This window comes from Parasphingorhabdus pacifica, assembly GCF_054779195.1.
Map to the genome: position 1 here is coordinate 1 of NZ_BAAGYS010000009.1, position 55309 is coordinate 55309.

A 55309-nucleotide genomic window follows, 5' to 3' on the forward strand; every position below is an offset into this window, starting at 1 on the left:
CACCATCGTCCCCGCCACCAAACCCACCAAGACCCGACCAAAACCACCTAAGTAAGCGGTATTGGATCTAGGCCGTGTTTAGGAAGTGGTTTTGGCGAGGGCGCGTAGCCAGATGTCGATTGTGGCGACGTGCACGGTGGCTTCTTAGCAAGGGCAACTGAGACTGCCCAACACGAAAACGGCCCTCACCATGCTTGGTGAGGGCCGTTTTCGCAGCTCTGGAGCGGTGGCCAGGGGCGGGGTCGAACCGCCGACCTTCCGCTTTTCAGGCGGACGCTCGTACCAACTGAGCTACCTGGCCGTTCGCGCCCGGCTACAAGCCGATCGCTATGGCGACCCAGACGGGACTCGAACCCGCGACCTCCGCCGTGACAGGGCGGCGCGCTAACCAACTGCGCTACTGGGCCATGTTCTGTTGTAGCGTACCCCCAACGGGATTCGAACCCGCGCTACCGCCTTGAAAGGGCGGCGTCCTAGGCCGCTAGACGATGGGGGCTTGGCCGATTCGAAACCGACCCGGCCTCACCCTCAACCGGCTTTCCCTTTTCTGGGGCGCCCCGTTGGGAGTGATTAAAGCTTACGACACCGCTTTCCGGCGTCTCACACGGGGGGGTCCCTTTGGCCGTCATGCCCCCCGGGTCGGCCACGAAACCGACCCGGCCCGTTGGCTCACATTCAACACCTGACCTGCCATTTCAGCAACAAGCAACCACGTTCGGCCGAACTCGGCAAACCGCCGAAGGAGGCCCCGAAAGCGACGAGGAACCGACAAAACGGACACTCCTCGGCCATGATCGATTTCTGTGATCTGGGCCTCATCGAGGACGGCTCGGATTGAGCAACCGCGACAACCGGCGGGTCCGCAACCAGTCGGCCGTGGCGATCCCGCCGAGCAACAACCGCCAGACCTCGTGGATCCGGTCGGCCACCCCGACATCCGACCCGTCCCGGGCCAGCCCGACAGCCCAGGTCCCGACCAACGAGGCGTGCACCGTGCGGGCGGCCGCCTCCGGGGCGACTCCGGAGTGGAGCAAGCCGCGTTCGGCGGCATCGCGGAGAAACCCGTGGAGCACCTGCTCCCAGTCCACCGATTCGGGCTGACCGGCGGCGACGGGCAGCGAACACAACCGCGTGCCCGCCCGCAGAACCACGTCGCGTTCGAGCAACCGGGTCACCTCACCGGTCAGTCCGACCACCGTGGACAGCGGGTCCAGACCCCGACTCTCCCAGCGCTGCCGCAGCCTCGACCAGCTCTGCGCCTGGAATCGGAGCAGCTCCGCGGCGACCGCTTCCTTGGACGGGAAGTGGAAGTAGAACGCACCCTTGGTCACCCCACCCCGGCGGAGGATCGCGCTCAGCGGCGTGCCGTCGTAGCCGACCCGATCGAACTCCTCGGCGGCAGCGACGACGATGGCATGGCGGGTCACTTGTGCCCGACGCTGCTGCGGCATGCACGACTCCGGCGAACGGAACGTCAACCGTGCGCGCTCTATCGAGCCACACAATCCACGAACGGGTGATCAACTTCGCCACTCGAAGTTACCCCGCCGCGCTTTCGGCCAACCATCCGCACCTGCAGTCGAGGACGAAACCTCAAACCTGGGCGAACCCGTTTCGCCCACGGCAGCGAGCGGGCGACCGCATGCCGATCGACCCGCCCGGATCCATCGCGAGACGCCCACCCGCAAGCGGCAGCGTCCCGCGACTACCGGGTCGGCGATCACCTGGTGACCGGCGGATCTCCGTCCTCATCGGGAACGAGTCCGAGCATGTCGAGGAGCTGCTTGCAGTCCTCGGCGCTCTCGGAGCTGCGAGCAACTGCCATCCTCGCCCGATGGACTTGGTCGGTTGATATCCGGCCGGGCTCACCGTTTCGCGGCGCGGGTACGCCCGCGGACGGTCGCGAGAGCCCGTCTTCCTGCTGCGACAAGAACTTCCGTACGTCGAGCGACCCGTACATGACGCCTCCCCGGCTCGGGTTCCGGCCGCAGGTTATCCACAGGTTCTCAACAGCCGCAGCCCCCCAGAGAGTGATTTGCAGCAACGCGGGGTAATCGCGTGGCGCCGTCGATCCACTTCGCCGAAACGCCGGAGATCACCTTGCCGACGGTCGTCGGCGCGGCCTCCGTCAGGGTCTGCGCAGGCCACCCGTTTCGCACGGACCACTCGAACGTGTTTCCACCTTGCAACCCTACCCCCCTAGGGTATACCTATGTATAGAAGTTCCCGTCGTTCCGCACGGCTCCACAGGAACGCGACGCGCCAGGAGGCGCGTGGAGCTCTGGTGGAGCAACACGAGCATCACCACGGTGCCCGGACCTGGCAAGGGTTACTGATATGAGTTTCGAGGTCAGCCGGGTACACCGGCAGCAACGGACGAGCACGCAGCGAACCGACAGCGAGAAGGGACGAGCCATGAGCACCCAGAGCTTCACCGTCGAAGGAATGACCTGTGGACACTGCGCCACCTCGGTCCGCGAAGAGCTCTCCGAAGCACCCGGAGTGCAGGACGTGCAGGTCACCGTCGAGACCGGCGAGGTAGTCGTCTCCGGCGACCAGCCCCTGAGCAAGGAAGCGGCGACCGCCGCCATCACCGAAGCCGGATTCGCGATCTCGCACTGGCCCGAGACCAACTGATCTCCCAGCCGAGGCTGGGCCACGAGGAGCAGCGATGACCAGCACGCAACTACCGGCCACGCGGACCGAACTGGCGGTCGGCGGGATGACCTGCGCCTCGTGCGCGGCACGCGTCGAGCGAAAGCTCAACAAGCTCGACGGCGTGCACGCCACGGTCAACTACGCGACCGAGCTGGCTCAGATCGAGCACGGCGAGAACGTCGGCCCCGACCGGCTCGTCGAGGTCGTCGAGGCGGCCGGGTACACCGCTACCGCCACCGCCGATGTCGAGACGGACGCGGACGCCTCCGCAGCAGAACCGGACGGGGAGATCGCCGCGCAGCGCAGGCGGTTCGCAGTTTCCGCGCTGCTCGGCACACCGGTGATCGTGCTGTCGATGGTGCCCGCGTGGCAGTTCACCCACTGGCAGTGGTTGGTACTCGCGCTCGCTTCCCCTGTCGTGGTGTGGGGCGCGTGGCCGTTCCACCGCTCCGCCGCGATGAACCTGCGGCACGGCTCCACCACGATGGACACGCTGGTGTCCATGGGCGTGAGCGTCGCTTTCCTCTGGTCGTTGTACGCGCTTTTCCTCGGCAAGGCCGGCATGCCGGGCATGACCCACGAATTCAGCCTGGTGCCGCGCCCGACCAGCAGCGCCGACATCTATCTGGAAGTCGCCGTCGGCGTGACCGTTTTCCTGTTGCTCGGACGCTGGCTGGAAGCACGAGCCAAGCGCCGGGCGGGTGCGGCACTGCGCGCACTCGTGGAGCTCGGCGCATCCGAGGCCACGGTTCTCCGGGGCGGCACCGAAGAGCGGATCCCGGTGGAACGGATCCGCGTGGGTGACGAGTTCCTGGTCCGGCCGGGCGAGAAGGTCGCCGTGGACGGCTCGGTGGTGCAGGGTTCCTCTGCGATCGATCAGGCGATGCTGACCGGTGAGTCGGTTCCGGTCGAGGTGGGCGTCGACGACGAGGTCATCGGCGGCACGATCAACACCGGCGGTCGACTCGTCGTCCGCGCGACCCGGGTCGGTGCCGATACCGAGCTCGCGCGGATGACCAAGATGGTCGCCGACGCGCAGAGCGGCAAGGCTCGCGTGCAGCGCCTCGCCGACCGGATATCCGCCGTGTTCGTGCCGGTCGTGCTGGTCATAGCCGTACTCACGGTCGCGGGGTGGCTGCTGGCAGGCGGTCCGGTGGATTACGCCGTGACCGCGGCCGTGACCGTGCTCGTTGTTGCGTGCCCCTGCGCGCTCGGGTTGGCCACCCCCACCGCGCTGCTCGTGGGAACGGGTCGCGGCGCTCAGCTGGGCCTGCTCGTCAAAGGGCCGGAGGTGCTGGAAGCGACCCGCCGGGTCAACACCGTGGTGCTGGACAAGACCGGCACGGTCACCAGCGGCCGGATGAGCGTCGTGGACGTGGTGCCCTCGTCCGGTCATTCCCGGGCGGACGTCCTGCGGGTGGCCGGGGCGCTCGAAGCGGCCTCGGAACACCCGATCGCCCGCGCCGTCGCCTCGACCGCTCGCGCCGAGGTGGGCGAACCGCGGACGGTGACCGACTTCGGCAACGTCGAGGGCATGGGAGTCACGGGGCGAGTCGACGGCGACCCGGCATTCGTCGGTCGGCACCGGTTGCTCGAATCGCACTCGATCGAGCTGCCGGAGGAGCTCGCTTCCGCGATCGGCACGGCAGAACGTGCGGGCCGCACCGTCGTCGCGGTCGCAGCGGACTCGAGGATGCTCGGCCTGATCGTCGTGGCCGACGAGGTGAAGCCCAGCAGCGCCGAGGCGATTCACCGGCTGCGGGGCCTCGGACTTCGCCCGGTGTTCTTGACCGGTGACAACCGGGCCGTCGCCGAGTCCGTCGCGCAGGCCGTGGGCATCGACGAAGTGCACGCCGAGGTCCTGCCGAACGAGAAGGTCGACGTGGTGCGGCGCCTGCAGGCCGATGGCCAGGTGGTGGCGATGGTCGGCGACGGCGTCAACGACGCTCCGGCCCTGGCCACCGCGGACCTCGGCCTGGCGATCGGCACCGGCACCGACGTGGCGATCGAGGCGGGCGACATCACGCTGGTGGGAGGCGACCTGCGCGCCGCGGCGGATGCCATCCGGCTCTCGCGTCGCACGCTCGGCACGATCAAGGGAAACCTGTTCTGGGCGTTCGCCTACAACGTCGCCGCCCTGCCGATCGCGGCGGCGGGACTGCTCAACCCGATGCTCGCGGGGGCCGCGATGGCGTTTTCCAGCGTGTTCGTGGTCACCAACAGCTTGCGGCTACGGCGTTTCCGCACGAGTTCAGCGGAAGGTGCGAGCGGAAGCGTTCCGATGACCACAGCCACCCACTGATCGTCGCGTTTTGTCCCCTGATCGGGCCGTACCGTGCCACAATCGGGTCGTTGGTCCCTTCCCCCGGGCCAACGATTGTGGAGATCCCCTCCGAGCCCCTGCGTCCTTCCCCCTGGCGCGGGGGCTCTCCACTGCGCGGCTCGATCGCATGATTGGTCCCACAGTCGTACGCGAGCCGCAATCGAACCGTTATCGTGTGGCCGTGGCTCTAGGACGAAAGACCGGACGCCGGCAACGCTCGGAAAGCAACGCCGCTCAGCAGGAGGCGGCCGAACCGGATCAGGAGCTCGATTCCTACCTCGCGGCACTGACCCCGGAGGACAGCGTCGAGAGCACCGGAACCGGCCGCAGGTTCGGCACTTCGGACGTGTACCAGCTTCGGCTTCCCCTGATGGCGAACGAGCAGCTCAAGGAGCTGGCCGCGCGTCAGGGCACCTCACCTGCCTCGCTCGCCCGCGAGTGGGTCATGCAGCACCTCGCCGACCTCAACTCCGGGCCACCCGACTGGCCGGGGCAGGACTCCGCAGGCCCCGAACGGGATGTTCGACCACAGGGCCAGCCGCCTGCTCAGCACGCGGCGCCCACCGAGGCGATCCAGGATCGGCTCGGTGGAGCGCGGGTTCAGGAAGGCGACACCGAGCTGACTATCCCCCACGACCAGTTCGCCAATCGTGGAGCCGCCGCCCAGCCGGACCCGTACAACGAGTTCCCGCAGGCCGACCCATACGGGCAGGCCGACCCGTATGCCCAGTACCCGCAGGTTGATCAGTACGGCCAGAGCGACCCGTACGGCCAAAGCGACCCGTACGGCCAGGGCGCCCCACAACCGCAGATGCCGCCCCACGGCGGGCCACCACCGAACAACCCCATGCCGCCGCAGGCTGCCTCCTACGGTCAGAACGATCCGTACGGCCAATATCCGCAGCCTGATCAGTACGGCCCGGCTGACCCGTACGGGCAGGGCGGCCAGTACGGTCAGGGTGATCCGTACGGGCAGGGTGATCCGTACGGCCAGGGTGATCCGTACAGCCAGGGCGACCCGTACGGCCAGGGCGCCCCACAACCGCAGATGCCGCCCCACGGCGGGCCACCACCGAACAACCCCATGCCCCCGGCAGGCGGCCCCTACCCGCCGAACAACCAGATGCCCCCGCAGGCCGACCCCTACGGCCAGTACCCGCAGGCCACCTCTCCGGTGACTCAGTTCCCGGAGGGAGACCAGTACTCACCGGAACTCGATCCGTACGGATCGCAGTACTACCGTTGACTTCCTCCCCACGTTTAAAGGCGGGGGATTCCAACCTTCACAGGTTGGGTTTCCTGTTATCGGGTCGGCTCGCGCCGCAACCGCATCGCGGGCCGACCGCAGGCGGAGGTGGCCCCGAACCCCTCCGCCTGCGGTCGGCCACCAACGGCCGCCCGTGCGTCACAAACCGAGTTCGCGAGCGATCAGCATCCGCTGAACCTCGCTGGTGCCCTCGCCGATCTCCAGGATCTTGGCATCGCGGTAGAAGCGGCCGACGGGGGTCTCGTTCATGAACCCGTACCCACCGAAGATCTGGGTCGCGTCGCGCGAGTTGTCCATCGCGGCGTTCGAGGAGACGAGTTTGGCGATGGCCGCCTGCTTGGTGAACGCCTCGCCACGAAGCATCCGCGCCGCGGCGTCGTAGTAAGCCAGTCGCGCGGTGTGCGCCCGCATCTCCATATCGGCGATCTTGAACTGGATGGCCTGGAACTCACCGATCCGGTGACCGAACGCTTCCCGCTCACCCGCGTAGCGCAGGCACTCGTCGACGCATCCCTGGGCGAGCCCCACGCTGAGCGCGGCGATCGCGACACGCCCCTCGGTGAGGATCGACAGGAACTGGGCGTATCCCCGCCCCTGCTCGCCGAGCAGGTTCGCCGCAGGCACTCGGCAGTCGTCGAAGGACAGTTCGTGGGTATCCGACGCATTCCAGCCGACCTTGGAGTACTTCTTGGCGACGGTGAACCCGGGTGTTCCCGACGGCACGATGATCGTCGAGATCTCCTTGCCACCCCCGGGTTTCTCACCGGTCACGGCAGTGACCGTGACGAAGCCGGTGATATCGGTGCCGGAGTTGGTGATGAACGACTTCGACCCGTTGATCACCCATTCGTCACCGTCGCGGACCGCGGTGGTCCGAGTCGCTCCCGCGTCCGAACCCCCACCGGGTTCGGTGAGGCCGAACGAACCGAGGATCTCCCCGGAGGCCAGTCCGGGTAGCCACTGGCGCTTCTGCTCTTCATCGCCGAAGCGGTAGATCGGCATCGTCCCGAGCGAGACGCCGGCTTCGAGGGTGATGGCGACGGAGGAGTCGATCCGGGCGAGCTCTTCCAGCGCCAGGCACAGAGCGAAGTAATCCCCGCCCATCCCACCGTGCTCCTCGTCGACGGGAAGCCCGAAGAGACCCATCCGTCCCATGGTGCGCACCAGCGGGTAGGGGAATTCCGCTCGTTCGTAGTAGTCGCCGATGACCGGGGCGACTTCCTTGCGGGCGAAGGTCTCCACGCTTTCGCGCAGTGCGGCGTACTCTTCGCCGAGCCGGCTGTCGACCATTTCAGGCACCCTCCTCGCGAGCGCTCGCGGTGACGACCGCCAGCGACTGTTCCAATCCGACTGACTGCCCTTTTCGGACTTCCACTTCGGTGACGACTCCGTCGAAGGGCGCGGTGATCGCGTGCTCCATCTTCATGGCCTCGACGACGAACAACGACTGCCCCGCGACGACCTCCTGGCCCTCGACCGCGTCGACGACCAGCACCGTCCCCGGCATGGGGCTGGTGAGCACGCCGTTCGTGTCCCCGGCCCGGTTGCCGGCGTCGGCCAGCAAGCGGTGTTCGGTCAGCGCCCAGGTCTGCCCGCCGGCGGCCAGCCATGTCGTGTCGCCGGCACGCGCACACCGGTAGCGGAGCGTGCTGCCGTCACAGGTCACGGTCAGCGAGTCGCCGTCCCGTTCGGCCCGCGCCAGGACCACCGGGCCGTCGTCCACCGAGACCTCCGCATCACTGGCACGGCCGCGCACCCGGACGCGGACCTCGCCGTCGATTCCGGCGAAACGCCATACGGTCCACGCGTGCGCGCCGAGGCGCCAACCACCCGGAAGTTCCCAAGGATCGATCACCGGGCCTTCCGGTTCGGCCTCGAGCAGGCGTTCCAGGGCACCGGCGATGTAAACCTCGTTCGGCCGCGTCGCGGTACCGAGCGTCGCGAATTCCCGCTCCACCAACCCGGTATCGAGTTGTCCGGCACGCACGTCCGCGTTGGCCAGCAGCGCCCGGAGGAAGCCGATGTTGGTGTGCAGCCCGAGTAGCACGGTTCCGGCCAGCGACGCGTCCAGCCTGCGCAGCGACTGATCGCGAGTGGGCGCCCAGGCGATGACCTTGGCCAGCATCGGGTCGTAGTCGGAGCCGACTTCGCTGCCAGCGAGCACCCCGGAGTCCACGCGAACCCCCGGGCCATCGGGTTCGTGCAGGCCGAGAACGGTTCCGCCGGTCGGCAGGAATCCCCGGTCCGGGTCTTCCGCGTACACGCGGGCTTCGACCGCGTGCCCTTCCAGGCCGAGCCGGTCCTGGTCGAACGCGAGTTCCTCGCCTTCGGCGACCCGAAGCTGCCACTCGACGAGGTCGACACCGCGCGTGCCGTCGATGGTCGCGACGAGCTCGGTCACGGGATGTTCCACCTGCAGGCGCGTGTTCATCTCCATGAAGAAGAACTCGTCCGGCCGGTCGGCGGAGACGATGAACTCCACGGTGCCCGCGCCGACGTAGCCGACCGCGCGGGCTGCTTCCACCGCTGATGATCCGATCCGTCGCCGGATCTGTTCGTCCAACAGCGGTGACGGCGCCTCTTCGACGATCTTCTGGTGCCGCCGCTGCAAGCTGCACTCGCGCTCGCCGAAATGGACGACGTTACCGTGCGAGTCGGCCAGGACCTGCACCTCGATGTGGCGCGGGGTGGCGACGTAGCGCTCGACGAGCAGTGCGTCGTCGGCGAACGCCGCGCGCGCTTCTCGCCGAGCGGAGGCGATCTGCTCGGCCAGTTCCGATTCGGCGTACACGGCACGCATGCCTTTGCCGCCTCCGCCCGCGGAGGGTTTGAGCAGCACCGGAAATCCGACTTCGACGGCGGCGGCCGCGACGTCGGCATCCGACATGCCGGGCTCGCTGCGACCGGGCACCACCGGGACACCCGCCTCGCGCACGGTGCTCTTGGCCCGGATCTTGTCGCCCATCGAGTCGATCGCCGAGGCGGGTGGGCCGATGAACGCGATGCCTGCATCGGCGCAGGCTCCGGCGAAGTCGGTGTTCTCGGCGAGGAAACCGTAGCCGGGGTGGATCGCCTGGGCACCGGTGCGCCGCGCGGCGTCGAGGATCCGTTCGACGGACAGGTAGCTCTCGACCGCCGCGCGGGGTCCGATGTGCACCGCCGTGTCGGCCTCTGCCACGTGCCGCGCGTCGCGGTCGGCGTCGCTGTAGACGGCGACCGATCGGATCCCGAGGTCGCGCAGGGTCCGGATCACGCGGACCGCGATCTCACCACGGTTGGCCACCAGCACCGTGTCGAAACGCCTCATGCTCACTTGCTCCACCCAGCCCCTCGCTTCGGTCCGGTCTTCGATGTGCGTCGGGCCATTCCAGGGCTCCCGCACCGGTCGGTCCCCGTTTTCACGGGTTCACATCCGGAAGACGCCGTAGCCGACGTCCGCCAGCGGGGCGTTCGCCGCGGCCCCGATCGCCAGCCCGAGGACGGTGCGGGTCTGCTTCGGGTCGATCACCCCGTCGTCCCACAGCCGTGCCGTGGAGTAGTAGGGATGGCCCTGGTGTTCGTACTGGTCGCGGATGGGCTCCTTGAAGGCTTCCTCGTCCTCCGCGGACCATTCCTGCCCGCGTTCGTCGTACTGGTCGCGGCGCACGGTCGCGAGCACCGAGGCGGCCTGTTCGCCACCCATCACCGAGACCCGGGCGTTCGGCCACATCCACAGGAACCGCGGCGAGTAGGCCCGGCCGCACATCGAGTAGTTGCCCGCACCGAACGATCCGCCGATGACCACGGTGAACTTCGGCACGCGCGCGCAGGCGACGGCGGTGACCATCTTGGCGCCGTGCTTGGCGATCCCGCCCGCCTCGTACTCCTTTCCGACCATGAACCCGGAGATGTTCTGCAGGAACACGAGCGGAATGGAGCGCTTGTCGCAGAGTTCGATGAAGTGCGCTCCCTTGAGCGCCGATTCGCCGAACAGGATGCCGTTGTTGGCCACGATCCCGACCGGGTGGCCGTGGATGTGCGCGAACCCGGTGACCAGCGTCGTGCCGTAGTCGCGTTTGAACTCGGCGAACCTGCTGCCGTCCACGATCCGGGCGATGACCTCGTGCACGTCGTAGGGGGTGCGGCTGTCGGTGGGCACGACGCCGTAGAGCTCGTCGGGGTCGGCCGCCGGTTCTTCCACGGCTGTGACCTCCCACGGCCGCGATGGCCGTGGCCCGAGGGTGCTCACGATGGAGCGCACGATGCGCAATGCGTCGGCGTCGTCGGCGGCGAGGTGGTCGGTGACTCCGGAGGTGCGCGAGTGCAGGTCGCCCCCGCCGAGCTCCTCGGCGGTCACATCCGCCCCGGTGGCGGCTTTGACCAGTGGCGGGCCACCGAGGAAGATCGTGCCCTGTTCCCGGACGATGACCGCCTCGTCACTCATCGCGGGCACGTAGGCGCCGCCCGCGGTGCAGGATCCCAGCACCGCCGCGATCTGCGGAACGCCCTTGGCGGACATCGTCGCCTGGTTGTAGAAGATCCGCCCGAAGTGCTCCCGGTCCGGGAACACTTCGTCCTGCATGGGCAGGAACGCGCCACCCGAATCCACCAGGTACAGGCAGGGCAGGTTGTTGTGCAGCGCCACTTCCTGTGCCCTCAGGTGCTTCTTGACCGTCATCGGGTAGTAGGTGCCGCCCTTGACGGTGGCGTCGTTGGCGACGATGACGCACTCCCGGCCGGACACCCGGCCGATCCCGGTGATGATCCCCGCCGAGGGAGCGTCGTCGTCGTAGAGCCCGCGCGCGGCCAGCGGGGAGAGCTCCAGGAACGGGGACCCGCGGTCGAGGAGGGCGTCCACCCGGTCCCTCGGCAGCAGCTTGCCGCGTTCGACGTGTCGTTGCCGCGATTTCTCCGAGCCGCCTCGGCGGGCGTGGTCGAGTTCGCGATCGAGGTCCGCGACGAGTTCCGCGTGGCTCTTCGCGTGTTGCGCGAAGGCCTCCGCGGTCGGGTCGGCGGCTGTGGGCAGGACCGGCGCATCCATGTGTCGTGGACACCTTCCGCATCGGTGGGGTTAGTCATCGTTAACCCGTCGGATGTTAACGACTACTAACACCTTTCGTCTAGTATCAGCGGACAATGACCGAAGAAGCCACCGCAGAAATCGGCAAGTCGAGCCGACGAGACCAGATCCTCGCCGCGGCCGCCGAGCTGTTCGCCCGCTATGGATTCCACGGCGTCGGCATCGACGACATCGGTGCCTCCGTCGGCATCTCCGGTCCTGCCCTATACCGGCATTTCCGCAGCAAAGACGCAATGCTTGCCGAAATGCTCACTCGAATCAGCGATAGACTGCTGCACGGCGGGCAGTCCCGGGTGAACGGCTCGGACGAACCGCACCGGGCCCTGGAGCAGTTGGTGCGCTGGCACGTCGAGTTCGCCCTCTCCAACCCGGCGCTGATCACCGTGCACATGCGCGACCTGGACAGCCTCGCCAGCTCCGACCACCACCGGGTGCGCGAACTGCAGCGCGCCTACGTCGAGGTCTGGGTCGGCACGCTGCGTTCCGTCCGCCCCGACCTGGACCGGCCGACCGCCAGGGCCGCGGCCCACGCGGTGCTTGGGCTGATCAACTCCACCCCGCACAGCACGTACCTCGACCGGGACGCGATGTCCGCGCTGCTACACCGGATGGCCCTCGACGCGCTGCTCCCGACAACCCGACCGCAGCCCGATTCCGCACGCCGGCGGTGATCCGCGCTCCGAGGTCGGACGCTCACACCGGCTCGCCGTCGACCTCGGTCCGCACCCCGTCCGCGAGGAAGCACAGCCGCCCGGCGATCGCCGTCGCCTCGTCGAGCGGCACCGGGTAACTCCACGCCGCATCGCTGATCACGGCGTCTCCGGCCCGCAGCGCGTGGTACGAAGCCCTCCCCTTGTACGGGCAGCACGTGTGGGTCGCGCTCGGCTCCAACAAGTCGACCCGGACGTCTTCACGCGGAACGTAGAACCGGTTCGGCAGTCCGGTCTCGGAAAGCAGGCGGGCATGCCGTGTCTCGGCGACCAGCACCTGCCCGGCGAGCACGCGGACGTGGCGAGTGGTGTCGCGGATGTCCACCCGGTGATACGGGTCGCGGAGGTGCCCGAAGACCTCCTCGTCCTCGTCGAACCACCCGTCCATCGAGTTCCACTCGACCGACAGGTGGTCGGCCAGCCAGCCGGCCTCCGGTAGCGGATCCGGGTACTGCCACACCGCGTTCTCCGCCACGCGCTCACCTGCACGCACGGAAAAATAGGACGCATCACCTTTGAACGGGCAGTGCGTCCGATGCGTGGTCGACTCCAACAGCGCGGTGTCGACGTCCTCCCGCGGCACGTAGAGCTGCGGCAACAGGTTGCTTTCGTGCAAGAGCTTCGCGTTGTCACTGTCCAGTACCAACCGCTCACCGAGCACCGCCCGGACACGCCGGGGGAAGTGTTGCCAGAACAACCGGTGCCGGGGACCGTCGATTCGGTAGTTGACCGTTTCCGGCGGTCGCGACGTGAGCGGGCCGCCGCCGAGCGTGAGAGCCATCCAAACCTCCGTTTGGTCGAAAGGGTGAGCAGCGGTGCCGAACACCGCCCCCAGCACACACCTTTTGCGGGCTCCGCGCGCGGGGTCAAGACTGGTCAGCAGGTCAGCGATGCGAGGGAGACCGGCATGGCCACAGTGAGGACGCGTCCGAGCCCGATACCCACCCGCGCGTTCACGTGGAAGCGGCCGATCAAGGGCTCGCGCATGTTGCCGTGGCTGCGCACCACCGACCCCAAGCAGATCGGCCTGCTCTACCTCGTCACCGCGTTCGCGTTCTTCGTGATCGGCGGCGCGATGGCGCTGCTCATCCGCGGGGAACTGGCGCAGCCGGGCCTGCAGTTCCTGTCCCAGGAGCAGTACAACCAACTGTTCACCATGCACGGCACGATCATGCTGCTGCTGTTCGCGACACCGATCGTGTTCGGCTTCGCCAACTTCATCCTGCCGCTGCAGATCGGCGCTCCGGACGTGGCGTTCCCCCGACTCAACGCCTTCTCGTACTGGCTGTTCCTGTTCGGCGGGCTGACCGTGCTCGCCGGGCTCGCCGTGCCCGGTGGCGGCGCCGACTTCGGCTGGACCGCCTACACGCCGCTGTCCACCGACATGTTCAGCGGTGGCACCGGCGGAGACCTGTGGGTCACCGGGCTACTGGTCAGCGGCCTCGGCACCATCCTCGGCGCGGTCAACATGATCACCACGATCGTCTGCCTGCGAGCCCCCGGCATGACGATGTGGCGGATCTCGATATTCACCTGGAACATCCTGGTCACCAGCATCCTGGTGCTGATCGCGTTCCCGATCCTCACAGCGGCGTTGATGGGCCTGCTGGCGGACCGCCACCTAGGCGCGCACGTGTTCGACCCGGCCAACGGCGGAGCGATCCTCTGGCAGCACCTGTTCTGGTTCTTCGGCCACCCCGAGGTCTACATCGTGGCGCTGCCGTTCTTCGGCATCATCACCGAGATACTCCCGGTGTTCAGCCGCAAACCGCTGTTCGGCTACACCGGCCTGGTCTTCGCCACCCTGCTCATCGGTGTCCTGTCGGTCGTCGTGTGGGCCCACCACATGTTCGCGACCGGTGCGGTGCTGCTGCCGTTCTTCTCCTTCGCCACGTTCCTGATCGCGGTGCCGACCGGGATCAAGTTCTTCAACTGGATCGGCACGATGTGGCGAGGTCATATCACCTTCGAGTCCCCGATGCTGTTCTCGATGGGCTTCCTGGTGACCTTCCTGCTCGGCGGGCTCACCGGCGTGCTGCTGGCCATGCCACCGGTCAACTTCCACGTCACCGACACGTACTTCGTGGTGGCCCACTTCCACTACGTGCTGTTCGGCACGATCGTCTTCGCGGTCTTCGCCGGGGTGTACTTCTGGTTCCCCAAGTTCACCGGCCGGATGATGGACGAAGGACTGGGCAAACTGCACTTCTGGTTGACCTTCATCGGCTTCCACGTCACCTTCCTGGTGCAGCACTGGGTGGGCGATGAGGGGATGCCTCGCAGGTACGCCGACTACCTGCCCAGCGACGGGTTCACCACGCTGAACGTGATCTCCACCGTCGGGGCCTTCGTGCTCGGCGCCTCGATGCTGCCGTTCATCTGGAACGTGATCAAGAGCTACCGGTTCGGCGTGCTGGCCAACGTCGACGACCCGTGGGGACACGGAAACTCGCTGGAGTGGGCGACCCCGTGCCCACCGCCGCGGCACAACTTCACCGAACTGCCGCGCATCCGCTCCATCCGTCCGTCCTTCGAACTGCACTACCCGCACATGGCCGAGCGACTCGAGAGCGAGGCTCACGCCACGCTCGGCGGTCGGAACAAATCGACCAAACCGCCCGAGTCGGGCGAGTAGCGCAGCCGCTCCCCGTCACGAGCTCGACTGAACGAGTGACCGGGTAGTGGCCCGGTTCATAATCGGTTCAGGAACAGGCGCTCGCCCACTAGTGTTGAACCTGCGCGGGAGCCACCGGCAACCGACGCCCCACGACTTCATCGGCGGGGCGGGTTCCGCAGCGCAGCGGACCCGGCGCATCCGGCGTGAGCACGGACCGATCGCCACATCATCGACCACCCGTCGAACGAGCAGGACGTCGAGCGGACAGGACGTCGGGCCGACGGGACCGTCGAACAGGCAGGACCGTCGAACGAGCAGGACCATCGCGCACGAGCTACACCATCGCGCACGAGCAGGCCCTCGTCCGAACCGCGCGCCAACGCCGGTGCGGGTTCCCGCGCACCACCCGGAACGACCCCGGAACGACCACGGACCACTCCTAGACCCTCAGGGAGAATCGTTGCCTGTTGCCTTGCTGGCACTCGCCATCGCCGCTTTCGGCATCGGAACCACCGAGTTCGTGATGATGGGGCTGCTGCCCGAAGTGGCCTCCGATATGCAGGTCTCGATCCCGGCAGCGGGTGGATACATCTCGCTGTACGCCATCGGCGTTGTGGTCGGCGCCCCACTACTCACCGCGGCGGGCATGCGCACCCGACGCAAGACGATGCTGCTGAGCATGATGGCGCTGTTCACGGTCGGCAACGTGCTTTCCGCGCTCGCCCCCACCCACTCGCTGCTGCTCGCCGCACGTTTCGTGGCCGGCCTGCCGCACGGGGCTTTCTTCGGGGTCGGCGCCGTGGTCGCCGCCTCCCTAGTTGCCCGGGACAAGCGCGCCCAGGCCATCTCGATGATGTTCATCGGCCTCACCGTCGCCAACATCGTCGGTGTTCCGGCCGGCACCCTGGTCGGCCAGCAACTCGGCTGGCGCTGGACGTTCGGCCTCGTCGCCCTCATCGGCCTGGTCGCCATGGCTGCCGTCGGCGCTCTCGTCCCGCAACAGCCGAAGCCCACCGACGTCAGCCTGCGCGGTGAACTGGTCGCGTTCCGACGCCCGCAGGTCTGGCTGGCCTTCGCCGTGGTCGTGTTCGGATTCGCCGCGACCTTCTCGTTCTACAGCTACATCAAGCCGCTGCTCACCGACGTAACCGGCTACACGCCCACGGCGGTGACGGTACTGCTCGCGCTGTTCGGTGTGGGCATGACCGTCGGGACGGTCATCGGTGGCCGCTTGGCGGACCGGGCGCCGATGCGCACGCTGTACGTGTTCCTCGCCGCGCTGGCCGTGTCGCTGACCATGTTCCTGTTCACCTCGCAGAGCATGGTGCTGGCCGCGCTGAACGTGTTCCTCGTCGGCGCGACCGGCTTCGCCGCGATCCCCAGCATCCAGGCCCGCATCCTGGACCAGGCGAAGGAAGCTCCCGCACTGGGTTCGGCCGCGATCCAGTCCACGTTCAACATCGCCAACTCGCTCGGTGCCTACCTCGGTGGCCTGGTCATCGCAGGCGGGTTCGGCCTGGTCTCGCCCAGCTGGGTGGGTGCGCTGCTGGCCCTGACCGGTCTCGGCTTCGCCCTGCTCTCCGGCTGGCTGGACAAGCGCCCCAACGCCACCGAGGTCGTGGCCACGCACCGATCCGTCACCTCCGAGCAGACCGCCGGCCCCGCGGTCGAATCCGAACCGAGCCGGGCCGGGTGACGCGGGATCGCTGGCCGGTCACTCCGCCCCGTGCTGTGATGTAAACCATCAGGATCGATCGGGAATCACGATCCCCCGTCGTCGGTTGCACAAGGAGGGGTGGGCGCCTGCGGCGCGAGCGTCGCCGGAGCCGACCAGCACGCGTTTCGACCTTCGGAGGAAAACCTACATGACCCAGGTTCCCAACATCACGCTGAACACCGGAGCCGAGATCCCGCAGCTCGGCTTCGGCGTCTTCCAGATGTCGCAGGAAGAAACAGTCGATGCGGTGCGCAGTGCCCTGGAAGCCGGCTACCGCAGCATCGACACCGCCTCCCTGTACGGCAACGAGGAAGCCGTTGGAACGGCCATCGCCCAGTCCGGCATTCCGCGTGAGGACCTGTTCGTCACGACCAAGCTCTGGAACGACATGCAGGGCTACGACAACGCCCTGAAGGGATTCGACGAGAGCCTGAGCAAGCTCGGACTCGAGTACGTCGACCTGTACCTGATCCACTGGCCCGCCGCGGGTCAGGACTCCTACGTCGACACGTGGAAGGCGTTCGAGAAGCTGCACGCCGACGGCTTGTCGAAGGCGATCGGGGTCTCGAACTTCCAGATCCCGCACCTGCGTCGGCTGTTCGAGGAGACCGACGTGGTGCCCGCGATCAACCAGGTCGAGATGCACCCCCGGCTGCAGCAGAGTGATCTGCGCGCTTTCCACCGCGAGCACGGCATCCTCACCGAGGCGTGGAGCCCGCTGGGCCAGGGCAAGGGCCTGCTCGAGGACCAGACCCTGAGTTCGATGGCCGAGAAGTACGGCAAGTCGGCCGCTCAGATCGTGCTGCGCTGGCACCTGCAGCTGGGCAACGTCGTGATCCCCAAGTCGGTGACGCCGTCCCGGATTCGCGACAACATCGACGTCTTCGGATTCGAGATCGCCGATGACGACATGTCGGTGATCGCCTCGCTCGACGCCGGGGAACGCGTCGGCCCGGACCCGGACGTCCTGGGAGCCTGATTCAGCAACCCCGTCTCGGTGGCCGCGCGTGGCTCATGCGGGGCCACCGGCGGGAGGTCCCGTGGGCGCTCCTGTGCACTGCGGTCCGCTCCGCAACGGGAGGCACGACACCGCCGGGACGATTCGAAACGCGAGCGGGGTGTGCGGTTTCGCGATATCGCACACCCCCGAATCAGGCCAGCCCCACTCTGACCGGGGTAGGCGTGAGGCCGCGCAGCACTGTGCTGCCCGCGCGCAGCGTGGCCACCTGACTGCGGGTGGCCATCCACTTCGGGAACTTGCCGAGCCGCTGCAGCGGGGTTTTGCGCTGCGCCGAGGTCAACGCAGCCGTGCGAGAAATCTTCACCACCCGGGGACGGCGCTCCCGCTCGTACCAACGCAGCAACGGCTCGACTTCACCGGTGCTCCCGGCCAGCGCGTGCGAGAGCATCCAGGCGTCCTCGAGCGTCTGGTTCGCCGCCTGCGCGACCGCCGGGGGCATCGCGTGCACCGCATCGCCCAGCAAGGTCGTGCGCGCCGATCCCCACACCTTGGGCACCTGGTGGCGAATGTGCGGGAAGAAGCCGAGGTCGTCGTCGCCGATCTCGGCCAGTAGCTCGCGGACTTGGTCCGGCCAGCCGTCGAAAGCCCGGCGCAGATCGGCCACCGACAGCACCGGATCACCGTCCCGCCACGGCAGGTCGAACCACCAGTGCAGCCTGCCGCCGCCTGCCGGGATGAGGCCGCAGTGGCCTTCGCGGCCGGCGATGTTCAATGTTTGGTAGCCATGCGCGACCGGCAGATCGCTGCGGGTCAGACCTTGCCAACTCGCCCAGCCCGTCGGCCTGGCGGGCTCGCCGCCGAGTAGCGCGCGGCGGACGGCCGATCGTTGCCCGTCTGCACCGATGAGCAGGTCGGCGGTGACGACGCAGCCGTCGTCGAACTCGGCCGCGACGTGGTCGGCGTGTTCGGTGACACCGACGCAGCGCTTGCCGAAGTGCAGGATCCCCGGCGGAAGCGCGTCCGCGATGGTGCTGAGCAGCTCCGGACGTGCCACCTCGACGGTGGGCGCTCCGAGCCGCTCGGTGACCTCGTCGAGGTCGGCTTCCCACAACAATCGCCCGCTCTCGGTGAGCGAGCGCAGGCTGTGGAGTTCTCGCCCGACGTCGTCGAGTTGCACTCCGAGATCCCGCAGCGCGGCAGTGCCGTTGCTCCACACCGTCAGCCCGGCGCCGCCGGTTCGGAGCGCTTCGGAATGCTCGTATATCCGAACGTCATGCCCTTGGGCGAGCAGACCCTTCGCAACGGCGAGCCCCCCGACCCCCGCCCCGATCACGAGAACTCGCATCGTCTCCATCCGTCCACCGAGTCACTTGGCTGCGACAAGTTTATCCACCCACCGGTTCGGTCTCGGTTGTCCTTGCTCACATTTAGTAACCGATCATGGGTATTGATCAACTCGAATGGAGCAGAGTCTAGGCAGTCGACCAACGAAGCAGTAAGTTGCAACGGCATGAGTCCTCGCGTCACTCCCCCTTACCGTGCAGACCACGTCGGTAGCCTGCTGCGGCCCCAACGGCTCCGGACAGCTCGCGAGGAGTTCTCGGCGGGCGACATCACGGCCGACGAACTACGGCAGGTCGAAGACGACGCGATCACCGAAGTGGTCGCCATGCAGGAAGAGGTCGGGCTCTCGACCGCGACCGACGGCGAGTTCCGGCGCAGCTCCTGGCACATGGATTTTCTGTACCAGCTCGACGGCGTCTCCCGCGTCGACGACTCCGCGCTGACGGTCAAGTTCCACAATGCCGATGGCGACCTCGAGTTCGCCACCCCCGAAATGCGAGTGGACGGCAAGATCTCGCTGGGTCACACGATCTTCGGAGACGCCTTCACCGCACTGGCCGAACGGGCCACGAGCGCGACGCCGAAGCTGACCATCCCGTCCCCGGGCATGCTGCACTACCGGGGTGGCCGCGCCGCCATCGACGAATCCGTCTACCCGGACCTGGCGGAGTTCCGCACCGACCTGGCCGCCGCCTACGCCTCCGAGGTCCGGGCATTGGCCGACCTGGGATGCCACTACCTCCAGCTCGACGACACCAGCCTCGCCTACCTCAACGACCCGAACCAGCGGGAGCAGCTCGCGGCGCGTGGCGACGATGCGGAGAGCGAGCACCTGCGCACCATCGAACTGATCAACGCGGCGATCTCGAACCGACCGGACACGCTCACGGTGACGACTCACATGTGCCGCGGAAACTATCGCTCCTCGTGGGTCGCCGAGGGCGGTTACGATTTCGTCGCCGAGGCACTGTTCAACGAACTCGACGTGGACGGATTCTTCCTGGAGTTCGACGACGCACGCTCGGGCGGTTTCGCTCCGCTGAGGTTCGTGCCGAAGGGCAAGACCGTGGTGCTCGGCCTGGTCACGACCAAACGCGGCGAGCTCGAATCGAAGGACGAACTGAAGCGCCGTATCGAGGAGGCGAGCCAGTACCTGGACCTCGACCAGATGTGCCTGTCACCGCAGTGCGGGTTTGCCTCCACCGAGGAAGGCAACGCCCTCAGCTACGAGCAGCAAGTGGACAAGCTGCGTTTGGTGGTCGAAACGGCTCGTGAGATCTGGGGATGAGCTGATGCCCGGTCAGGCGGCGGATTCGAGGAATCGGCCGGCCACCAGGCCGGGCTCCTCGTCGCCGTCGAACCGAACCCACAGCACCGGGCCGTCGAAGACTTCCGGTAGCCCGGAGGCTGCTTCCACCACCGTGCCCATCTGATCACGAAACCGACCGAACGAAGCACGCACACGCGTGCCGGGTTCCAGCGGACTCGATGACTGCTCCATGAGAGTGGACGTTACGTGTCCCGGGTCCACAACGGAAAACCGCGTCCGAGTGATCTGTGCCGTATGGGCTCTGACCTGCGCAATCGAGGCGAGGAGCCGACCTCGATTACCCCAACGAGGGATGCTACGGATGAGTGTTCGACATCACTCGATGGCCTGGTGAGAGCGTTACCTCGAAAGGCGAGCGAAAGAGGGCACACCGGATGCGAATGGCCAAGCGGTCGGGCGAGCACGAAACCGAGATCAAGCGATCTCGGTTTCTGTGCGCGATCCAGCGGGTGGACTCCGACGGGCAGGCGAGGGAACTGATTCAGCACCGCCGCAAGGAGCACCACGACGCACGGCACCACTGCTACGCCTACGTGCTCGGAGACGACGGGCAGACCCAGAAGTCCAGTGACGACGGCGAACCCGCGGGCACGGCAGGCGTCCCGATGCTCGAAGTGCTGCGGCGAAACGAGCTGACCAACACCGTCGCCGTGGTGTCCCGCTACTTCGGCGGGGTGCTGTTGGGAGCGGGCGGACTGGTCCGCGCGTACGGCGGCGCCGTTTCGGCGACGCTCGACCAGTTGGGCATGGTGGAACTCCGGCCGATGCGGACGGTCTCGACCAGGGTCGACTACACGACAGCCGGGAAGTTGGAGAACGAGCTGCGTTCGGCGGGCCACCACGTCGCCGACGTCCACTACGCCGAGGACGTCCGGTTCACCCTGCACGTGCCGGACGCCGGCCTGTCGGAGTTCCGCGACTGGCTCGCCGGGGCGACGGCGGGGTCGGCCGCGATCGAACTGGGCGAAACGACCTACACCGAGGTCGATGTCCCCTGAGCGCGACGCCTGGCACGGGCAGGGGCAGACACAGGACACGAGCACGAGCCCCAAAGCCCGATACTGCGTCATTCGGGTGAAGTACCACTCTGAACGCAGCCGGAACAGCCTCCGGAGCGAGCGCCCATCCCCGTACTACCTCGCAGGTCACCGAACAAAGCGATGAATCGGGCGCGGCCACTGCGACGAACACGCTCCGTCCGCATGATCAAGAACATGTGGACCTACCGAGTGTCACTAAATAGCCTTCACCGGTAATCACTGCTTATCGAGGGAGCGCGATGAACACGACCCGAGAAGCCCCAGACATCCTTTCGGCCGAGTTCGCAGCTGACCCGTACCCCGCTTACCGGATCATGCGGGAAGACTTCCCGCTGATCTGGCACGAAGCGATGCAGAGTTACATCGTCTCCCGGTACGAAGACGTCGAGCGCGCCTTCCGCGACTCGACCTTCACGACCGACAACTACTCCTGGCAGCTCGAACCCGTCCACGGCCGCACGATCCTGCAGATGAGCGGACGCGACCACGCCGTGCGGCGCGCACTGATCGCTCCCGCCTTCCGCGGCAAAGCACTCGAAGAGACCTTCCTGCCCGTCATCGAGCGGAATGCCCGTGAACTCATCGACGGATTCCGCGACACCGGCAAAGCCGACCTGGTCTCCGAGTTCGCCACCAAGTTCCCGGTCAACGTCATCGCCGACATGCTCGGCCTGGACAAGGCCGACTACCCCCGGTTCCACAAGTGGTACACGGCGATCATCGGCTTCCTCGGCAACCTCTCCCAGGACCCCGACGTGGCCGCCGACGGCATGCGGACCCGCGAGGAACTCGCCGACTACCTGTTGCCGATCATCCGCGAGCGGCGCGCCAACCCCGGCGACGACCTGCTGTCGACGTTGTGCGAAGCCGAGGTCGACGGCACCCGCATGAGCGACGAGGACATCAAGGCGTTCTGCAGCCTGCTGCTGGCCGCAGGCGGGGAAACCACCGACAAGGCCCTCGGCGGGATTTTCCGCAACCTGCTGGACAATCCGGAACAGCTGGCCGCCGTGCGCGAAGACCGGAGTCTCATTCCGCGCGCATTCGCCGAGACCCTCCGGTACACCCCACCGGTCCACATGATCATGCGACAGCCCGCGGAGGACGTGACGCTCAGCGGTGGCGTCGTGCCCGCCGGCAGTACCATCACCTGTCTGATCGGCGCCGCCAACCGGGACAGCAGCCGCTACACCGACCCGGACACGTTCAACATCTTCCGCGAGGACCTCAACGCCACCACCGCGTTCTCGGCCGCCGCCAACCACCTGTCCTTCGCACTGGGGCGGCACTTCTGCGTCGGCGCACTGCTGGCGAAAGCCGAGGTGGAGGTCGGCACCGACAAGTTGCTCGACGCGATGAGCGACCTGGAAATCGAGCAGGGCGTGGAAATGGTCGAGCAGGGGGTGTTCACCCGGGGCCCCGTCTCCGTGCCGGTCCGGTTCAACCCGCCGCAACCGGTGGCGTGAACCAACCGGGGCAGCGAGACCGGACCGGCGAACCTCCTCAGACGGGGGAGAACTCGACCGGCAAAGTCGTCAAACCCCGCATCCACACCGACGGACTCCACACCAACGCATCCGGCGAGACCCCTAGATAGACGTCGGGCAGCCGATCGAGCAACACCTCGACGGCTGCCTTGGCGATGATCTGGCCGAGTTCCGGCGCCGGGAACGGGCAGCAGTGCTCGCCGTGGCTGAACGACATCTGGGCCTGGTTGTCGAACGAGCCGGAATAGGCGTCCGGCCGCACCCTCGGGTCCGAGTTCGCGGCCGCGAAGCCCAGGACCAGCAGGTCGCCCTCCGCGATCCGCTGACCACCCAGCTGGGTAGTCCGGGAGGCCCACCGGCCCAGGTAGTTCTGCGTCGGCGTGTCCTCCCACAACACCTCGTTGAGCGCCTGGTCCGCACTGCGGCGTCCACCGGAGAGCGTCACGGCGAACCGCCGGTCGGTCAGCATCAGGCGGAGCGTGTTGCCGATCCAGAACGCCACCGGCTGCTGCGCAGCGGTCATCACCACGAGGAGGTCCTGCACCAGTTCCGCATCGGTGAGCCCCGCCGAGTGCGCCAGCAGGCGCGACGGGAGGTCGGAGCCGGGGCGGGCCCGCTTGGTTTCGAGCAGGTTCTGCATGGTGGCCTGCAACCGCCCGTGCGCGGCCACCGACCCTTCCGAGCCGTCCATGGTCTCGTTCATGTCGGCGATGAGCTGCTGGGACTGGGACTCCGGCATCCCGAACACCCCGGACATCGCGATCGTGGGGAGCGGGTGGGCGTACTCAGCCATCAGATCCGCTTCACCGCTGCCGACGAACTTGTCGATCAGCATGTCCGCGATCCGCTCGCAGTTCGTCCGCAGCTCGAACTGGTCCACCGCGCCGAGCGCGTCGCTGACCGCACCGGCCCGCCGCTGGTGCTCGGCGCCTTCCGCGAACATCAACGAAGGCTGGTACCCGACGAACGGCATCAGCGGCCAGTCGTCCGGGACCTGGTCCCACGCGTTCCAGCGGCGGCAGTCCCTGGCGAACAACTGGGAATCGCTCAGCACGTGGTGCAGTTCGCGGTACCCCATGACGAACCACGCGGGAATCCCGCCTTCGAGCACGACCGGCGCGACGGGGCCGTGCTTGCGACGCATGTCCCGATACAGGTCGGAAGGCGTCTGCTGGAACTTCGGCCCGTGCAACGGCACGGCTCCTTGGTTGACCGGGCACCCGCCGCCGGAGGACGCGTCAGGCAGCTGGCCGGAGATTTCGGCGTGGTGAGGATTGGTCACAGCAGGCTCTTCCGGGCAGTGGACTTCTCGTACAGGTGGTTCACCAAAGTAATCAACACGGCTTTGCTCGACTCGCGCTGCCGTGCGTCGCAGTCGATCATCGGCACGTCGTCGGACAGTTCCAGGGCATCCCGGATCTGTTCCAGGGAGTGGACCGGCTGGCTGAAGTTGTTGCGAGCGACGATGAACGGTGTGCCGTGGTGCTCCAGCCGGTCGATGGCATACCAGGAGTCCGCCAGCCTGCGGGTGTCCAGCAGGACGACCGCGCCGAGAGTTCCCGCGAACAGCTGGTCCCACAGGAACCAGAAGCGTTCCTGCCCCGGTGCGCCGAACATGTAGAGCACCATGCGCTCGTCCAGGCTGATCCGGCCGAAGTCGAACGCCACGGTCGTGGTCGTCTTGTCCTGGACCCTGGACGCGTCGTCGACCCCGGCCCCCGCCTGGGTCATGGTCTCTTCGGTGCTCAGCGGACGGATCTCGCTGACCGAACGCACCATTGTCGTCTTGCCGACGCCGAACCCGCCGACAACGACGATCTTGAGGCCTTGATCGGCGGTGTCCCGCAGCGGAGTGCGGTCAGCCTGCTCAGAGCTTTTGGAGTCCAACGAGCACCTGTTTCAAGATTTCGGGATCGGGCAGTTCCGAAGACCGCTCCGGAGCCGCGCTGGGGTTTCGGGCAGTGATCCGGCCGGTGTCGAGCAGGTCGCACAGCAGGATCTTCACAATGCTGACCGGAAGCCCCAGATCCGAGGCCAGTTCCACCACGGCCATCGGCCGGCGGCACAACCGCAGGATCTTGACGTGCTCGGATTGCATTCCCGCGCTCGGATCGCACTCGCTCACGATCAGCGTGACCAGGTCCAGAGAACTCTCGTCGGCACGGCTTCGCCCACCGGTGACGGTGTAGAGCCGGTCCGGGTCATCGCTGTCCACCGGTCGCCATGTCATACGGGTTGATTACTCGATTCGCGGGGCGGAGCACTCAGGTACTCGCCGATCTGTTCCACCAATTCGTTCATGTTGTGCCCAATGATGCCAACATCGGCGTCGTCCGCGGCGAGAACGGCCAAATGCGCTCCCTGACCTGCTTCGACGATGAACAGGATGCCGCCGTGGAACTCGGTCATCGATTGCCGAACGCCACCGGTTCCGTCACCGAACTCGACCGAAGCACCGAAGGAGAGGCTCTGGATCCCCGAGGAGATCGCGGCGAGTTGATCGGCCTGGTCCATGTTGAGCAGCGAGGTGTGGCACAGCTTGAGGCCGTCCTTGGACAGGACGAGGGCGTGCCGCGTGCCGGGGGTCTTCTCCAGCAGGTTTTCCAGCAACCAGTCGAGGTCGCGGTTCATTGCGGTCATCGGAATCACGGGGTGGATGAGCCGAGCGGGAACACCCGGTGCATCAGCCCCTACCTCCAATCTGTTGTCCGGCAAATCTGTTGTCCGGTCGGATTTCGGCGGGAGTGTCCGGTTAGGACGACCGCACGAACGGCCGCGTCGTCCCGTCGACAATCACGTGATCACCGCGCTTCGGGATCGGCGCCCTCGCCGGACGTGCTCTTGTTCTGGCCCGCCTGGCGGAACGCGCCGAATCGGGCGGCCACCTCCTGCGAGGAAGTAACCGACTTCTTCGGCTCGGCCGGGGGGTTCGACCGTGCCGCGGCAAGGGTCTGACCGCGACGCCGACGGGGAAGTTCGGGCGGTTCGGCCGGCCACACCGGTTCCGCGCCCTCCTCCGATTCGGCCTGCTTGGTGGCCGGTTCAGGTGTGGCCGGTTCGGCGGCGGTCCGCACGTGCTGCACGGGCTGAACGGGCTGAACGGGCTCGGGCGGATCCGCAGGCGTGGGCGCCGCGGCCGGGACTGTCGGAGACGTGGCTGTCACCTCCGTGCGACGAGGGGCGGGAGCCGGCGTATTCGTACGCGGCTCGGTAACCAGGTTCCGCGGAATCATCACAACTACGCCGGTGCCTCCCCGCGAAGACGGCCGGTACGAAATGGTCAGTCCGTGCTTGCGGGCCAAGCAACCGACCACCGCGAGGCCGAGCCGGGTTCCGGACAGAGTCGTCAGATCGAGCGGTTCGGCCGAAACCGCCTTCTCCGCGCGGCGGAGAGCCTGATCGCCCATGACCAGCCCGCCGTCCTCGACGTTGACCACGATGCCCGCTTGCACTTCTTCGACGTAGACGTGGACGAGCTCGGACGGCGGCGAGAAGCTCGTGGCGTTGTCCATCAGCTCGGCGAGCGCGTGCATCACGCCCTCGGCCGCGTAACCGACGATCGCCGCGTTGCTCGCGGAATGCACCTGCACGCGCTGGTAAGCGCTGATCCGGCCTACCGCTCCGCGCAGCAGGCTTTCCATCACGATCGGTTTCGTCCAGCGGCGCCCGGATCGAGCACCGGTCAGCACAGCGATGCTGTCGGCCAGCCGACCGGCCTGCGCCGTGCTGTGGTCGAGCCGGAGCAGGTCGCCGAGCACCTCTTCGTCATGCCGCTCCTCCATCTCCCGGAGGTCGGCCAGCATGCTCGTCGACAGGGCCTGCACTCGGCCTGCGGCGTTCGCGCACGCCGCCATGGCGGCCGCGCGCATCCGCTCGCCGGTACCGATCTCGAACGCCAGAGTCGACAGCACGCGTTGGTAGGCGTCGTTTTCCGGCTGTTCCACCTCGAGCAGCGCGGAATCCGGCGAGGCACCGTTGCGCAAGCGTTGAACGAGCACCGGCAGGGTGTCGTCGGCGACCTTGGCCGCCTCGGACCGCATCTCCGCGATTTCCCCGCGAAGGACGCGGTTGACCTCGATGCTGTAGGTGGTGAGCGTCAACGAGGCGCACAGCAGCAACGTCACCAGGCCACCGGCAACCGCCACCAGCCACTGCCACTCCGGAACCGCGAGCAGCGTCGCCACCGCGCACGTCCCACCGGCGAGGACCAGCGTGATCAGCAGTACGCGCAAGACCGGACGGAGCGGCGGACGCGCCGTCTGATGACGAACGGGTGTCTGGGCTGACATCAATCAGGTCCTCGCGGGCGGTTGGCGGCAAGATCGATTGAGCGTATCGGCCGTGTTCCGGGGACGGCGCCCGGGGAACGAGCGACTGGCTACTCGTGGAGTGCCGCTGTGCGGTCCCGCGTTGGTGCGAGCCGGAACCGAACAGCCCCGAGGGGACCACGATGCGCGGGCACTGCTCCCGGAGCACGGTCGCCCGATGCTACGACAACGCCCGCTCGCCCCGGGACCGGGCGACGAATCCCGGCGAAATGTGCTCCCGCAACCGGAACGACGGTCGTCGGATATTCGCATCCGCTTACGGGGCAAGATCCTAGTACGCTCGGGGCGCGGCATCTACCTTCGCCGATCCGTTGCGCGACAACGCATCGCACGGACGGCACATCGGACCGCGATCACCAGCGGAGACAGGGCCGGAGGGCCCGCACGACCCGACGCGCGGACAGGCGGAGTCAGGCGGAACCGTGGCACCGAAGGTGGAGTCGCCGCACCTCGTCCGCGAGCTTCGGCACCGGCCCCTCCACCACCAGCCCAGGAACGATCTCCCGGATCGGCAACGGCCGGACGGGCGGCGCGGGCAGGCCTAGTTCCGCCAACCACGAGGTCAGCTGTGCCGACGAGCTCGCGTAGACGATGCGTCCTAGCCCGACCCAGCCGTGCGCGGCCGCGCACATCGGGCAGTGCTCGCCGGAGGTGAAGACGGTGGCCGCTGCTCGTTCCTCCGGTGCCATGTTCGACGCGGACCAGCGCGCCAGCTCGAACTCCGGATGCCGGGTCCGGTCGCCGTCGGACACCCGGTTCCGCTCCTCGGCCCGGACGGTTCCGTCCGCCGCGACCAGCACGGAACCGAACGGCTGTTCACCCGCTTCCAGCGCCTCTTCGGCCAACCGCACGCAGCGGCGAAGGTGCTCGACATCCGACTCGTCCATCCCGCTCACGCATCCCTCTCGGAGATTTTCTTTTCGAACAGTGTCACGCTGAACAGGTCGCGGAAGTCGCGTCTGCCGACCTCGCGGAAGCCGAGCCGTGCGTAGTAGGAGCGCAGCGCGCCGTTGGATTCTGCGCAGTCGAGTCGACAGGTTCGGACTCCTCGTTCACGACCGATCTCGACCGCCCGGTTCAGCATGGCCGCACCCAGGCCCAGGCCGGCCGCTTCCCGATCCACCATGAGGCCGTGGACGTACACGGCGGGAGCACTGTCCTCGCCCCAGAAGTCCGGGTCCGCCCACAGCACCCGCATCGCGGCTGCCACGCCGAGTTCTGAATGCCGCACGAGTCGCCATTCCTGACGATCGACCTGATGCGCGATGATCCGCCAGCTCACCTCGCCGGGCGGCCATTGCCGGATGTCCTTTTCCCGCAGCCAGTCCTCCAGCTGTCGGCGCAGCCGGTGCAGCGGTACCACGTCGGCGGGCACGGCCGGTTCGACGACGATATCGGCGGGTCTCTGCACGGTGAGCACGTTACGCAAACGGACTTTTCGGCCGCACCGGTTCGGTCGCAGATGGGCCACGGAACCGGCGCACGGTACTGCTCGGCGAGCCCGACGAGCGTGCAAATCCGCATACTCCATTTGGATGTCCGTTCTTTCCGCTGCGCCCCGCGCACCCCGGAGACGCCCATACATCCCAATTCGGTCAGCCGAAAGGAAATCAAAAACAGGACATTGCGCGCAGAATTGACGTTACGCAGCCACCACCACCGGTAGCAGTATTCTTTCCGTCGGCCGGTCAATCAGACCCACGCCCAAGCCGACGCCCGGATCGCCGCCACGGGCGAGCCGAGGAAAGGAACGCACACTCAACATGGCTCCCCAGAACGCGTCCGCGCTTCCCACCAAGAACATCTCACCACATTCCGTCGGAAATCCGGCAAACCGACGGCGCCTTTCGTGGATAGCCGGCATGCTCCGCGGATCCGCCGCGCTGTCCTGGGCCGAACCCGAGCTGCGCGGCCTGCCGCAGCTCATCCGCCCCGGTGACGTCTGCTTCGACATCGGCGCCGCCTACGGGATGTACAGCTTCACCCTCGCCCATCTGGCGGGGCCGACCGGAGCGGTGTACTCGTTCGAGCCCCAACCCAAACCGCGACGAATGCTCAAGACCGGTGTCCACAGCTGCGGGCTGCGCAACGTGCGCATCACGGATGCGGCCGTGGGGTCCGAGTCGGGCGAACTGGAGATGCGCCTACCGGTGAAGTTCGGCCTCGCCCCGATTCACGGTCACGCGCACATCAGCGACGGGAGCCGGCGGGAAAATCCGCGCACAGCTCACGCCCGAAGCCGATCCTGGCGCACACCGGTCGAAATGATCGACGAATTCTGCGAACGGGAAACCGTTCATCGGGTCGATTTCATGAAGGTGGACGCGGAGGGCTTCGAACCGAACGTGGTCACCGGGGCGGAGAAGATCATCACCAAGCACCGGCCGACGCTGCTACTGGAAATCGAAGACCGCCATCTTTCCAGGTATGCCACGAGCTCGGCCGAGTTCACCAGCTCACTGCGCACGTTCGGTTACACCATGTACACCTGGAACAACCGGACTTGGACGCCGACCGACGCGGTCACCGCGGAGACGCGCAACTACCTGTTCGCCGTCGACTCCGCTTGGAACAGGTAGGGCGATCCCTTCGATTCGACGTGCGCCCGCCACGGACAACTCACCAGCTCGAAAGCCACCCGCCGGCGTCAATTTCGACTATTTCATTTCCGCCGGGTGAACATTCGGTGTCGGCACGCACATGCCCGTGGCGTTGCACTCCCGCAGCGATGCGTTCTCGACCTCCATTGATTATCCTGGCCACGGATTCAGCGGTTTGCTCGTGTCCGAGCGCACATTGCCTCTCGCCGCTCTGCCGAGAACGACACCGGCGAGATATCAACCGCACCAAGGGAGGAGTGGCTCATGCGCGCCAGGCCAATGACCAACCTCGCGCCTGAAGCGACCACGACATCCACTGTGCGCTGCCAGGTGTGCGACAGCACGGATTTGCGCCCCCACCAAGTGAGCAACGGACCCGACCGACTCCCCACGCCGCGCTTCATCTGCGAGACATGCGGCACGCACCGGATTCCACACATCTGACGCGCACCGCGAGCGGTGATCACCCACCGCTTTCGGTTTGGCATGTTCGGCTGTCGCCGCGCTCGCAGGTCGCCGAGGCGCGCCGGTGGACGACCTCGGTAGCACTGGTGACCTCGTGCAGTCGGAAGCCGCAGGCAGGGCGAGGGCGCGCGAGGAGCAGTTCGTGCGGTCGATCGCCGCGTCGATGTGGTGCAGGCGCAGGTGCGTCGCCGCCTGCCCATCGAGGCTTATTGACTTCTACCTAACTTGAACACCTAGCGTCGCAACCAGCCGATTCGGAGGACACGGATTCTCGGAGAGTTCGCTGGAGCCGCGTACGACCACGGCGAGTCCGTGGAGGAATGGGAGGTGGACCGCATGAAACGGATTCGGCCCGACCTGTGGGAGACCGAGGCAGAGTTCCCGGCCCCGGGCTTGAGCACGCACGCTTACCTCTGGACAACGCCACGTGGGAACGTCCTGTTCTACAACACGACGCTCGAACCGGAAATCGCTCGCCTCGCCGAGCCGGGTGGCGTGACCGCCCAGTACCTGAGCCACCAGGACGAGATCGCGCCCTCGCTGCGCACCATCAAGCAGCGATTCGGCTCGACCCTGCACTGCAGCGCGGCGGAGAAGGATCTCGTGGCGGAAACCTGCCCCGTCGACGAGGCATTCGACGAGCGACGCGTCGAGCAGCCGTACGGGTTCGAGGTGATTCCGACGCCGGGGCACACGCCGGGCAGCGCCTGCTTCCTGGCACCCGCCGCGGACGGCACAACCTACCTGTTCACCGGCGACTCGATTCTTCCCGACGCGGAGGGCAAGTGGTTCGCCGGATACATCCCCGGCTTCAGCGACCGCGACTCGCTCGCCGCCAGCCTTCGCACGCTCGCCGACCTCACGCCCGACGTCGTCATCTCCAGCGGCTTCGCCGGAGACTCCGGAGTCACCGAACTCGGCAGCCGGCCCTGGTCCGACTGCGTCGAGGAGGCGCTGGGTTCACTGGCCGCGGACTGACCCGGAGCCCGCAGTTTCTGCAATGCGGGCAACAGCAATCCTCGACCACGCCATCCACGGGGAACGGTCGCGGGCGTGGACGGTGTGATCATCCGGTAGCCAGTGGCCGCTCGGGCACCTGTCGCCGATGTCCCACACCTCGAAACACCCACTCACGGCACGGGCGCGTCGGCATCCCCGTCCGGATCGGGACGGCTGGAGCCGTCAAGACGACGGCGGGCGGCGATCCGCTAGGACCGCCGCCCGCCGTCTCACCGGAGTCCGGTCAGGACACCGCGATGGAAGTGGCCATGGCCAGCAGGGCACCGCCGCAGCAGCGTTCGAAAACCTTGCGGCGCTTGGGGCTGGCCAGCAGCGCCGACAACCAGCGCACCGAGGGCACCACGACCAGCCACCACGCGGCGAACGCCGACACGGCTACGCCGCTGAGCAGCGCCGCCTGGGCCATCGGCTCCCCTGCGGGATCCATGGCCTGCGGCAGCAGAGTGAGGAACGTCAGCATCACCTTGGGGTTGAGCACATCGGTCAGCAACGCGCGCAGGAACACCGCGCCGCCGGTGCGCGGCGCCGCGCCGGTGTCGGCTTGCTTCGCCCCACCGGACCGGCGCAGGATTTGCAGCCCCATCCACGCCAGGTAGGCGACACCGATGGCCTTGACCACCATCAGGGCCGTCGGGGCGGCGATGACCAGGGCTGACAGGCCGAGCGTGGCGGCTGTGGCGTGCAGCAGCAGACCGCAGGTGACCCCGGCGGCGGCCAGCCACCCCCAGCGCGCGCCGTTGGCGGCGTTACTGGTGACCATGACGAAGTCCGGCCCCGGTACCAGCACGATCACCAGCAGGGCGAGCAGGAACGGGCCCCAGGCGATGGACACGACATCCTCCAGAACAGATCATTCGTGCGGCGGAACGTGCGACATTCTCGATCCAGCGTTCGCCATATCGCCATGAACTACATAGGATGTTCGGTTATCCGGAAATCTGTCGCACTGGATTCGGCCTACTGGCGAATCCTGGAGGACTTGCAGAACGACGCGACGCTGCCCAGCCGCACACTGCCGAACGGGCCGGATTCGCACCGTCGCGCTGCCCGCAGCGGGCCCTTCCGGCTCTACCTGGGGCGGGGGTGCTTGCGCGCGTACATGTCGCGGTCGGCGCTGTCCATCAGCTCCCGGGGGGCGCTCGAAGCGTCGCGGGTAGTAGCCAGACCCACGCTGGCGCCCAGCTTGACGGGGTGGCCGGGAGCGGTGGTTTCCGTGTTCAGCCGCTGGACGATACGGGTGCGCAGGGCCTCCGCCTGCGACTCGTCGGCGACGTTGGCGAGCACGACGAACTCGTCACCGCCGACGCGGGCCGCGGTGTCGGCCGTGCGCACGCTGCCCAGCAGCTCGCGCGCCGCAGCCTGCAGGAGCTCGTCCCCGGCAGCGTGCCCGTAGTGATCGTTGACCTCCTTGAACCCGTCGAGGTCGATCAGGAACACGGCGAGCACGTCTCCGCGATCGGGGAGTTCGGCGAGCTCCTGCTCGAACCGGTCGAGCAGCAGGGCGCGGTTGGCCAACCCGGTCAACGGATCGTGCAACGCCATGCGAGTCAGCTCGGCCAGTCGGTTCTCGCCGACCTGCCCACCCACCCCGAACGCCTCGTACTGGCCGACCACGTAGGCCGGCCGGTCGTCCGCCCCTCGGATCACGCTGAGGTTGGCCAGTATCCAGAACGGGTGGCCATCGCGGTGCCTTACGCAGACCTCCACGCTGCCCGACTCGGCGCGGCCCGCGCGGAAATCGGCGTACAGCGCCTCCACCGGTTTCCAGTAGCCGGTGTAGTCCAGGTCCAGGCCACGCTGGCCCAGCAACTCGTCGCGGCGGTAGCCGACCAGCTCGCAGAGCCTGTCGTTGACCTCTATGAAGTGCGTTTGCAGGTCCAGCAGTGCCATGCCGATCGGGGCGTTGACCAGCGTCTGGCGCCAGAGCCTCTCGGACTCGCGGCGGGCGGTGATGTCGTGGCACTGGGAGATGACCAGCTGCGGGCTGCCATCCGGCTGCCTGACGAGTGAGCTGTCGATGAGCACCCAGATAACACCGCCGTCGGAGCGCACCAGCCGCTTCTCCGCCGTGAGGCTCTCGCGTCCCTCGGCGAGGAGGTACTCGATGGCTTTCCGATCCAGCACCGGCTCGTCGGGGTGCGTCACATCCGCTGCCCGGAGGCCGAGCAGCTCTTCTCGGCCGTAACCGAGCAGGCGACACATGGCCGGGTTGACCTCGATGATGCGTCCCTGCAGGTCGACCAGCTCGGTGGGACTGGGAGTCTGCTGCCACAGCGTCTCCCACGCCATGTTGCCGATCGTGCTCCGCCCTTCGGCTTCCACCCCCATACGTTAGGCGCCAGCGCCGCAACCACACAGCTCGAGCAGGCCCGAAGCTTCTCCGCGACTACCCGGCTCCGCACGGAGAAGACCCCGGCTCGCGCGTGCCGCATGCGGCCTGGGCAGTTTCGTTTGGATCCAGTCGGTCGGCCTGAGTGTGCTGGTGACTGGCGGGCTTGAGTGCGCCTCTCGCCCGACAGTGCCAACCTCGACCGTTCTATGTCTTGTCGCTGAGGCTTCCCAATGCGTTGTGGACCTGTTGTTGGGTCAGCTGGCTTGGGGGCAAGGGCCTGCGGGCGGTCTCTGTGCGCAGACCGTCAAGGAGGAAGGCGGCTTGGCGGCGCCAGGCGTTCGGGGCGGCCTCGGTGGTTGCCCGGGCCAGCAGCGCGTTGGCGGCGAATGCGAACACCAGGTCCGCGTTGGTGAAGTCGGGGCGGAGAGCGCCGGCCTCGTGGGCCCGCCCGACGATCTGTTGTGCAGCGTCCATGGTTCGGCCACAGGCGGTCATGAGGCGCTCCGCGCCCGGATAACGGCCGCTGACTACGTCGGCGACGGCGGGGTCGGTGGCCTGGAGTTCACAGAGCTTCTCGACGTAGTACGTGAAGCCCTCCCAGGCATCCTCGAAGGACAGGGCCTGCTGGGCGACCTCGTCCAGGCGCCGCGCCGCACGCTCGGTCACCACCTCGTCGATGAGGGCCTCGCGAGTGCCGAAAAGGTTGTAGAGCGTGCCGTGGCTCACCCCTGCCCGCCGGGCGATCTCCTTCAGCGGTACCTGTAGGCCGCGCTCCTGGAAGAGCTCGGCGGCGGCTGCTCGCAGTTTCTCCGCGTTCCGTTGCGCGTCGGCCCGCATCTGCTGATTCCTCCCTGGCCCGGCCTGGTGTCCCGCTCGTTGCGTCCTGCCCGTCCGCAGAACTTGACCCTTCGGTCAACCTAATTGCTATCGTCGAAGCACAAGTTGACCCTAGGGTCAGAATACCTGGAGCAAGGAGCACTCTCCATGTCCAAAGTGATCGCTGTCTTCGGGGCAGGCACCGGGCTCGGCGCCTCCGTCGCCGGTCGGTTCGGCCGTGAGGGCTTCCGTGTCGCTCTGGTGGCGCGCCGCCGACAGCGCCTGGACGCCCTCGTCGAACAGCTGGCGAGGGATGGCGTCGAAGCGGCGGGTTTCACCGCCGACCTGTCCCGGCCCGCCGAAGTGCCGGCGTTGATCGCGAGCATCCGCGACCGCTTCGGCCGCATCGACGTGATCGAGTACGGGCCGTTCAGCACCGAGCAGAGCCTCAGCCCGGCCGCCCAGACGGATGCCGCCGTCCTGGAGAAGGGCCTTCCGATGTTCTTGCTGACGCCCGTGGAGGTGGTCCGTGCTGTATTGCCGGAGTGGACCGAGCGGGGAGACGGCGCCTTACTCCTGACCACTGGTGTCACGGCAGTCCACCCCGTGCCTGGGCTTAGCGGCCTGGCTCCCCTTGGCGCCGCCGTCCGCAACTACCTCTACTCCCTCCACGGCGAGCTGGCCGATGCGGGCATCTACGCAGGCACCCTCTCCGTCGGGGCAACGATCGCCCGCAGCGAGATGAGCGCACTCATCGCCCAAGCCCGTGCGGGGTCGACTGCGGAGTTTCCGGTCGTCGACCCCGACGACCTCGCCGAGCAGTACTGGGACATGTACACCAAACGCGACCGGGTCGAGCAGCTGCACCCGCAGCCCTGGAGCGTGTAACGCACCGTTTAGTGATCTGCTTGGAGCACCAGCTGAGCCGGATCAGCGGGCGGACCAGAGGAAGATGCCAGCGATGTGGAGTGCGGCCAGGTAGATGGCCGCGGTCCTCTCGTAGCGGGTGGCGATGCCGCGCCACTGCTCAAAGCGGTTGATGCACCGCTTCAACCGACCACGCCGTTTCGCCACCATGCCCAGCCGACCACCGCGGAGGCGCGGCGAAGTTGACACCATACTGGTCTTGCTGGTTTCGCATCCTTCGTTAGTGTGGTGTCCTTGCGTGCTTAACATGAGGATGGGGCTATGGTCGACGAGCTTGAGGTGGAGGAGCTGGCAACCTCGTTGGCGAACATGGCTCGCCAACTGCTCGCACACGGCTCAGTGAACAGCACGTTGGACGGGATCGTCGAGCAGGCCGTGAGCAGGCTCGACGGGTGCGAGACAGCCAGCATCATGGTGTTGAACGCCGACCGAACTTTGGGCATCGTGGCTTCGACGAGCGAGTTGGGCCGGGAGTCGGACCGCATCCAGGCCGAGCTGGGCGAAGGACCGTGTTTCGACGCGGCCGATAAGCACCAGGAAGTTTTCCGGGTCGCGGACATGGGTAGCAACGGTGAGCGGTGGCCTCGGTACGCTCCGAAGGCTCGTGCACTCGGTATCGGCAGCATGATGGGCTTCTTGCTCTTCACCACGCGGGAGAGCCTCGGAGCGCTGAATCTCTACTCGTCGCGCTCGGACGCGTTCACGAAACGCGACGAGCAGGTGGGTTGGATCTTCGCCTCGCATGCTGCGGTGGCCTTCGCCAGCGCCCGCAACGACGCACAGCTGCACGAGGCGATCGCAACCCGCCAGGGGATCGGCGAAGCGATGGGCATCATCATGCACCGGTACAAGGTTCCCGAGGACCAGGCGTTCGAGGTGCTGAAACGCGTTTCGCAATCCCGCAACATCAAGCTGCGCGACATCGCCCGGCAGGTCGTCGAAACCGGAGACGTCCCCCAGGGCGGGGGCCGCTGAGTTCTCGCCGGGGTTTTTGTGTTTACGTCGCGCCCCATGTCGGTCATCCTCAGGTTAACCAGGTTGTTGTACGCCCGCCTCAGGGTCAGCCTGGCCAGAGCAGCAGTGCGGTTGAGCAGCCAGCCCCTCTGCGCACCTCCGTTGGGGCGTCAGTGAGCGGGATCGGTACCGCACTGGCGCGCCCTTCGCACGCTCTGGTGGGACACCCCGGCGAGACGAGCACCAACCCGCACCTGTCAGCGGACGGTGGTGTTGGGGGACTTATCGCTCCCCGACCTTCCCGTCGATGAGCTCGCGGACGATGTCGAGGTGCCCGACGTGGCGCGCGTATTCCTGTAGCAGGTGGAACAGGACGCGTTCCAAGGTTGCGGGAGGCGCCCCCTCCCAGCGTTCGCCGGGCTGTCCCACGTCGGAGAGCTCACGGGTTTTCACGATCACGCGGCTGCGCGCCGCCTGCACGTGCAGCGCCTGCACGAGGTCGGCCAGGGTTTCGTTCTCCGCTGTGGACCAGTGCCCCTGCGGTGCGTCGCCCCATGGCTGCTCGATGGGCTCGCCCTCGAAGCCCCACACGAGCCAGCGGAGCTCGACGTAGGTGAGGTGCTTGAGCAGTGCGAGCGGTGTCCAGCCCGACGGGAGCCGGCTTGCTCGCAGCTCGTCATCTGAGAGCCCCCGCAGCTTTTCGATCAAGACCGAACGGAAATAGTCGAGGTAGCCGAGGAAGACTTCTGCTCGCGACTCGCGAGGCTCCGTCGGTTCAGGCAACGTCAGGTTCACAGGCGCAATCTTCCACGAGCCCGCAAAGCCTCCGGACAGTGACGCACCACGTCTCTCGTCCTCGCGACCGTGACCAGTGATGTCTCAGCAACTCCGTCCGCGGGGTTTTGCCCATCTGCCGCGTCACGTTCCACACACCTCCTGAACAGGCAGGATGCCGCGTGTCACTCGTCGTTGATTGAGGACGTTAGAAGGTCGCGCAAGCGCTGCCATAGCGCGGACGGCTGTCCGATCTGGCCGACGGGCGGACCGACGAAGGCCAAGGTGATCACTAGTCGGCGGAGAGGCAAGAGTGCAGGCGAACGTCGATCAGCCGCTGACAAGCAGCCCAACACCGAGGCTGACCACGCCTAGGGCCAGTGACAGCATTCCCGTCCAGACCAGCCAGATCAACTTACTCGGCTGAGTCACATTCCCCCGACCTATGGACGAGAAGAAGAAGCCAGCCGGGATCAGTGCTGCGGCAACGGGTACACCGAGGCGGGCGACCCAGGACCACGTGCCGCTCAGGTCGGTAGCGTCAGCAAGCACCAGACAGATCAGGCTCAGCGTCACGAGAACGCCAGCATGCGCGTGACCGGCGCGGGCAAATGCCTTCTGGAAGTCGGTCAGCTGCACGGATCCACGCACGACGCGTGTCATGAACCACCCGCCCAGCTCGATGGTAACGATGGTCAGCAGGACAGCCCCTGCGACATAGCGGGTCTCCGGCGTGAGCACCAGGCTCTGCATTTCGGGCTCCTTGAGGTATGTGGAAACGCAGCAAGACCATGGATCCATAACGCCGTTATTAAACACCGTTATGGCACCCTTGGCGACCTCCGCACCGATGTTGCCCACAATTGGCCAGCACGATCTCGACGAAGCCGAAGCCTTCCTCGGCCGCCCAGGGCTTGCCGGTGGTGATGCTCGGTTGACCGATGCCCCACCACAGTCCGAAACCGAGGGCCGCGACGGTCGCCTGGATCACCTCACGCGTCTTTCGCAAGACCGCAGCAGCGATCTTGCGATGAAGCCGCGTCGTCGGCTCGAACAATGGCCGATCGGCTAGGGCACTGAGGAACTCACCCACCACGTGTACCTGGGACGCAAGGCGGTCAGCCGAGATACGCGCCCTGGAGGGTGCCCTGGATAGACAGTCCGAACCGTTTTGTGCACGTAAAGTGCACGCGCGGCCTTGAACACATGAAACCCCAGGCCGTTGACCTGGGGTTGTGGTGGGGCGCCCGGGGATCGAACCCGGAACCCGCGGATTCTGAGGCGAAGACTGCCGTCATCTGACATCGACCCGTATTGACCTCCGTCACCAGACCGGATAGCAAAAGCAAATACTCGGTGGTGGAGATCCTTGCACGTCATTTGACGTCGTTTTCCGGGGGCAGAACGGGGGTTGAGCTTGAATTTTCGGCCTGCCTGCCCCGGATGTGCTTCGAGCGCGTCCGGGGCTTTTCTTGTCTCCACCTACATGGAGGAGCCTTCTGTCCTCATCCCGTCGACCTGGCGAAGCCCGATCAGGCTGGGTCAAGGGTGCAACCTTCGATGCCGGCGCGACGGGCGATGCCAGGCTTGCACCCTTGGCGCGGCCTGATAGCCCTTGTGGAGGTCGTCGGGATGAGGACAGACCCAGGCACCACCAGAACCGCAGCCCGCGAGCACTGCCCCCTCATCCTGTTGGCCTGCCCGTCCGGCGAGGACATTCTTTCATCAGTGCGGACACCGCGGCCGGCACTGCCTTCCCGTCCTTGGTCGAGCGCGGGCGCCGGGACCGGCCGGAGGCCGCATGCCCGGCGTCCCGCTTGCTCGGCCAGAAGAAACAGCAGGCAGGCGGCCCCGGAGGGGCCGCCCTTGATGAAGAGAAGAAACTTTGGACACACGGTCTGTTCGGTGCTGTGCTACTTCGTTTGATGGGTAACACGCTGGCTTCAGACGAAAGTGCCGACAGGCCGATTGTGACTGTTTGTATTGGCTCTACCGTCTGTGGCTGGTGGAGTTGGAGTGCGTCCTTGGTCCTAGTGGTGCCTCACTAGCGGATCCTTCACCGTTACACCATTCAGCCCGATGCCGCGGCCGCTATTGTCTGGCTGCGGGGTTGAATGGTGTAACGACTGAAACGTGCCCAGCCGACGAATGCGCAGGCCAGACCGAGGACGACGGTCATCGGTAGCGCCGCGTAGGCGCCGACGGCGAGGTTAGCGATCGTGGCACCGACCATCGTTACGGTGAGGCCAGCGGCGGCCAGCGGTGTCAGCACCGGCATGATCCGGGTCGCGGCGGGCAGGACCAGGCCGAGCGCACCGAGCAGTTCCGCAGTACCCGTCAATTTCAATAGGGTGATCGGGACTCCTCCCGCTGACTGTTGTAGGTCGGCCGCTGAGGCCAGCACCTTCATCCCGCCGACCGCGAGGAAGGTAAGTGCGAGGAGGATCGATACGACCCACACAAGAATCTTCATGAGGTGACTCCTTTCGTTGCTACTTGTTCGCCGGCTCAATAACTAGAACCGCTGGACACAGTGGACTTATCGGTCGCAGAAGGACCGTCGTGTAAGCCGATCGGTTAGCGGCACGTCCGGTGGAGTGATCGTCGTGCTCTGTCCTCCGTCTGTCCTGGACGTCGGTAGCTCGGCGATGTCGACTGCGATGGCTTGAGTGCGAGCACGAGGGCGGCGCCGGCGATGGTGACCAGGGCAGCCACCAGCCCGGCCGTGCGCAGGCCACCGACGAGGACCTCATCCGTGGGTGCGGCATCCAGGCCCGCGGTGGCGACAGCGACGAGAGCGGCCAGGCCAACGGACAGCCCAATGTATTGGGACGTGGTGACCAGAGCCGAAACGACGCCCTGCTGACCAGGGGAGACTCCCGAGCCTGCCGTTACGAACACGGCGGGGAAAGCGACGCCGGCGCCGAGACCCCACAGAATCAGGCCCGGAAAAGCCGTCCAGTAGGCACCGTCGATCGACATGCTCATGGCCAGTGTGATCATCGAGGTCCCCACGCCGAGCATGCCGGTGCACAGGGCCACCCGGCTTCCCCATCGATTGAGCAGGATCGGACCGAGTTTGGCGGAGGCCACGATGCTGAGCATGCTCAGCGGCAGAAACGCCAGGCCGGTCTGCAAGGCGCTGTATCCGAGAACGGTCTGCAGGTAGGTGGTGAACAGGTAGTACTGCGTTCCGACCGTGCCCATGAAGATGAAGATGAGCCCCATGGCTACGGCCAGGCTGCGTGTGCGCAGCAGGCGCAGCGGCATCAAGGGGTTGCGGGTGTTGTTCTCGACGAGGAGGAAACCGCCCAGCAGTACGATTCCAATCGCCACAGCCCCAGCGCCGGAGATCGAGTTCCACCCCGTCTCCGGTCCGGTGATCAGGCCCAACACCACCAGCGTCGAGCCGGCAGTGGCGAGTAGTGCGCCAGGTAGATCGAAGCGACGGTGCTTGCTTTCGCGGGGTGGGTCAGCAGTCAGCAGGTGTGGAGCGGCCAGCGCGGCACTCAGCGCCACGGGCACGTTGACGAAGAACACCCATTCCCAGCCCAAGTAATGGGTGAGCATGCCGCCGCCCAGCACGCCCACAGCAGCGCCGGAGGCGCCGGCAGCGCCCCAGACCGACAGTGCCCGGGTGCGTTCAGGGCCCTCCGCGAAGCCAGTATTGATCAGCGCCAGCGTGGCCGGGGTCAGCAACGCAGCACCCAGTCCCTGAACCGCGCGGGCGGTCACCAACACATCGGGTTCGGCGGCGAATCCTGCGGTCAGTGACGCGCCTCCGAACAGTACGAGTCCCAGGAGGAACATGCGTCGTGGCCCGATCCTGTCGGTTGCCCGGCCTCCGAGCATCAGGAACCCACCAAGGACGACGGTGTAGGCACTGACCACCCATTGCAGTGACTGTGCTGTGAAGCCGAGAGCCTGCCCGATGGCGGGCAGGGCAACGATCACGATGTCGAAGTCGACGGCCACGAGGAACTGCGCCCCCGCCAGCAGCGCGAGGCTCAGAGCGGGCCGCGACCGTGGCCGCGTGATGGAGAGATTCACAGGTTCGCTTCCTGTCTCACAGCCCTAGGGGCACGATTTGTTACAGGAGGCATCGTCTGTGACTATCGGGGAACTATGGAAGGAGGCACTTTCATGTCCCAGCGGAACACGGATGTGTCAACCCAGGTCATCCACGCGGAAGCGTGTCCAGTCCACGAAGTTCTGGACCGCGTCGCCGGCAAATGGAGCATCCAGATCCTCGTGGCCGTCAGCAAAGGCCCGGTCCGGTTCACCGAGCTTGAGCGTTCCATCAAGGGGATCAGCCGTCGCATGCTCACACTCACCCTGCGCAACCTCGAACGCGACGGACTCATCAAACGAACCGTCTACCCGACCGTGCCACCCAAGGTCGAATACACCGCCACCGACATGGCCCGCGAGCTATACGATTCCCTCCAAGCGCTTACGGCATGGGCGCAACGCCACCGAGAGGCAATCGCCACCGCCCGCAACACCTACGACCGCGACCACGACCCGGCCGAGGAATGACGGCAGGACCATAGGCGATGATCAGTGTCCGGTTGTCGAACCCCAGTCGAGCAGTGAGGCACCACGGCTGTCGTGCTCGCGGCTGTGACCAGCGATGTCTCAGTTACCCCGTACGACGAAATTCTCAGTGAGCGGGGGCTATACGAACGGACCGACATGCCTGGCTAACCACGCATTCAACGGCCGGATCCCGTCGTGCTGCCCATGGACGGAGATCACCGAGCGTTACCTCTGTGCGGCCACACAACTGCCCTCAGCTCAGAGATCGTATAACCAATCAAGCGGAGTCGAGCTGTTACCCATCATCTGAACCCAGACAGGTCTGTTCGATGCGGATGCCACTGTTTGAGGGTTGGGCTCGGTTAAGAAACGAGCTCCGACATATCGTCGATGATCACATCGGGCTGGTGCTTGTTCATGCGTGCACGCTTGCCGGGCTTGTTCGCAAAGCCCACCACTGGCGTGCGGGCACTGTGGGCGGCTTCGATGTCCGATACCGAGTCGCCGATCATCAGGCAGTCCGCCGGGGCTTCATTGACCTGGCAGATGGCCTGTTGCAGCAAGAACGGGTTCGGTTTCAGCAGGTTCGGGTCCGCTGTCGTGCGTGCACTGATGTGGGCGACCTGGCCACTCAGCCCGTTGGCGTTTAGGTATGCCCGGATCGCTGCGTCCGAGTTGTTCGAGACGATGACGACGGGCAGCTTCAGGCGAGCGAAGAGCGCGAGTGCGTCCGCAGCGCCTGACGTTGGCGGGGCAGTCCGGACTGCTTCGACTTCGAGTTCACTCAACCGCCTCTCGATTGGCTCGGCTACTCCGCCAAGTTGTGCCGCATAGCCCAGGACATCGAACGGGTCCGAGCTGCTGTTGACGACATCCGGCAAGGAACCGTCGAACATGGCCCGAAGCTCAGCCGCCACATGCGTGTTGGAGAGCCCCCCGAAAACGGCGCAGACAGGACCATCGAAGTCCAACAAGATCGCGCGCGAGCGGGCAACCATCGCGCCGGGTGCTGTCATCGCTCAACGCCTCGCGCGACCGTATCCCAGATGCTGTCGAACCACATTTGAGACTGTTCGATGAACAGGGAACTCAGCGACTCGACCCCAGGCTCGGCCGCGTGATGGAACAGGGTGGCGTCCTTGCCCATCAAGTCCCATATCGGGGTGTCCTCGCCTTCCAGCGCGACGGTGTGCTCGCGGACCGGGTAGTAGCCGAAGAACGCTTCCAACCCGTTGATCAAGTACAGCTTGAACAGCGGAACAGCCGGGTAGACACGAAGCTCCGCGTTCGAATCCGCAACTAGCCCAAGCCTGCCAAGCTCGTTCACCGCGTCCACGATCGCGAGCGTGTGCCGCTGCATGATGCCAGCCGCTCGCTTCCGGAAGGCTGGACTGTCCCCCATGTCCGAGACCCTGACAGGCAGAGCCCACGGAACCTCTGTGTCCGGCACCAGCAGACGAACCCGAATCGACTCCGGACGCATGCGTCCACTGCGGATTTGGTCGAGAGGCTCCGTGAGCGCACCGTGGAGGGTCTCGCCGGAAAAACCAGCGAAATCGATGGAGACGTGCTCCTGTGTAAACGCCTGCTCAAGGTGAGGCCGGAGCCCAATCGGGCGCTCAGTCCGTTCCCGAACGAAGACCCCACTCCCCTGGCGCGACACCACGAGTCCTTCGTCGCGAAGGACACGGATCGCCTGCTGCACGGTCATCCTCGCTACGCCGTACCGCTTCCCTAGGTCTGCGCCAGACGGCAACTTCTCGCCCGGGCGAAGGGTCTTGGTGAGGATCGAGGCACGCAGAGCGTTCGCCACCTGCTGGTACGGCGGCCTGGGGTCGTCGGGGTCAAGTTCGATCATATCCCCAGGTTACCGCCTCAAGCGAAGATCTGACTAGCCATGCTGTGCAACGGTTGACATGGCTAGCCAAGCTGGCCAACATCGAACCTTAGGACTTACGCGGAGGCAGCGAGATGCTGAAGAACATCCCGGTCGTGTTGGAGGGCTACAAGCTTCGGGTCACTGAGGAGCCGGAGGTGAAGACGTACAAGAACAAGGAGACCGGCCTTCAGGAGGTAGCGACCGACCCGCAGAACGCGAACTCGACGCTGTATGTGGTGTCGCTGCTGATGAAGCAGTTGCCGTCCGAGGGCCGTCCGACGGGCAAGAGTTTCGAGGTCAAGGTGACCGTGGAGACCGACCCCACTGGCCAGGTGGAAGAGGGTCAGCTCGTGGAGCTGCACAACCCCCGCATCTCGCAGTGGGACATGAACGGCCGACAGGGTGTGTCGATGCGGGCCAGCGGCATCAAGGCCGTGGCCTGACCTTCCCGGACCTCCGGTGAATTCCTGATCCACTGATCTGATTCTACTTCTTTTAAGCCGTTCTGGCTGTCTGTTGTTTGAGAATTCCATAGTGGGCCGAGCTATGCCTTTTTCCGGCGTGAATAGTCACGTCGGGGAGGCCATATTGGCCCCCGAATATTACATGTCGGGGGTCTTCATGGTTTCCCAAAAAGAGGAGGAAGCACGTGCTAAGTCGGACTGAATATCACGAGTTGATGAACTCCTATCAGCACATTCTGGAGATGGTGGAGAGTGCTGCTTCGTACGCTGAAGATGATTCGGTATCAGTCGTCTCGGCTGGTGGCGACTGTCGTCAGCGTTCGGTCAGGCTCATTACCCATATGAATGACCTGTGCGTGGAATTGAAGCTCTGGATCAAGTATTTCGAGGCCAATGCGGAAGTGGAATAGGAATGTCGACGTTTGGTTATCGCGCTGGTTGTGCGTTGGGTGGTTCGTACCTGCACAGTTTCGATGAGGACTGCTACCAGATGGGCTAGGAGGAACGATGAATAATGGATTTCATGGGTCGGGCTGTTTGGGCACGTCCGGGGATGGTGGCCAGTCGTGACGGCCACCGATGGTGAATACGATTTGTTCGGTGTTCCGGTCGCCCCGCTGAAACCGCGGGAGACGCCGCGTCCGCCGGTCAACGACATGGAGCTGGTTGAGCAGATCCTTCGTGAGGCGTCGTCGGTGGGGTTCGTGCTGATCGGCATTCGTGAGGATGTGTACCGGCGGGTCACCGACGATCTGGTCGAGAAGGTGCCATCCCAGGTCGATTACGCGGTGCACCAGCTCATCGACGCGAAATGGCTCGATGTGGGCGGCACGCACCAGGTCCGTTACGAGCGCTACACCGGCCCCGCTCGCTCGGTGCTGGTCCCGCGCAAGTCCCGACAGACCGCCTACCGGTGGTCGGCCCTGCATAAACCATCGGCTTGGGCACATACCGGTGATCGCTGCCAACGCAGTGCTTAACACCCGAGAAAGGGGAGATTCGTGATGGGTCGGATTGAGCAGGTGACGAGACGGATGGATTCGGATGGGCGTCCGTGGGCTCAGGTCGTGGTCGATGGTGAGTCGCAGGACGTGGGACCGGATGAATACAGGAAACGAGCCAGTGAGGTTATCGAAGGCGAGGAGTGGTAATCGATGCAGGTACAGGCAGCGAACCGGCGGGCAATGGACAAATACCAGTCGTTGCATACCGCGCTGGATGTGGTGCGGATGGCGCTGGAGGAAGCCGCGAAATTGCATCCGAAGATCGGCGATCCTGACCCCGGAGATAGCGGGTGGCAGGTGCCGAATGAGGAAGAAGTCGCCGCCGGTCATCAGAAGGCTGTGGAGCAGTTGAACGCGCTGCACCAGGCCACGGTGAAGTGGGAGAAGGAATTGGTGTCGAAGGGCTGGAGGGTCTGAGCATGCGCAAGTTTCAGGTGGACGCGGTCATTCAGGACATCGATAAGGCCATGAAGGAACTGCGGGAGGCGATGAGCGGCATTCAGGTTCGCACCGCTGGTTTCAAGAAGGATCACGATGAATTGGCTCGCAAGGTCGCCGACTACCAGGTCGACCTGCAGGACGTTGCCCCCTACATCCGCTAGACGACGTGTCGTTTCGGGGCTCGGCTGCCGCTGCGGTGGTGGTCGAGCCCCTTTTGTGTCCGCACAACCAAGGGAGTGAGCACAGATGGGTAAGGGACGAGTTCGAGGCATCGAATGGCGTGCGGCTGGCTGGATGGCACGCCACCCCGCCATCACCACCACACCGGCGCTGCTGGGCGCGGGCGCCGTCGAGTTCGGCCCCCTGCCCCTCGGTGCCACGCTGGCCGGGCTGGGTGTCGGGGCGGTGTCCTGGTATCGCGGTCATCCGGCCTCGTTCGACCGCTGCGCCTCTCCGGCGGTGCGCTCGTTTCGTCGTAGGTGGTTGCGCTATGTCGGCGGCCGGTGGCGCGGTCTGATGATCGACTGCGGGTTCAGCCGGGACAACCGCAAAACCGGTCACACCGAGGTGCCGCGGCTGGTGCGGGTCCGCTCGGCGTCGGCTTCGATCGACACGCTCTACATCAAGGTGCTGCGCGGGCAGTCGCTCAAGCACTTCCAGGACCAGCAAGAGGTTCTGGCGATGGCGCTCAAGGCCGACGCGATCGGCATTGTCAAGGTCAAACCCCAGGTCATCGCGATCACTGTGGTGCGGGGCAATCCGTTCGACGACGTCATCGACCCCGCCGAGATCCCCGCCGATTCAGCGGACGTCGATCTCGGTGCGCTCTACTTCGGCGAAGACGAGGACGGCAACGACTGGACCGAGCCCCTCCAGGGGCATCACCTGCTCGGGTGCGGTGCCACCGGCTCGGGCAAGTCCTCCCTGCTCTGGAACCCACTGCGGGCGATGGGTCCGGCCATCCGGGACGGGCTCGTGCGCGTGGACATGTGCGATCTCAAGGGCGGCATGGAAGCAGGCCACGCCCGCTCGCTCTTCGGTGACCGCTACGCCGACGAACCGGAACCCGCGCTGGAGATCATCGAAGCCTTCCGCGACGACATGAAGGCCACCCAGCGCCACCTCACCGAACAGGGACTCCGGAAGTTCTCCATCAGCCGTGAGACCCCGTTCCGGGTGTTGATGATCGACGAGCTGGCCATGATGACCGCTCTCGGCGACTCCCGAACGACTCGGCAGGCGATCAAGCTCATGGCCGAGATCATGACCCAAGGCCGTGACCCCGGCTTCGCGCTGGCCGCCTACGTGCAGGAACCGACCAAGGACATCGTCCCGGTCCGGGACCTGTTCACCCGCCGGATCTGCCTGCGCACCACCGCCGAAAACCACCCGGACATGGTCCTCGGCGACGGCATGCGCATCAAAGGCGCACTCACCGACGAGATCCCCGCCGACGAAGAACACGCCGGAATCGGCTTCCGCGTCGACCAGCACTCCCGACGCCCCACCCGCGTGCGGGCCGGATTCACCTCCGACGACGACATTGCCGAACTCGTCCGCACCTGCACCCCCAGCCACACCCCCGAAGAATCCAACGTCGTCCGGTTCCGCCACCCCGACGAGAACGACGACATCGAAGACGCCGCCTGAATTCGTTGACACAGAAGGGAAATCACATGCGACCCCAGGTTCAGATCCAGGTCACCGGCCGCACTATCGGCATCCTCGCCATGGTCGTCATCGTCGCCCTGCTCGCCCTGGCCGCCGTCTGGCTCGTCGGCGGACCCGCGCACGCAATCCTGTTAGCGCTGGGCATGGCCGTGCTCGTGCAGGGCGTGCGGTCCCTGCTGACCTTCCAATAACTCTCGATCCTCTTGTGAAGGGAGGGAATCACAGTGGACGACTCGGGCGTACACCCCAGTAGGGCGCATCGATGGCTGGCCCCGGTGTCATTGTTGATCGTGGCACTGGCGGCTGTGATGGGTTGGGCGGCCAGCTTCGTGGGGCTGCACGCCTACGGCCAGGACACGATGGCCGGATTCAGTTTCTGGACCGCCTGGCTGCTCCCGGCCACCTTCGACGGCGCGGCCTTCGCCTGCACCCTGATGACCTACCGGTCCTCGATCAACGGCCGTTCCGCACTCCGAGGCCGGGTGCTGATGTGGGGTTTCACCGCAGTCAGCGCGTGGATCAACTGGATTCACCAACCCACCACCGAAGCACGCATCGTGGCAGCCGCCCTGCCAGTCGCCGCAGTAGCGGTCTTCGACGTCGTGCTCATCGAACTCCGCGCCGACTACGAAGCCCGCCACGGCCGCCACGCCTTCCGACTGCGCCCCGGCCTGCTCCTCCTACGCTGGATCGTCGACCGCACCGGCACCACACAAGCCTTCCGCGCCCAGATCGCCAGCATCCCCGTCGAAGAACTCGCAGGACTCACCACCCGACCCCAACCGGCCGTATCTGCGGCACAGACCGAACCCCTGCCGACCGAACCGGCCGTCACGGAACCGGAGCCAGAACCAACTCCCGAACCGGTCCCGGCGCCCGAACCGGCTTCACCGGCTCCTGAGGCCCCGTCTCAGCCGCTGACACCCACGGCCACGGTCAAGCGGGGTCCGAAGTTGCCCGCTCCGATGGTCGAAGCGATCTCCCGACGCCGGGCCGAAGCCGCTTCCGAGGGCCGGGAACTGACCGCCGCCGATATCCGGCAGTTGGCCAAGCTCCCCGACGCCTTGGTTGAGCAGGTCTTGGCTGATCTGGCCACCAACAACGGCCATGCCCTGACCTAACCCCCGAGCAACTCCGCTCCCTGTCTCGGCGGGGCATCGCCTCGAACGCTTCGGGGCTGGTGTCCCGCCTCTTTTGTGTCTTCAGGAGGTGACCATGCCCGCATCCACCCGTCTGTCCACACCAGACCCGCACCGCTCGGGGATCGGCGGCCCTGGCTACAAACAGTGGCGTTCGAAGGTCGAAGCCACCGGCGGATGCACCCACCCCGTACACCTCTCCGGCACCTGGGGCATCCAAGACAACACCACCCACCAACTACTGAACTCCCGCTCCGGACAGGTCACGGTGCCCTGCGGCAACCGCCGCGAATCGGTCTGCCCCGCCTGCTCCGACCGCTACGCCGCCGACGCCTTCCACCTCCTCCGCGCGGGCCTGTCCGGCGGCACCAAGAACATCCCCGCCACCGTCGCCGAAAAACCCCGCCTGTTCCTCACCCTGACCGCCCCCTCGTTCGGGCCGGTCCACAACGCCCGCACCGCTGCCTCCGGCCGCCGGGTGCCCTGCCGCTGCGGCGAGCACCACCACCCCGACGACCCGCGTCTCGGCCAGCCGATCGATCCGGAGGCCTACGACTACACCGGTCATGTCCTGTGGCAGGCACATGCCGGCGCCTTGTGGTCCCGGTTCACCCGCTACCTCAAACGCCACATCGCCATGGCCGCCGGCCTCACCGTCCGCGAATTCGGCGACCACGCCCGCCTGTCGTTCGCGAAGGTCGCCGAATACCAACGCCGCGGCCTCATCCACTTCCACGCCGTGCTGCGCCTCGACGGACCCGACGGCCCCAGTGACCCCACACCCGGCTGGGGCACGACGGAACTCCTCACCAACGCCATCCACGCCGCCCACACCGCCGTCTACCTCACCTCCCCCGAAGTCGACGGACAGACACGCGAACTGACCTTCGGCGAACAGATCGACATCCGCCCAATCCGCCCCGTCAACGCCTCCCAAATCGAAGACGAGCACGGAGTGATCACCGACGACCGGCTGGCGTCCTACGTCGCCAAATACGCCACCAAGGGCACCGGCAAATCCGAGGCCACCGACCGCCCCATTCGCTCCCAAGGCCACATCGACCTTCTCCAAGCCAGCCCGCACCACCGGCGGATCATCCAAACCGCCTGGGACCTCGCCGCCCCCGTCGCCTGCCCGGACTGCCACCCCCACGGCCAGCACCAACCCGACAACTGCGGGTGCGATACCACCGACTACTGCCCGACCTGCCAAGGCGGTGGGCACGTCGCTCGCACCGTGCTCTACCAACGCGCACACCCCGAACACGCGGACAAGCCCGACCCGATCGACGCACTCAACCTCCGTCGCTGGGCACACATGCTCGCCTTCCGAGGCCACTTCCTCAGCAAGTCCCAGTACTACTCGGTGCCCTTCCGCCAAATCCGCAACGACCGGCGCCAATACCGCCACGAACAGGCACTGGCCGAACTCGGCATCGAGGACGAATCCACCATCACCGTGATCAACGAATGGGACATGACCAGCGTCGGCCACACCACCCCCGAACAACGCGAACTGGCCGCCGCCATCGCCGAACGCACCCGAGACGCACGCAAACACCGCTACCACACCGAACGAAAGGACTAGCCATGATCCGCAACCTCTGGGGACCCACCGACGTCGCCGACTACCTCGGCGTCCCCGTCGGCACCGTCTACCAATGGCGCACCCGAGGAGGAGGTCCACCCGGACGCCGCGTCGGCAAACACATCCGCTACAAGCCCGACGACGTCGAATCCTGGTTCGACAACCAACCCGAAGAGGCAATCTGATGCCACGCCCACCACTCCCGATCGGGACCTATGGCCGGATCCGCACGGAAAAGACCGGCTCGGGCTGGCGCGCGAGGACGATGTTTCGTGACTCCGACGGCGTGAGTCGCGAGGTTGAGCGCAGCGGACGGACTGCGGCTGTCGCCGAGCGGAGCTTGAAGAAGGCGCTTGCTGATCGTTCCAAGGCTCGTGGTGGTCAGATCAAGCCAGACACACGGTTCCGTGATGTGGCCGGCCAGTGGCTGACAACGATCGAGCACGCGGTGAACAGCGGGACGCGATCGCCGACGACGTTGGACCAGTACCGGAGCGTCCTGCATCGTCATGTGCTCCCGGCGCTCGGTGAACTCCGTATCGGCTATGAGGTGACGGTGCCTGCGGTGGATGCGTTCTTGCAGGCCTTGCGAACGAACAAGAGCGTGGCGGTAACCAAGACCGCTCGATCGATCGTGGCAGGAGTCACAGGCTATGCCGTAAGGCACGGGGCGCTTGAGCAGAACCCGACACGCGACACGGCACGCCTCGATGGGCGCCGTAAGAAGAAGCCGCGAGCCCTGTCTCTCGAGGAGCGCGTCCAGTGGCTTGCCCAGCTGGAGGTGGACGAGAAGGCGCAGCGGTGGGACTTGCCGGATCTGTCGCGTTTCATGCTTGCGACCGGCGTTCGCATCGGTGAAGCGCTCGCGGTGTACTGGCCAGAGATCGACTTCGATGAATCGGTCGTGGCTGTGGACTACACCGTTGTCCGGGTCAAGGGCAAGGGTCTGATCCGGAAGTCGACGAAGTCCGAACACGGGGATCGCACCCTGCCGCTGCCTTCCTGGGCCGTCGATATGCTGCGGGAGCGATTCGCTGGCGCTGACGATCCTGAGGGACCGATATTCCCCAGCAGCTTGGGGGGTGTCCGAGATCCTTCGAACGTCCGTCGGGTACTTCGGGAGACCCGAGGCAGCGAGGGATTTGCCTGGGTCACCTCGCACGTCTTCCGTAAGACCGCTGCGACGGTGCTGGATGAGGCGGGGCTCACTGCCCGTCTCATCGCGGACCAGTTGGGGCACTCGCGGCCGTCGATGACGCAGGACGTGTACATGGGTCGGGCAACGGTCAGCCGGGTGGCGGCGGTCGCTCTGGAGTCTGCCCTCGACGAGGCCGCCGAGTAGTTTTCCGGGGGTAAATCGGGGGCAGGTGATCACCCGCCCACCAGCGCACCGCTTCTGACCTGGGGTTTTGGTGGGGCGCCCGGGGATCGAACCCGGAACCCGCGGATTAAAAGTCCGCTGCTCTGCCTGTTGAGCTAACGCCCCGCACGTGACAGGTTACAAGGGTGTCGTGATCTTGTCTTTCACTGGTCGGGGTTTCGCGGATCTCGCCCCTGACCTGCTGATTCGGGTCGGCCGTCGACGCAAAGCCACAGGACCGGGCACGGACGCATGATCTCCCCGTGCGACTCGCCGAACTTTCACCCGAAACGGGCGAATCCGGCAAGCCTTGACCGGCGCGGCCGCCGGGACGCCGAAGGATGGTGCTGCATCATCCGCACCGGCATCATCAGCCGCAGGAAGCGGTGCCAGCGGTCCGGCGGTTCCACGCAATGGAACGGACACGGGTACTGCTCGACGCCACACCCGATCAAGCAGGACGAGAACATCCCACGCGGCTATGCGCGTCTGTAGCGTTGTCCGAGGAGCAATGCCACCAAGCAACGCCACCACGAACCACCACAGACGACCGTCCGACCGGGATCGACCGCCCCGAACCGGCGATCCCCGGAAGAGACTCCACACTGGACACATAGGAAAGGAAGGTCATGCACGACCGGAAACGAACGCTGCGAGTCCTCGTCGGTCTGTGCACGGCTTCGGTCATGTTGGCCGGTTGCGGCGATAACCAGGACACGCTCGGCGAGATGACCGAACGCGGTTCCGGAGCCCCCGAAGACGAGTCCGCCATGGCGACCGCGTGCACCGCCCACGACTTCAACGTCGAGATCTCCCTGCAGCCACCCCGCCACGACTTCGGCATGCTCCGTCTCACGAACACCTCCGGGAAGCACTGCCCGGTGGAGGGCTGGACCGGCCTGACCGTGCGCAGCGAATCCGAACTGCCGGAGCAGGTCCCGTTCAAGCAGGTCCCGCAGCCGACCCCCGCGAAGAACTTCGATCTCGCTCCCGGTGATACCGCCTACTCCGGCGTACGATTCTTCCCCGGCGACCAGCGCGAGGACAACGCCTACAACGTCGCCGAAGTGGTCGCCATCCCGCCCGGCACCAACGAATCGACCTCGGCGAAGTTGACCAGCTCGGACGAAGGTCCTCATCCCAAACTGGTGATCAGCGGAATCGAGATGGGAACACTGCAGCCCTCCGAAGAGGGCATCACCACCTGGTGACCGCACGCCCGCGCAGCGGCGGTCACCCACCGCCACTCACGTCGGAACGGAATCGACTTGTGGCGCAGTCACCACCTTCTGCCCGCTGACGCGCTCGTGCCGCCCCAGAGCCGCGACCGCCAGCACCACGAGCGCGAAACCGATCCACTGCGTGACACCGAGTTCGGCACCCAGCACGCCGACTCCCACGACCGCCGCCGTCGCCGGGAAGGCCAGTTCGGCCACCGCCGCCCGTGCGGCCGGGGTCGTTCGCAGGCCGACGTAGTACAGCCGGAGAGCGATCAGTCCAGGCACCAGCGCTAGCAACAGCAGGCCCGGCACGTTCGACCAACCGACCGCGATCGGATCACCCTGCCCGAACACGATCGCCGTCGCGGCGGGCAGCCCGATCGCGAACCGCAGGGTGGTGACGTCGCGGGCCGGCACTCTGGCGCTGACCATCCTCCCGAGCACGGTTCCGGCGGCCCACAACACCGCGGCGCCCAACGCGAGCAGCGCCGGACGCAGCTGCGAAACGTGCACGTCCAGCGGGTTGTCGAAAGCCAGCAACCAAGCACCGACCAGGGCGGGCAACGCGAACAGCAGGTACCGGGCACGGATGCCCTCGCGCAGCAGCCAGAAAGCCGCGACCGCCGCGAAGATCGGCTGCAGCTTCTGCAGCACCAGCGGCGTCACCGGGTCACCGGCTTGGAAGGCCGCCGTGAACAGGGCCGTCGCCAGTGCCGAGGAGCCCGCGCCGATCACGCCGATCGCGATGCGTTCTCGCAGGCCGCACGCCCGCAACGCGCGCCACGCGCTCGGCAGGAACGGCGAGAGCAGCACGACGATGATCAGGTGCTCCCAGAAGACCACGGTGCCGGCGGGCAACTCGGTGGCCAACGGCATTCGCCACAACGCGTCCGTACCCCACATCGCCGTTGCCAGCGCCACCAGCCACATCCGGTCGCGGCTGGTCCCGCTGCCCGATCGCGTTGTCACCATGGGATCAACCTAACCGGGCGTTCCGGTCGAACAGAGCAGGATTCACATCACACCCCCCGCCGCCATCCGGGTGACGTGGGCACACGACGTGATCGTCATGCGCCAAGCTGCCGACATGTCACGAATCTCGATCCCGCTCGCCGCCACGGCGGCGCTGCTGTCCCTCGCGGCCGCACCGATGGCCACCGCCTCCACCTCGAACCAGGACCTCTCACCTCGCCTCTCCCACGGGACCTACGAGCCTTACCGGGAAGGCGCGGCCGCCGTGACCTACGACGAATCGCAGGTGCCCGCGGGGGCCCGCGCGAAGGTGCTGTCGACCCCGCTCGGCAACGGGCAAACCCGGATCACCGTCGTGCTCGGTGGCCTCGAACCCGACCGCGAGTACGGCGCCCACGTGCACACCAAGCCGTGCGGTGCGACCGGCAAGGACGCCGGTCCGCACTTCCAGCAGGACGTCGACCCGGTGCGCCCGTCGGTCGATCCGGCGTACGCGAATCCGGAGAACGAAGTGTGGCTCGACTTCCGCACCAACTCGGCGGGCCACGCCGTCAGCCACGCCACCGGTGACTGGCAGTTCCGCGGGCGGATGGCCAACTCCTTCGTGATCCACGAGGAGCACACCTCGACCGCGCCCGGCGAGGCGGGTTCGGCCGGTTCGCGTCTGGCCTGCCTGAACGCCCAGTTCTGACGGAGGTCGTCTTCTGCCGATCGTTGGGGGCGGCCACGGCGCCGTCCCCAACTCCGGTGGCCGGTCGGGAGATCCACAACAGCCGGTTGCGCCACGGCGCCGCTCGGGACGAGCAGGCGGTTGCACACCGGACGCCGAGATATGGCGACAATGGACGACGTGACTGCCACCTTGACCAGATCAGCCCTGAAGATCGGCCAGTACGAGGTCGATCCGCCGGTGGTGCTCGCGCCGATGGCCGGGATCACCAACGTCGCCTTCCGGCGGCTGTGCAGGGAGTACGGCGCCGGGCTCTACGTGTGCGAGATGATCACCAGCCGTGCGCTCGTCGAGCGGCACCCGCAGACGCTGCAGATGGTGACCTTCGACGACGACGAGACACCGCGCTCGATGCAGCTCTACGGCGTCGACCCGGCCACCATGGGCGATGCCGTGCGCATGATCGTCGACGAGAATCTCGCCGACCACGTCGACATGAACTTCGGCTGCCCGGTGCCGAAGGTCACCCGCAAGGGCGGTGGTTCCGCGTTGCCGTACAAGCGGCGGCTGTTCGGCGAGATCGTCCAGGCCGCGGTCAAGGCTGCCGAGCCCGCGGGCATCCCGGTCACCGTCAAGTTCCGCATCGGCATCGACGACGATCACACGACCTACCTCGATGCCGGGCGCATCGCGGAGGACATGGGCGCCGCGGCGGTGGCGCTGCACGGGCGCACCGCGGCCCAGCGGTATTCGGGACAGGCCGACTGGTCGGCGATCACTCGGCTGAAGGAAACCGTGCGGGGCATTCCGGTGCTGGGCAACGGTGACATCTTCAGCGCCGACGACGCGCTGCGCATGGTCGCCGAAACCGGTTGCGACGGCGTCGTGGTGGGGCGCGGTTGCCTGGGGCGGCCGTGGCTCTTCCGCGACCTGCAGGCGGCTTTCGCGGGCCGGGAGATCCCCGAGGGTCCGAACCTCGGCGAGGTCGCCCGCGTGCTCCGCCGCCACGGCGAGCTGCTCGCCGAGCACATGGGCGAGGAGCGGGGTCTCCGCGATCTGCGCAAGCACATGGCTCAGTACCTGCGTGGTTTTCCGGTGGGATCGGACCTGCGCCACCGGTTCGGCCTCGTCTCCGGGCTGGCCGAACTCGACGACCTGCTGGCGCAACTCGATCCGGACGTACCGTTCCCGGCCGATGCCGAAGGTCCGCGCGGGCGGCAGGGTTCGGCGAGCAAGGTCGTGCTGCCCGAAGGCTGGCTGGACGATCCCGACGACTCCTGCGTCCCGGCGGACGCCGAGATCGACCACAGCGGCGGCTGAGGTGCGTGCCGCACGGCCAGGATCTGTTTCACGGGCGGCGTCAGCCGCCTTCCGGGTGGGACTCAGGGTGGGCCGGTGGCGGGTTCTCGGTGTTCTTTTGCGAGGACGGCTCGGACGTGGCGTACGCCGGTACGTCATGTCGGGGCTCCCGCAGCGACCAGACACCGGGGGTTCCGCTGAGTGCCCACCACCCGAACCACTACCGAAACATTCCCCAGCTCGCTGTGCGCTGATCGCCCTGCTGTGCCCGGCACTGCTGGTCGTCGGCTGCGGTTCGGCGCCGGAGGACACCGAGCCGGATCGATCCGTCCGG

Annotated in this window: 57 protein-coding genes and 4 tRNA genes (1 of these 61 cut by a window edge); 30 read left to right on the top strand and 31 right to left on the bottom strand. The window is 66.5% G+C overall.

Annotation, left to right across the window (positions count from 1 at the left end):
* Window positions 1-227: 227 nt before the first annotated feature.
* The 5 genes from ACYVAN_RS15005 to ACYVAN_RS15025 all read right to left on the bottom strand — a co-directional run bounded on the left by ACYVAN_RS15005 (window position 228) and on the right by ACYVAN_RS15025 (window position 1960).
* Window positions 228-301, bottom strand: a tRNA-Phe gene (locus ACYVAN_RS15005).
* 29 nt (window positions 302-330) lie between these two features.
* Window positions 331-407, bottom strand: a tRNA-Asp gene (locus tag ACYVAN_RS15010).
* Between the two features lie 16 nt (window positions 408-423).
* A tRNA-Glu gene (locus tag ACYVAN_RS15015) sits at window positions 424-496 on the bottom strand.
* A gap of 319 nt (window positions 497-815) precedes the next feature.
* The gene (locus ACYVAN_RS15020) at window positions 816-1451 is read right to left on the bottom strand and encodes a ScbR family autoregulator-binding transcription factor (protein WP_460959989.1); all 636 of its coding nucleotides are present in this window, start codon (window positions 1449-1451) and stop codon (window positions 816-818) included.
* Window positions 1452-1720: 269 nt separating this feature from the next.
* Complete coding sequence (locus ACYVAN_RS15025; RefSeq protein WP_460959991.1) at window positions 1721-1960, bottom strand: hypothetical protein; 240 nt, start codon at window positions 1958-1960, stop codon at window positions 1721-1723.
* Between the two features lie 377 nt (window positions 1961-2337).
* Here ACYVAN_RS15025 and ACYVAN_RS15030 point away from each other — a divergent pair, with 377 nt between their 5' ends.
* From ACYVAN_RS15030 to ACYVAN_RS15040, 3 genes are all read left to right on the top strand, one after another.
* Window positions 2338-2637 carry a heavy-metal-associated domain-containing protein gene (locus ACYVAN_RS15030; RefSeq protein WP_460959993.1) on the top strand — a complete coding sequence of 100 codons (300 nt, stop codon included), beginning with the start codon at window positions 2338-2340 and terminating at the stop codon, window positions 2635-2637.
* A gap of 34 nt (window positions 2638-2671) precedes the next feature.
* Complete coding sequence (locus ACYVAN_RS15035; RefSeq protein ID WP_460959995.1) at window positions 2672-4960, top strand: heavy metal translocating P-type ATPase; 2289 nt, start codon at window positions 2672-2674, stop codon at window positions 4958-4960.
* A gap of 202 nt (window positions 4961-5162) precedes the next feature.
* The gene (locus ACYVAN_RS15040) at window positions 5163-6227 is read left to right on the top strand and encodes a hypothetical protein (protein WP_460959997.1); all 1065 of its coding nucleotides are present in this window, start codon (window positions 5163-5165) and stop codon (window positions 6225-6227) included.
* 159 nt (window positions 6228-6386) lie between these two features.
* Here ACYVAN_RS15040 and ACYVAN_RS15045 read toward each other — a convergent pair whose 3' ends face one another.
* From ACYVAN_RS15045 to ACYVAN_RS15055, 3 genes are all read right to left on the bottom strand, one after another.
* Window positions 6387-7538, bottom strand: coding sequence for an acyl-CoA dehydrogenase family protein (locus tag ACYVAN_RS15045; protein ID WP_460959999.1), 1152 nt, complete (start codon window positions 7536-7538; stop codon window positions 6387-6389).
* A gap of 1 nt (window position 7539) precedes the next feature.
* Window positions 7540-9555 carry an acetyl/propionyl/methylcrotonyl-CoA carboxylase subunit alpha gene (locus ACYVAN_RS15050; RefSeq protein ID WP_460960001.1) on the bottom strand — a complete coding sequence of 672 codons (2016 nt, stop codon included), beginning with the start codon at window positions 9553-9555 and terminating at the stop codon, window positions 7540-7542.
* A gap of 99 nt (window positions 9556-9654) precedes the next feature.
* A complete protein-coding gene (locus ACYVAN_RS15055; protein ID WP_460960003.1) occupies window positions 9655-11268 on the bottom strand; it encodes a carboxyl transferase domain-containing protein in 1614 nt (537 codons plus the stop codon).
* Window positions 11269-11363: 95 nt separating this feature from the next.
* Between ACYVAN_RS15055 and ACYVAN_RS15060 the strand changes: the two genes are divergently transcribed.
* Window positions 11364-11978 (top strand): SACE_7040 family transcriptional regulator, encoded by a 615-nt coding sequence (locus ACYVAN_RS15060; RefSeq protein ID WP_460960005.1) that lies wholly within the window; start codon window positions 11364-11366, stop codon window positions 11976-11978.
* 22 nt (window positions 11979-12000) lie between these two features.
* On the opposite strand, the gene ACYVAN_RS15065 is transcribed toward ACYVAN_RS15060, so the two are convergent.
* Window positions 12001-12798 (bottom strand): DUF427 domain-containing protein, encoded by a 798-nt coding sequence (locus tag ACYVAN_RS15065; RefSeq protein WP_460960007.1) that lies wholly within the window; start codon window positions 12796-12798, stop codon window positions 12001-12003.
* 126 nt (window positions 12799-12924) lie between these two features.
* On the opposite strand from ACYVAN_RS15065, the gene ctaD reads away from it, so the two are divergent.
* The 3 genes from ctaD (at window position 12925) to ACYVAN_RS15080 (ending at window position 17330) form a co-directional block, all read left to right on the top strand.
* Complete coding sequence (gene ctaD, locus ACYVAN_RS15070; protein ID WP_460960009.1) at window positions 12925-14652, top strand: aa3-type cytochrome oxidase subunit I; 1728 nt, start codon at window positions 12925-12927, stop codon at window positions 14650-14652.
* A 442-nt stretch (window positions 14653-15094) separates the two neighbouring features.
* Window positions 15095-16330: an MFS transporter gene (locus tag ACYVAN_RS15075; protein WP_460960011.1), complete on the top strand. Its 1236-nt coding sequence runs from the start codon at window positions 15095-15097 to the stop codon at window positions 16328-16330.
* 169 nt (window positions 16331-16499) lie between these two features.
* Window positions 16500-17330 (top strand): aldo/keto reductase, encoded by an 831-nt coding sequence (locus tag ACYVAN_RS15080; RefSeq protein WP_460960013.1) that lies wholly within the window; start codon window positions 16500-16502, stop codon window positions 17328-17330.
* Window positions 17331-17502: 172 nt separating this feature from the next.
* Here ACYVAN_RS15080 and ACYVAN_RS15085 read toward each other — a convergent pair whose 3' ends face one another.
* Window positions 17503-18666: an FAD-dependent oxidoreductase gene (locus ACYVAN_RS15085; RefSeq protein ID WP_460960015.1), complete on the bottom strand. Its 1164-nt coding sequence runs from the start codon at window positions 18664-18666 to the stop codon at window positions 17503-17505.
* Between the two features lie 156 nt (window positions 18667-18822).
* On the opposite strand from ACYVAN_RS15085, the gene ACYVAN_RS15090 reads away from it, so the two are divergent.
* The gene (locus ACYVAN_RS15090; protein WP_460960017.1) at window positions 18823-19944 is read left to right on the top strand and encodes a 5-methyltetrahydropteroyltriglutamate--homocysteine S-methyltransferase; all 1122 of its coding nucleotides are present in this window, start codon (window positions 18823-18825) and stop codon (window positions 19942-19944) included.
* A 12-nt stretch (window positions 19945-19956) separates the two neighbouring features.
* Here the strand turns inward: ACYVAN_RS15090 and ACYVAN_RS15095 are convergent, their stop codons facing one another.
* Entirely contained in the window at window positions 19957-20157 is a 201-nt protein-coding gene (locus ACYVAN_RS15095) for a hypothetical protein (RefSeq protein WP_460960019.1), read from the bottom strand.
* Between the two features lie 209 nt (window positions 20158-20366).
* On the opposite strand from ACYVAN_RS15095, the gene ACYVAN_RS15100 reads away from it, so the two are divergent.
* Window positions 20367-20984 carry a YigZ family protein gene (locus ACYVAN_RS15100; protein WP_460960021.1) on the top strand — a complete coding sequence of 206 codons (618 nt, stop codon included), beginning with the start codon at window positions 20367-20369 and terminating at the stop codon, window positions 20982-20984.
* Window positions 20985-21265: 281 nt separating this feature from the next.
* On the top strand, window positions 21266-22492 hold the full coding sequence (locus ACYVAN_RS15105; protein ID WP_460960023.1) for a cytochrome P450: 1227 nt from the start codon (window positions 21266-21268) through the stop codon (window positions 22490-22492).
* A gap of 37 nt (window positions 22493-22529) precedes the next feature.
* On the opposite strand, the gene ACYVAN_RS15110 is transcribed toward ACYVAN_RS15105, so the two are convergent.
* The 7 genes from ACYVAN_RS15110 to ACYVAN_RS15140 all read right to left on the bottom strand — a co-directional run bounded on the left by ACYVAN_RS15110 (window position 22530) and on the right by ACYVAN_RS15140 (window position 28252).
* Window positions 22530-23795, bottom strand: a complete 1266-nt coding sequence (locus ACYVAN_RS15110) for a cytochrome P450 (protein ID WP_460960025.1) — start codon at window positions 23793-23795, stop codon at window positions 22530-22532.
* Window positions 23792-24400 (bottom strand): GTP-binding protein, encoded by a 609-nt coding sequence (locus ACYVAN_RS15115; protein ID WP_460960027.1) that lies wholly within the window; start codon window positions 24398-24400, stop codon window positions 23792-23794. The genes ACYVAN_RS15110 and ACYVAN_RS15115 overlap by 4 nt, the downstream gene beginning before the upstream one ends.
* Complete coding sequence (locus tag ACYVAN_RS15120) at window positions 24381-24743, bottom strand: DUF742 domain-containing protein (protein WP_460960029.1); 363 nt, start codon at window positions 24741-24743, stop codon at window positions 24381-24383. Before ACYVAN_RS15120 ends, ACYVAN_RS15115 begins: the two co-directional genes overlap by 20 nt.
* Window positions 24740-25153 carry a roadblock/LC7 domain-containing protein gene (locus ACYVAN_RS15125; RefSeq protein WP_460960031.1) on the bottom strand — a complete coding sequence of 138 codons (414 nt, stop codon included), beginning with the start codon at window positions 25151-25153 and terminating at the stop codon, window positions 24740-24742. The genes ACYVAN_RS15120 and ACYVAN_RS15125 overlap by 4 nt, the downstream gene beginning before the upstream one ends.
* Window positions 25154-25314: 161 nt before the next feature.
* A complete protein-coding gene (locus ACYVAN_RS15130) occupies window positions 25315-26802 on the bottom strand; it encodes a sensor histidine kinase (RefSeq protein WP_460960033.1) in 1488 nt (495 codons plus the stop codon).
* A 449-nt stretch (window positions 26803-27251) separates the two neighbouring features.
* The gene (locus tag ACYVAN_RS15135) at window positions 27252-27728 is read right to left on the bottom strand and encodes a nucleoside deaminase (RefSeq protein WP_460960035.1); all 477 of its coding nucleotides are present in this window, start codon (window positions 27726-27728) and stop codon (window positions 27252-27254) included.
* A gap of 5 nt (window positions 27729-27733) precedes the next feature.
* On the bottom strand, window positions 27734-28252 hold the full coding sequence (locus ACYVAN_RS15140) for a GNAT family N-acetyltransferase (protein ID WP_460960037.1): 519 nt from the start codon (window positions 28250-28252) through the stop codon (window positions 27734-27736).
* Window positions 28253-28703: 451 nt separating this feature from the next.
* Here ACYVAN_RS15140 and ACYVAN_RS15145 point away from each other — a divergent pair, with 451 nt between their 5' ends.
* Together ACYVAN_RS15145 and ACYVAN_RS15150 are read left to right on the top strand one after the other, a co-directional pair.
* Complete coding sequence (locus ACYVAN_RS15145) at window positions 28704-29420, top strand: FkbM family methyltransferase (protein WP_460960039.1); 717 nt, start codon at window positions 28704-28706, stop codon at window positions 29418-29420.
* 822 nt (window positions 29421-30242) lie between these two features.
* Entirely contained in the window at window positions 30243-30884 is a 642-nt protein-coding gene (locus ACYVAN_RS15150; protein ID WP_460960041.1) for an MBL fold metallo-hydrolase, read from the top strand.
* A 265-nt stretch (window positions 30885-31149) separates the two neighbouring features.
* On the opposite strand, the gene ACYVAN_RS15155 is transcribed toward ACYVAN_RS15150, so the two are convergent.
* From ACYVAN_RS15155 to ACYVAN_RS15165, 3 genes are all read right to left on the bottom strand, one after another.
* Window positions 31150-31758 (bottom strand): LysE family translocator, encoded by a 609-nt coding sequence (locus ACYVAN_RS15155; protein ID WP_460960043.1) that lies wholly within the window; start codon window positions 31756-31758, stop codon window positions 31150-31152.
* A 236-nt stretch (window positions 31759-31994) separates the two neighbouring features.
* A complete protein-coding gene (locus ACYVAN_RS15160) occupies window positions 31995-33248 on the bottom strand; it encodes a PAS domain S-box protein (RefSeq protein ID WP_460960045.1) in 1254 nt (417 codons plus the stop codon).
* A gap of 214 nt (window positions 33249-33462) precedes the next feature.
* The gene (locus tag ACYVAN_RS15165) at window positions 33463-34095 is read right to left on the bottom strand and encodes a TetR/AcrR family transcriptional regulator (protein WP_460960047.1); all 633 of its coding nucleotides are present in this window, start codon (window positions 34093-34095) and stop codon (window positions 33463-33465) included.
* A 147-nt stretch (window positions 34096-34242) separates the two neighbouring features.
* Between ACYVAN_RS15165 and ACYVAN_RS15170 the strand changes: the two genes are divergently transcribed.
* Window positions 34243-34962, top strand: a complete 720-nt coding sequence (locus tag ACYVAN_RS15170) for an SDR family NAD(P)-dependent oxidoreductase (RefSeq protein ID WP_460960049.1) — start codon at window positions 34243-34245, stop codon at window positions 34960-34962.
* A gap of 42 nt (window positions 34963-35004) precedes the next feature.
* On the opposite strand, the gene ACYVAN_RS15175 is transcribed toward ACYVAN_RS15170, so the two are convergent.
* On the bottom strand, window positions 35005-35193 hold the full coding sequence (locus ACYVAN_RS15175; protein ID WP_460960051.1) for a hypothetical protein: 189 nt from the start codon (window positions 35191-35193) through the stop codon (window positions 35005-35007).
* A 69-nt stretch (window positions 35194-35262) separates the two neighbouring features.
* On the opposite strand from ACYVAN_RS15175, the gene ACYVAN_RS15180 reads away from it, so the two are divergent.
* On the top strand, window positions 35263-35976 hold the full coding sequence (locus ACYVAN_RS15180; RefSeq protein WP_460960053.1) for a GAF and ANTAR domain-containing protein: 714 nt from the start codon (window positions 35263-35265) through the stop codon (window positions 35974-35976).
* 261 nt (window positions 35977-36237) lie between these two features.
* Here ACYVAN_RS15180 and ACYVAN_RS15185 read toward each other — a convergent pair whose 3' ends face one another.
* The 5 genes from ACYVAN_RS15185 to ACYVAN_RS15205 form a co-directional block, all read right to left on the bottom strand.
* Window positions 36238-36750, bottom strand: coding sequence for a DinB family protein (locus tag ACYVAN_RS15185; RefSeq protein ID WP_460960055.1), 513 nt, complete (start codon window positions 36748-36750; stop codon window positions 36238-36240).
* A gap of 309 nt (window positions 36751-37059) precedes the next feature.
* The gene (locus tag ACYVAN_RS15190) at window positions 37060-37482 is read right to left on the bottom strand and encodes a hypothetical protein (protein ID WP_460960057.1); all 423 of its coding nucleotides are present in this window, start codon (window positions 37480-37482) and stop codon (window positions 37060-37062) included.
* Window positions 37483-37540: 58 nt separating this feature from the next.
* Window positions 37541-37822: a hypothetical protein gene (locus ACYVAN_RS15195; protein WP_460960059.1), complete on the bottom strand. Its 282-nt coding sequence runs from the start codon at window positions 37820-37822 to the stop codon at window positions 37541-37543.
* Between the two features lie 978 nt (window positions 37823-38800).
* On the bottom strand, window positions 38801-39202 hold the full coding sequence (locus tag ACYVAN_RS15200; RefSeq protein ID WP_460960061.1) for a DoxX family protein: 402 nt from the start codon (window positions 39200-39202) through the stop codon (window positions 38801-38803).
* A gap of 104 nt (window positions 39203-39306) precedes the next feature.
* The gene (locus ACYVAN_RS15205) at window positions 39307-40779 is read right to left on the bottom strand and encodes an MFS transporter (protein WP_460960063.1); all 1473 of its coding nucleotides are present in this window, start codon (window positions 40777-40779) and stop codon (window positions 39307-39309) included.
* A 93-nt stretch (window positions 40780-40872) separates the two neighbouring features.
* Between ACYVAN_RS15205 and ACYVAN_RS15210 the strand changes: the two genes are divergently transcribed.
* Window positions 40873-41268: a winged helix-turn-helix transcriptional regulator gene (locus ACYVAN_RS15210; protein ID WP_460960065.1), complete on the top strand. Its 396-nt coding sequence runs from the start codon at window positions 40873-40875 to the stop codon at window positions 41266-41268.
* A 362-nt stretch (window positions 41269-41630) separates the two neighbouring features.
* Here ACYVAN_RS15210 and ACYVAN_RS15215 read toward each other — a convergent pair whose 3' ends face one another.
* Window positions 41631-42284 (bottom strand): HAD family hydrolase, encoded by a 654-nt coding sequence (locus ACYVAN_RS15215; RefSeq protein ID WP_460960067.1) that lies wholly within the window; start codon window positions 42282-42284, stop codon window positions 41631-41633.
* Window positions 42281-43126, bottom strand: a complete 846-nt coding sequence (locus tag ACYVAN_RS15220) for a GntR family transcriptional regulator (protein ID WP_460960069.1) — start codon at window positions 43124-43126, stop codon at window positions 42281-42283. The genes ACYVAN_RS15215 and ACYVAN_RS15220 overlap by 4 nt, the downstream gene beginning before the upstream one ends.
* 113 nt (window positions 43127-43239) lie before the next feature.
* Here ACYVAN_RS15220 and ACYVAN_RS15225 point away from each other — a divergent pair, with 113 nt between their 5' ends.
* The 11 genes from ACYVAN_RS15225 (at window position 43240) to ACYVAN_RS15275 (ending at window position 50796) form a co-directional block, all read left to right on the top strand.
* Entirely contained in the window at window positions 43240-43590 is a 351-nt protein-coding gene (locus tag ACYVAN_RS15225) for a hypothetical protein (RefSeq protein ID WP_460960071.1), read from the top strand.
* Between the two features lie 236 nt (window positions 43591-43826).
* Window positions 43827-44021 (top strand): hypothetical protein, encoded by a 195-nt coding sequence (locus tag ACYVAN_RS15230; RefSeq protein ID WP_460960073.1) that lies wholly within the window; start codon window positions 43827-43829, stop codon window positions 44019-44021.
* 156 nt (window positions 44022-44177) lie between these two features.
* On the top strand, window positions 44178-44591 hold the full coding sequence (locus tag ACYVAN_RS15235) for a hypothetical protein (RefSeq protein ID WP_460960075.1): 414 nt from the start codon (window positions 44178-44180) through the stop codon (window positions 44589-44591).
* A gap of 174 nt (window positions 44592-44765) precedes the next feature.
* Window positions 44766-45032, top strand: coding sequence for a hypothetical protein (locus tag ACYVAN_RS15240; RefSeq protein WP_460960077.1), 267 nt, complete (start codon window positions 44766-44768; stop codon window positions 45030-45032).
* Window positions 45033-45034: 2 nt separating this feature from the next.
* A complete protein-coding gene (locus tag ACYVAN_RS15245) occupies window positions 45035-45217 on the top strand; it encodes a hypothetical protein (RefSeq protein WP_460960079.1) in 183 nt (60 codons plus the stop codon).
* A gap of 85 nt (window positions 45218-45302) precedes the next feature.
* Window positions 45303-46706 carry a hypothetical protein gene (locus ACYVAN_RS15250; protein WP_460960081.1) on the top strand — a complete coding sequence of 468 codons (1404 nt, stop codon included), beginning with the start codon at window positions 45303-45305 and terminating at the stop codon, window positions 46704-46706.
* A gap of 26 nt (window positions 46707-46732) precedes the next feature.
* A complete protein-coding gene (locus ACYVAN_RS15255; protein ID WP_460960083.1) occupies window positions 46733-46918 on the top strand; it encodes a hypothetical protein in 186 nt (61 codons plus the stop codon).
* A 33-nt stretch (window positions 46919-46951) separates the two neighbouring features.
* Window positions 46952-47848: a DUF2637 domain-containing protein gene (locus tag ACYVAN_RS15260; protein ID WP_460960085.1), complete on the top strand. Its 897-nt coding sequence runs from the start codon at window positions 46952-46954 to the stop codon at window positions 47846-47848.
* Window positions 47849-47942: 94 nt separating this feature from the next.
* Window positions 47943-49454: a replication initiator gene (locus ACYVAN_RS15265; RefSeq protein ID WP_460960087.1), complete on the top strand. Its 1512-nt coding sequence runs from the start codon at window positions 47943-47945 to the stop codon at window positions 49452-49454.
* Between the two features lie 2 nt (window positions 49455-49456).
* Window positions 49457-49639: a helix-turn-helix domain-containing protein gene (locus ACYVAN_RS15270; protein WP_460960089.1), complete on the top strand. Its 183-nt coding sequence runs from the start codon at window positions 49457-49459 to the stop codon at window positions 49637-49639.
* Window positions 49640-49719: 80 nt separating this feature from the next.
* Window positions 49720-50796 carry a tyrosine-type recombinase/integrase gene (locus tag ACYVAN_RS15275; RefSeq protein ID WP_460960103.1) on the top strand — a complete coding sequence of 359 codons (1077 nt, stop codon included), beginning with the start codon at window positions 49720-49722 and terminating at the stop codon, window positions 50794-50796.
* Window positions 50797-50864: 68 nt separating this feature from the next.
* Here ACYVAN_RS15275 and ACYVAN_RS15280 read toward each other — a convergent pair.
* Window positions 50865-50940, bottom strand: a tRNA-Lys gene (locus ACYVAN_RS15280).
* A gap of 503 nt (window positions 50941-51443) precedes the next feature.
* On the opposite strand from ACYVAN_RS15280, the gene ACYVAN_RS15285 reads away from it, so the two are divergent.
* Window positions 51444-52025, top strand: a complete 582-nt coding sequence (locus tag ACYVAN_RS15285) for a DUF4232 domain-containing protein (RefSeq protein ID WP_460960091.1) — start codon at window positions 51444-51446, stop codon at window positions 52023-52025.
* Between the two features lie 36 nt (window positions 52026-52061).
* On the opposite strand, the gene ACYVAN_RS15290 is transcribed toward ACYVAN_RS15285, so the two are convergent.
* Complete coding sequence (locus tag ACYVAN_RS15290; protein WP_460960093.1) at window positions 52062-53006, bottom strand: DMT family transporter; 945 nt, start codon at window positions 53004-53006, stop codon at window positions 52062-52064.
* A 115-nt stretch (window positions 53007-53121) separates the two neighbouring features.
* On the opposite strand from ACYVAN_RS15290, the gene ACYVAN_RS15295 reads away from it, so the two are divergent.
* The 3 genes from ACYVAN_RS15295 to ACYVAN_RS15305 all read left to right on the top strand — a co-directional run.
* On the top strand, window positions 53122-53697 hold the full coding sequence (locus ACYVAN_RS15295; RefSeq protein WP_460960095.1) for a superoxide dismutase family protein: 576 nt from the start codon (window positions 53122-53124) through the stop codon (window positions 53695-53697).
* Between the two features lie 159 nt (window positions 53698-53856).
* Window positions 53857-54996, top strand: coding sequence for a tRNA dihydrouridine synthase DusB (gene dusB / locus ACYVAN_RS15300; RefSeq protein ID WP_460960097.1), 1140 nt, complete (start codon window positions 53857-53859; stop codon window positions 54994-54996).
* A 136-nt stretch (window positions 54997-55132) separates the two neighbouring features.
* Window positions 55133-55309 carry the 5' portion of a hypothetical protein gene (locus tag ACYVAN_RS15305; RefSeq protein WP_460960099.1) on the top strand. 327 nt of this gene lie beyond the right edge of the window, so 177 of the gene's 504 nt are visible here — the first part of the coding sequence; its start codon is at window positions 55133-55135; the stop codon falls past the right edge of the window.

What these genes read in the sequence shown, in the direction of transcription:
- ACYVAN_RS15020 (WP_460959989.1), bottom strand. Translation starts at nt 1,451, where the DNA reads ATGCCGCAGCAGCGTCGGGCACAAGTGACCCGCCATGCCATCGTCGTC.
- ACYVAN_RS15025 (WP_460959991.1), bottom strand. Translation starts at nt 1,960, where the DNA reads ATGTACGGGTCGCTCGACGTACGGAAGTTCTTGTCGCAGCAGGAAGAC.
- ACYVAN_RS15030 (WP_460959993.1), top strand. Translation starts at nt 2,338, where the DNA reads ATGAGTTTCGAGGTCAGCCGGGTACACCGGCAGCAACGGACGAGCACG.
- ACYVAN_RS15035 (WP_460959995.1), top strand. Translation starts at nt 2,672, where the DNA reads ATGACCAGCACGCAACTACCGGCCACGCGGACCGAACTGGCGGTCGGC.
- ACYVAN_RS15045 (WP_460959999.1), bottom strand. Translation starts at nt 7,538, where the DNA reads ATGGTCGACAGCCGGCTCGGCGAAGAGTACGCCGCACTGCGCGAAAGC.
- ACYVAN_RS15050 (WP_460960001.1), bottom strand. Translation starts at nt 9,555, where the DNA reads ATGAGGCGTTTCGACACGGTGCTGGTGGCCAACCGTGGTGAGATCGCG.
- ACYVAN_RS15055 (WP_460960003.1), bottom strand. Translation starts at nt 11,268, where the DNA reads ATGGATGCGCCGGTCCTGCCCACAGCCGCCGACCCGACCGCGGAGGCC.
- ACYVAN_RS15060 (WP_460960005.1), top strand. Translation starts at nt 11,364, where the DNA reads ATGACCGAAGAAGCCACCGCAGAAATCGGCAAGTCGAGCCGACGAGAC.
- ACYVAN_RS15065 (WP_460960007.1), bottom strand. Translation starts at nt 12,798, where the DNA reads ATGGCTCTCACGCTCGGCGGCGGCCCGCTCACGTCGCGACCGCCGGAA.
- ctaD (WP_460960009.1), top strand. Translation starts at nt 12,925, where the DNA reads ATGGCCACAGTGAGGACGCGTCCGAGCCCGATACCCACCCGCGCGTTC.
- ACYVAN_RS15080 (WP_460960013.1), top strand. Translation starts at nt 16,500, where the DNA reads ATGACCCAGGTTCCCAACATCACGCTGAACACCGGAGCCGAGATCCCG.
- ACYVAN_RS15085 (WP_460960015.1), bottom strand. Translation starts at nt 18,666, where the DNA reads ATGGAGACGATGCGAGTTCTCGTGATCGGGGCGGGGGTCGGGGGGCTC.
- ACYVAN_RS15090 (WP_460960017.1), top strand. Translation starts at nt 18,823, where the DNA reads ATGAGTCCTCGCGTCACTCCCCCTTACCGTGCAGACCACGTCGGTAGC.
- ACYVAN_RS15095 (WP_460960019.1), bottom strand. Translation starts at nt 20,157, where the DNA reads ATGGAGCAGTCATCGAGTCCGCTGGAACCCGGCACGCGTGTGCGTGCT.
- ACYVAN_RS15100 (WP_460960021.1), top strand. Translation starts at nt 20,367, where the DNA reads ATGGCCAAGCGGTCGGGCGAGCACGAAACCGAGATCAAGCGATCTCGG.
- ACYVAN_RS15105 (WP_460960023.1), top strand. Translation starts at nt 21,266, where the DNA reads ATGAACACGACCCGAGAAGCCCCAGACATCCTTTCGGCCGAGTTCGCA.
- ACYVAN_RS15120 (WP_460960029.1), bottom strand. Translation starts at nt 24,743, where the DNA reads ATGACATGGCGACCGGTGGACAGCGATGACCCGGACCGGCTCTACACC.
- ACYVAN_RS15125 (WP_460960031.1), bottom strand. Translation starts at nt 25,153, where the DNA reads ATGACCGCAATGAACCGCGACCTCGACTGGTTGCTGGAAAACCTGCTG.
- ACYVAN_RS15130 (WP_460960033.1), bottom strand. Translation starts at nt 26,802, where the DNA reads ATGTCAGCCCAGACACCCGTTCGTCATCAGACGGCGCGTCCGCCGCTC.
- ACYVAN_RS15135 (WP_460960035.1), bottom strand. Translation starts at nt 27,728, where the DNA reads ATGGACGAGTCGGATGTCGAGCACCTTCGCCGCTGCGTGCGGTTGGCC.
- ACYVAN_RS15145 (WP_460960039.1), top strand. Translation starts at nt 28,704, where the DNA reads ATGCTCCGCGGATCCGCCGCGCTGTCCTGGGCCGAACCCGAGCTGCGC.
- ACYVAN_RS15150 (WP_460960041.1), top strand. Translation starts at nt 30,243, where the DNA reads ATGAAACGGATTCGGCCCGACCTGTGGGAGACCGAGGCAGAGTTCCCG.
- ACYVAN_RS15165 (WP_460960047.1), bottom strand. Translation starts at nt 34,095, where the DNA reads ATGCGGGCCGACGCGCAACGGAACGCGGAGAAACTGCGAGCAGCCGCC.
- ACYVAN_RS15170 (WP_460960049.1), top strand. Translation starts at nt 34,243, where the DNA reads ATGTCCAAAGTGATCGCTGTCTTCGGGGCAGGCACCGGGCTCGGCGCC.
- ACYVAN_RS15175 (WP_460960051.1), bottom strand. Translation starts at nt 35,193, where the DNA reads ATGGTGTCAACTTCGCCGCGCCTCCGCGGTGGTCGGCTGGGCATGGTG.
- ACYVAN_RS15180 (WP_460960053.1), top strand. Translation starts at nt 35,263, where the DNA reads ATGGTCGACGAGCTTGAGGTGGAGGAGCTGGCAACCTCGTTGGCGAAC.
- ACYVAN_RS15190 (WP_460960057.1), bottom strand. Translation starts at nt 37,482, where the DNA reads ATGCAGAGCCTGGTGCTCACGCCGGAGACCCGCTATGTCGCAGGGGCT.
- ACYVAN_RS15200 (WP_460960061.1), bottom strand. Translation starts at nt 39,202, where the DNA reads ATGAAGATTCTTGTGTGGGTCGTATCGATCCTCCTCGCACTTACCTTC.
- ACYVAN_RS15210 (WP_460960065.1), top strand. Translation starts at nt 40,873, where the DNA reads ATGTCCCAGCGGAACACGGATGTGTCAACCCAGGTCATCCACGCGGAA.
- ACYVAN_RS15215 (WP_460960067.1), bottom strand. Translation starts at nt 42,284, where the DNA reads ATGACAGCACCCGGCGCGATGGTTGCCCGCTCGCGCGCGATCTTGTTG.
- ACYVAN_RS15220 (WP_460960069.1), bottom strand. Translation starts at nt 43,126, where the DNA reads ATGATCGAACTTGACCCCGACGACCCCAGGCCGCCGTACCAGCAGGTG.
- ACYVAN_RS15225 (WP_460960071.1), top strand. Translation starts at nt 43,240, where the DNA reads ATGCTGAAGAACATCCCGGTCGTGTTGGAGGGCTACAAGCTTCGGGTC.
- ACYVAN_RS15230 (WP_460960073.1), top strand. Translation starts at nt 43,827, where the DNA reads ATGAACTCCTATCAGCACATTCTGGAGATGGTGGAGAGTGCTGCTTCG.
- ACYVAN_RS15240 (WP_460960077.1), top strand. Translation starts at nt 44,766, where the DNA reads ATGCAGGTACAGGCAGCGAACCGGCGGGCAATGGACAAATACCAGTCG.
- ACYVAN_RS15245 (WP_460960079.1), top strand. Translation starts at nt 45,035, where the DNA reads ATGCGCAAGTTTCAGGTGGACGCGGTCATTCAGGACATCGATAAGGCC.
- ACYVAN_RS15250 (WP_460960081.1), top strand. Translation starts at nt 45,303, where the DNA reads ATGGGTAAGGGACGAGTTCGAGGCATCGAATGGCGTGCGGCTGGCTGG.
- ACYVAN_RS15255 (WP_460960083.1), top strand. Translation starts at nt 46,733, where the DNA reads ATGCGACCCCAGGTTCAGATCCAGGTCACCGGCCGCACTATCGGCATC.
- ACYVAN_RS15265 (WP_460960087.1), top strand. Translation starts at nt 47,943, where the DNA reads ATGCCCGCATCCACCCGTCTGTCCACACCAGACCCGCACCGCTCGGGG.
- ACYVAN_RS15270 (WP_460960089.1), top strand. Translation starts at nt 49,457, where the DNA reads ATGATCCGCAACCTCTGGGGACCCACCGACGTCGCCGACTACCTCGGC.
- ACYVAN_RS15275 (WP_460960103.1), top strand. Translation starts at nt 49,720, where the DNA reads ATGTTTCGTGACTCCGACGGCGTGAGTCGCGAGGTTGAGCGCAGCGGA.
- ACYVAN_RS15285 (WP_460960091.1), top strand. Translation starts at nt 51,444, where the DNA reads ATGCACGACCGGAAACGAACGCTGCGAGTCCTCGTCGGTCTGTGCACG.
- ACYVAN_RS15290 (WP_460960093.1), bottom strand. Translation starts at nt 53,006, where the DNA reads ATGGTGACAACGCGATCGGGCAGCGGGACCAGCCGCGACCGGATGTGG.
- ACYVAN_RS15295 (WP_460960095.1), top strand. Translation starts at nt 53,122, where the DNA reads ATGTCACGAATCTCGATCCCGCTCGCCGCCACGGCGGCGCTGCTGTCC.